This is a genomic window from Microbacterium sp. CBA3102 (assembly GCF_007954505.1).
Lineage (GTDB): Bacteria > Actinomycetota > Actinomycetes > Actinomycetales > Microbacteriaceae > Microbacterium > Microbacterium aurugineum.
In genome coordinates this window covers 2,954,949-3,012,619 of sequence record NZ_CP042412.1, presented here as the reverse complement: position 1 = coordinate 3,012,619, position 57,671 = coordinate 2,954,949, and the positions used below count along the sequence as shown (strand labels likewise).

Sequence of the window (57,671 nt, the reverse complement as noted above, 5' to 3'; positions counted from 1 at the left end):
TCGCCGCGGTCGAGCTCGACACCTCCGGCGATCTGACCGTGACTCTCGGCGCGACGCCCGCACTCACCGTGACGGCGGGCGAGCGGGTCATCGAGCACCTGACCGCCCACGTCGAAGGCGGCGTCCTGCGGCTCGGGATGAACGGCGAGCCGGTGCTCCGGAACGGCGAGATCCGCTACGAGTTGACCGTGTCGTCTCTCGAATCGCTCGTGGTGCAGGGGTCAGGCGATGCCCGCATCGACCTGTCCGGTGCGATCGCCCCGACGGTGACCGTGCGCGGCTCGGGCGACGTGGAGGCCACGGGGATCGATGCTGCGACGGCTGTGCTCCGGGTCGACGGCGCCGGCGAGATCGTCGCCCATGACACCGTCGTCGAGGACCTGACCGTGCGCATCGACGGCTCCGGCACGGTGGCGATCGACGGCACGGCGCGCTCCCAGGACGTCTCGATCCGCGGTTCCGGCGAACACACGGCCGAGGATCTGCGCAGTGAGGACGCTTTCGTCTCGATCCGCGGTTCAGGGAGCGCAGATGTGACCGTGGACGGAAACCTCGCGGTCGTCATCGACGGCAGCGGCGACGTCTCCTATGGCGGTGAAGCCCGTGTCACCCAGGAGATCGCAGGATCGGGAGATGTCCGGCGCCGATGACGAAGAGCGGGTGCGACGCCGTCGCGTAGCGGTCCGGAGCGCCCGACCGTACCGGTAACCTGGGTACCGACCCAGATGGAGAGTTTCTGTGCCTGAAAACGCCCGGCCGAATGACGGCTTCGCCCTGTTCACTGACCGAAACGTCGTCGCGATGCGCGTCAACGGCGAACTCAAGGATCTCGCCACGACCCTGACCGACACCGACGAGGTCGAGCCGATCACGATCGACAGTCAGGACGGGCTGAACATCCTCCGCCACTCCGCGGCCCATGTGCTGGCACAGGCGGTGCAGCGCATCAACCCGCAGGCGAACCTCGGCATCGGTCCGCCCATCACCGACGGCTTCTACTACGACTTCGGCGTCGAGACCCCGTTCACGCCCGAAGACATCAAGGCCATCACCAAGGAGATGCAGCGAATCGTCCGCGAGGGCCAGCGCTTCGTCCGCCGGGTGGTGACGGACGACGAGGCGCGCGCCGAGCTCGCCGACGAGCCGTTCAAGCTGGAGCTCATCGGGCTCAAGGGCGGGAAGGAAGCGGCGGAGGGTGCCTCCGTCGAGGTCGGCGAGGGCGAGTTGACGATCTACGACAACACCACCCGCGACGGCGAGGTCGTCTGGAAGGACCTCTGCCGCGGCCCTCATCTGCCCAACACGCGCATGATCGGCAACGGCTGGGACCTCACCCGCATCGCCGCCGCGTATTGGCGGGGCAGTGAGAAGAACCCGCAGCTGCAGCGCATCTACGGCACGGCGTGGCCCACCAAGGACGAGCTGCGCGCGTACCAGCACCGGCTGGAGGAGGCCGCCAAGCGCGACCACCGTCGCCTCGGCAAGGAGCTCGACCTGTTCTCGTTCCCCGAGGAGATCGGCTCCGGCCTCTCGGTCTGGCACCCGCGCGGCGGCGTCATCCGTGGCGAGATGGAGCAGCACGCGCGCAAGCGCCACATCGAGGGCGGCTACACCTACGTGTACACGCCGCACATCTCGAAGGAAGACCTGTTCCTCACGTCGAACCATCTCGTCACGTACAAGGAGGGCATGTTCCCGCCGATCGTGATGGACGAGGAGCGCGACGACGAAGGCAACGTCACCAAGCAGGGCCAGGACTACTACCTGAAGCCCATGAACTGTCCGATGCACATCCTCATCTACAAGGAGCGCGCGCGCAGCTACCGTGACCTGCCGTTGCGGTTCGCCGAGAACGGCACGGTCTACCGCAACGAGCTCTCCGGCGCGCTGCACGGCCTCACCCGCGTGCGGGGCTTCACCCAGGACGATTCGCATCTGTTCGTGACCCCCGATCAGCTCGAGGCCGAGGTCGCCAAGGTCCTCGAGTTCATCCTCTCGATGCTGCGCGACTTCGGTCTGACCGATTTCGAGCTCGAGCTCTCGATGAAGGACGACGAGAAGTCGAAGTGGATCGGCACGGACGAGTTCTGGGAGTCGTCCACCGATGCGCTGCGCCGCGTCGCCGTCGCCTCCGGCCTCAAGCTGACCGAGGTCCCCGGTGAGGCCGCGTTCTACGGTCCGAAGATCGACCTCAAGACGCGCGATGCGATCGGTCGCACCTGGCAGCTCTCCACCGTGCAGGTCGACCCCAACCTGCCCGAGCGCTTCGACCTCGAGTTCATGGACAAGGACGGGCAGAAGAAGCGCCCGATCATGATCCACCGCGCGCTGTTCGGCTCGATCGAGCGGTTCTTCGCGATCCTGCTCGAGCACTACGCGGGCGACTTCCCGGTGTGGCTCTCGCCGGTGCAGGTCGTGGGCATCCCGGTCGCCGAAGACTTCGCCGACTACCTGGGCGAGGTCGTCGACACGCTGCGCGCCGAGGGTGTGCGCGCGGAGCTCGACACTTCGGACGACCGCATGCAGAAGAAGATCCGCACGCACACGACCGGCAAGGTGCCGCTGCTGCTGATCGCGGGGGAGAAGGACCGTGACGCCGGCACCGTCTCGTTCCGCTACCGCGACGGCGCCCAGGAGAACGGGGTTCCGATCGCGGACGCCGTGGCTCGGATCCGCGCAGCCATCGACAGCCACGCCCTGGTGCAGACAGCAGGGGACCTGGCGTGACCGAGGGGGAGCAGCCGCTGGAGGACGCCGGACATCTGGCCGGTGTGCCCGACGAGTTCCAGCGGCTGTGGACCCCGCATCGGATGGCGTACATCCAGGCCGGGCCTGAACCCCTCCGTGAGGAATGTCCGTTCTGCGAGGCGCCGAAGTTCCCGGACACCGAGCGCCTCGTGGTCGCTCGCGGCGAGACCGCCTACGTGCTGTTGAACCTGTTCCCGTACAACTCGGGCCATCTGCTCGTCTGCCCGTACCGTCACATCGCCACCTACGACCAGGCGACGCCGGAGGAGGTCGCCGAGATCGGTGCTCTCACGCAGACCGCGATGCGCGTGCTGCGGGAGGTCTCCCGGTGCGACGGCTTCAACCTCGGCATGAATCAAGGTGCGGTGGCAGGAGCCGGTGTCGATGCCCATCTGCACCAGCACGTGGTGCCGCGGTGGACGTCGGACGCCAACTTCTTCCCGATCATCGCGAAGACCAAGGCGCTGCCGCAGCTCCTCGGCGAGGTGCGTCACGCCGTGGCTGCCGCGTGGCCGCAGCCGGAAGGGCCTACCGAGAAGGTCAGCGCACCTGACGCGCCGTGAACTGCATCTGCGGGTTCGCGTAGAACTCCTGCGCCTCGACCAACTGGAGCTCACGCTCGCCGGACTCCAGCGTCGCCTTCAGCAGGTCGTACACGCTGGACGCCGTGCGTTCGAGCGCGACCTTCGCGCTCCCGGTCTCGACGTAATGCGCGGTGAACAGTGCTGCCGTCACGTCACCGGAGCCGTTCGCCTTCATCGGAAGGTGCGGGGTCTGCACGACCCAGGCACCCTTCTCGTCGGCGGCGAGCATCTCGATCGTGCCCTCTTCGCGGTCGGGTCGTTCGACGCTCGTCACGAGGACGGTCCGCGGACCCATCGCGTGGGCGAGGTCGACCGAAGCGAGCGTGGACTCCAGCGTGTCCGGCTCGGTGTCGGTGAGGAAACCCAGTTCGAACTGGTTCGGCGTGATGATGTCCGCGACCGGCACCACGCGCTCGCGCAGGAGTACGGGGATGGCCGGGGCCACGAAGCACCCCGACTTGGCGTTGCCCATGACCGGATCGCACGCGTAGACGGCGTTCGGGTTCGCCGACTTCACCCGCGCGACGGCGTCGATGATCACGTCGCCGATGCCCTCTCCGCCCTGGTAGCCGCTGAGGATCGCGTCGATGCCCCCGAAGACGCCACGCTCTTCGATCCCGGTGATGACCTCACGCACGTCATCGGGGGCGATCAGCGGTCCGCGCCACGCGCCGTAGCCGGTGTGGTTGGAGAAGTTCACCGTGTAGACCGGCAGCACTTCGACGCCGATGCGCTGCAGCGGGAACACGGCCGCCGAGTTGCCGACGTGTCCGTAAGCGACGGCGGACTGGATGGAGAGGATCTTCATTCTCCGACCCTTTCGTTCAGGGCGGGGCGTTGCCCGCGACAGGTGGTGGTCATCGTCCGGCGGCGACGAGGTCAGCGACGAGCGTCTCCGCGTCGGCATCGGACAGGTCGTGAACGGTCAGACGCAGGTGGTGCGAGGGCTCCGCGCGTTCGTCGAGCGCGAAATCGTCTCCGGTGCGGGCCAGCCACCCGCGTCGCATGAGTCGATCGGCAACCGTCCGCGCGGGTCGCGACAGCTCGACCCACAGGCTGAGACCGTCGGACTCGGTCGCGTCGATCCCGTTCGCGCGCAGTCTCTCGACGAACGACGCATTCCGCTCGGCATAGTGCGCAGCCGCCGCGGCGACCTCGGTCCTGACCGTCTCGTCGGTCAGCTGCGTCAGCGCGAGGCGTTGCAGGAGGTGACTGACCCACGTGGTTCCCGGGCTCAGGCGCATCGCGAGCCGTTCCGCGGTCTCGGCATCCGTCGCTGCGATCGCGAGGCACATGTCGGGTCCGAGGAACTTCGACACCGACCGCACGAGGGCGAACCGTCTGTGCTCGGCGCCGATGAGGGACTCGTAGGGCCGCTGCGACAGCATCGAGAAGTGGTCGTCCTCGATGATCAGCACGTACGGATGGTCGGCGAGGATCGCGCGGAGCTCGGTCGCCCGCGTCGCCGTGAGGCTCGCCCCGGTCGGGTTCTGTGCGCGCGGGGTGCAGATGATGGCACGGACGCCCGCGTCCAGCGCCGCTCGCAGTCCGTCGACGGTCATGCCTTCGCCGTCGACGGGCACGGGGACCGCCCGGTAGCCGCCCAGACGCACCGTGTGGATACTCGCGAGGAAGCAGGGGTCTTCGAGCGCCACGGCGTCGTCGCGCATGAGTGCCTGCGCGAGCAGACGCTCGACCGCGTCGACGGCACCGCTCGTCACCGTGATCCGGAAGTCGTCGGCGCGGAGATCGGACGAGATCCACTGCCGGGACCATTCTTCGAGGCCACGATCGATCACGGGCTCGCCGTAGAGCACGGGACGGGAGGCGATCGTCATCAGCGCGGGTGCCGGGTCGGGGATGAGCCGGGGATCGGGGTTACCCGTGCCGATGTCGCGAAGGACCGTGTCGGGCGCGTATCCCTCCTGGGCCACCGATTCGAGACCCGCCACGACGGTGCCCGCACGCCCGCGCGAGACGACGAGGCCGGCCTGGGCGAGCTGCCGGTACGCGGCCACAGCCGTGTTGCGGTTGACGCCGAGCGTGGCAGCGAGCTCGCGCACCGGGGGGAGGACAGCACCGACCCGGAGGATTCCGCGGTCGCGCAAGGAACGCACGCTGTCGGCGATGTCCGCTGCGGTCGTCCCGGTGATCTGGTCGCTCATGGTCCTCCTCTGTGATTCTAGGTCGAATCGGACAGTGCTATGTTTGACCTAGATCAAACCCGACTTCGGTGCATCCGACAGGAGTTCCCCATGGCAGAGCAGACAACCACCGGATCCGCGCGCGTCAAGCGCGGTCTCGCCGAGATGCTCAAGGGCGGCGTCATCATGGACGTCGTCACGGCAGAGCAGGCGAAGATCGCCGAAGACGCGGGCGCCGTCGCCGTGATGGCTCTCGAGCGTGTGCCGGCGGACATCCGTGCGCAGGGCGGTGTCTCCCGCATGAGCGACCCCGACATGATCGACAGCATCATCGACGCCGTCTCCATCCCCGTGATGGCCAAGGCCCGCATCGGGCACTTCGTCGAGGCGCAGGTGCTGCAGGAGCTCGGCGTGGATTACATCGACGAGTCCGAGGTGCTCTCACCGGCCGACTACGTCAACCACATCGACAAGTACGGCTTCACCGTCCCGTTCGTGTGCGGTGCGACGAACCTCGGCGAGGCGCTCCGCCGCATCAATGAGGGAGCGGCGATGATCCGTTCCAAGGGAGAGGCCGGGACCGGCGACGTCTCCGAGGCGATGAAGCACATCCGCAAGATCCGCGGAGAGATCGCCGCGCTCACCGCGCTTCCCAAGGACGAGCTCTTCGTCGCGGCGAAGGAGCTGCAGGCGCCGTACGAACTCGTCGCCGAGATCGCTGAGACCGGCACGCTCCCGGTCGTGCTGTTCGTGGCCGGAGGGGTCGCGACCCCCGCCGATGCCGCCATGATGATGCAGCTCGGTGCTGACGGCGTCTTCGTCGGCTCCGGCATCTTCAAGTCGGGCAACCCGGCAGAGCGGGCCAAGGCCATCGTCAAGGCGACGACCTTCTATGACGACGCCAAGGTCATCGCCGAGGTTTCGCGTGGGCTGGGCGAGGCGATGGTCGGCATCAACGTGAGCGACCTCCCGGCACCTCACCGACTCGCCGAGCGTGGCTGGTAGAGGCAAGGTCGGCGTCCTCGCATTGCAGGGCGACGTGCGCGAGCATGTCGCCCTGCTGACGGAACTCGGCGCCGATGCCACTCCGGTGCGTCGCCCCGACGAGCTCGCCGCGGTCGACGGACTCGTGATCCCGGGGGGCGAGTCGAGCGTGATCGACAAGCTCTCCCGGATCTTCGGCATGCAGGAGCCGATCCGCGACGCGATCGCCTCGGGCATGCCGGTGCTCGGCACCTGCGCGGGCTTGATCATGCTCGCGGATGACATCGTCGACGCGATCGACGGGCAGGAGTCGTTCGGAGGGCTCGACGTCGTCGTGCGCCGGAACGCCTTCGGTCGCCAGGTCGAGTCGTTCGAGGCGGAACTCGAGGTCCCTGCGTTCGGCGGGGGCCCGGTGTCGGCGGCCTTCATCCGTGGGCCCGTGGTCGAGTCGGTCGGTCCGCGCGCGACCGTGCTCGCGGCGCTGCCCGACGGGCGTGTGGTCGCGGTGGAGCAGGGGAATCTGCTCGGACTGAGCTTCCACCCCGAGATCACGGGGGAGCGCCGTTTTCACGAACGCTTCCTCGCACGGGTGGAGTCGCGGCACCGCACGAGGGCGCCGCAGAGCGCCTAGGTCCGTCCGAGCGTCGCGGTCAGACGTGGCGCCGGTGGGAGAGGAGCCAGTCGTACAGCTCGGGGTTCTCATAGGTCTCGGTCCAGGAATCGTGACCGACGCCTGCGTATCGAGTGAACCGGGCGTCGGCACCGAGGCCTCGGAGTTCGCTGATGATCTGTTCCGTGGCGGAGAACGGCACGACATCGTCGGCATCACCGTGGAAAGCCCAGACGGGGACGTCACGGAGCGGCGCAGCGCTTTGCATCCAGAGTCCTCCGCAGATCGGCGCGATCGACGCGAACCGGTCGGGATAGCGCACCGCCAGGCTCCAGGCCCCGAATCCGCCCATGCTGAGTCCTGTCACCGATATGCGGGACGCATCGATGCGGTGCTCTGCGACGACTTCGTCGAGCAGCACGGACAACGTCGAGAGCTCCGCGACCCACTGGCTCGATTCGCCACACTGAGGCGTGACGAGGACGAAGGGGAACTCCTGCCCGGCATCCGCCAGACTCGGCGGACCGTGCACGGCGGCGAGCTCGACGTCGGTACCGCGCTCACCCGAACCATGCAGGAACAGGACGAGTGGCCACCGTCGGTCGGGGTCGGCGTCGTAGTCGTCCGGGAGATGGAGCAGGTACAGCAGGGAGTCGGCCGGCGTCGGCTCGCCGTTCCGCACGTCCGAAGAGCGGGAGGCAGGAGTGATGTGTCGCGATCTGCGCATGTGTCCATCCTGCGCCATGTGTGCCGTCTTCCGAGGGAACGATGTGCGGAGCGGGCAGCCGGATGTGGAGCCCACGGTCTCGGTCAACCGGCGGGTGACCCTGCGGCGACCAGGCCGCGGATGGCTTCGACCGTGCGGACGATGTCTTCCGGGGTGGTCGCCCAGGACGACATCGAGCACCGCAGAGCCGCACGACCTTCCCATTCGGCACCCGTCATCGCGGCCGTCCCGTCGACGAGGATCGCCGCGCCGAGCGCACGCGTCGCTTCGTCGGAGCCGAGGCGGAACATCACCTGTGTGTAGTCGACGTCGTTGATGACTTCCACCGACTCCACGGTTCGCAGTCCCGCCGCCATCGCGACGGCGTTCGCATGCAGGCGGTCGATCAGGTCCGAGATGCCCGACCGACCGAGACTGCGCAGTGCGGCCCACGCGGGAACCCCGCGGGCGCGTCGAGAGAGTTCCGGGGTGACATCCCATGGGTCGAGCCCCGAATAGATCAGATAATCGCCTCCGGTGCGGAATGCGGCGATCGAGTCGGCCGGGTCGCGCACGATCGCCATGCCGCAGTCGTACGGCACGTTGAGCGTCTTGTGCGCGTCGGTCGCCCAGGAGTCGGCGTCCGCCATGCCGGCGGTGAGGTGGCTCAGCCCGGGAGACGCCGCAGCCCACAGTCCGAACGCGCCGTCGACGTGGATCCATGCACCGTGCCGGCGTGCGAGGGGGATCAACGCCGCGAAGTCGTCGAAGGCGCCGGTGTGCACCTCTCCCGCCTGCAGGCACACGATGAGGGGTCCCTCCGCGCCGACGAGTGCCTGATCGAGCGCCTCCGGGCTCATGCGCCCTTGGCCGTCGGTCGGGACGATCGTGAGTTCCGCCCGCCCGACCCCGAGGAACCGGGCGGCGCGGTCGATGGACCCGTGCCGGTGGCTGCCGACGACGAAACGCAGCGGCGGAGACCCGTGGAATCCCTGCTCGGCGATGTCCCACCCCGCGCCCGCCAGCACAGAGTGTCGCGCGGCGGCGAGGCACGTGAAGTTGGCGAGCTGCCCGCCCGTGACGAAGCCGACGCTGGCGGTCGCGGGGAGCCCGAAGGCCTCGAGCATCCATTGCCCGGCGATGCGTTCCATCGCCACAGTGGCCGGCGTGAGAGTCGACGAGCCCGAGTTCTGATCCCACGCCGAGACGAGCCAGTCCGCGGCCAGGGCTGCCGGATGGGTTCCGCCGATCACGAAACCGAAGAACCGGCCGCCGGGGATCGCGACGAGTCCGGGGTCGGCGAGCACGGACATCTCCTCCACCACTGCCGCCGCGTCCACGCCATGTTCCGGGAGCGGACCCCCGAAGGCGGTGAGCATCTCGTCGAGCGAAGCCCTCGGCCACACCGGCCGCTCGGCCACCGAGTCCAGGAAGCGGAGCGCGGCATCGTGCGCGGTCTCGAGTGCGCGGGTCCGGTCGTCGGGAGCCGTCTCTTTCATGCCTCAGGCCTACACCCGGAGGCCCCATCGCACCAGTGGTCACGCGAGGCTGACACGGTCGCAGTGGCTGCCCGCGCGAGACTCGCGCGAGTGACGGCCGCGCGGTCGGCCGCGGTGGTCGCCACTCGGGCAACCGTGGCTTTTCGATAGAATGGTCGATGCCCTGGGCACGCTCCGGGGCGGATACGACGAGCGGAGACTTATGTCCGGGCATTCCAAGTGGGCGACCACGAAGCACAAGAAAGCCATCATCGACTCCAGGCGCGCGAAGTCCTGGGCCAAGCTCATCAAGAACATCGAGGTCGCGGCGAAGCTCGGCGGACCCGATCTTGCGGGCAACCCGACGCTCTTCGACGCGGTGCAGAAGGCCAAGAAGACCTCGGTCCCCAAGGACAACATCGACCGTGCGGTGAAGCGCGGTGCGGGCATCGGCGGCGAGGCCGTCGAATACCTCTCGATCATGTACGAAGGCTATGGACCCAACGGCGTCGCCCTCATGATCGAGTGTCTGACCGACAACAAGAACCGTGCGGCTGCAGAGGTGCGTACGGCTCTCAGCCGCAACGGCGGCACGCTTGCCGATCCGGGTAGCGTCGCCTACAACTTCAGCCGTAAGGGCGTCATCGTCGTCGGCTCCGAGGGCACCACCGAGGATGACGTCATGATGGCCGCGCTCGAGGCGGGCGCCGAGGAGATCGAGCCGCACGCGGAGGGCTTCGAGATCATCACCGAGGCGACCGACCTGGTGGCCGTGCGCACCGCGCTCCAGGAAGCGGGGATCGACTACGAATCCGCTGACGTCGAGTTCGTTCCGAACCTCAAGGTCGAGATCGACGCCGACACCGCACGCAAGGTCTTCCGTCTCATCGATGCGCTCGAAGACAGTGAAGACGTGCAGAACGTCTTCACGAACTTCGACCTGAGCACCGAGGTCCAGGCCGAGCTGGAGAACGACGAGGCCTAGGCGCGCCGGACCCGCGGTGTCCGCTCCGCCGCCTAGCCTGGGGGAGTGGCTTCCTCTCTGCGCGTGCTCGGCATCGACCCGGGCCTGACCCGGTGCGGTGTCGGTGTCGTGGACGTCGACCGTTCCCGTCGGGGAACCCTCGTGCACGTGGGGGTCATCCGATCGTCGCTGGATACGGAGATCGGTGATCGCCTCGCGATCGTCGCCGCAGGGATCCGCGCCGTGATCGCTGAGCACCGGCCCGATGCCGTCGCCGTCGAGCGGGTGTTCGCTCAGCAGAACACGCACACGGTGATGGGCACGGCGCAGGCCAGTGGGGTCGCGCTGCTGATCGCGTCCGAGTCCGGGTTGCCGGCCGCCACGCATACCCCGAGTGAAGTGAAAGCGGCCGTCACCGGGTACGGTGCCGCCGACAAGCGGCAGGTGCAGACCATGATCGCGCGGATCCTGCGTCTGGATGCGCTGCCCCAGCCCGCCGACGCGGCGGATGCTCTGGCGATCGCGCTCTGTCATGCCTGGCGTCGCGGAGGACCGACCGCATCCGGTCAGAGCGCGTTGACGCCCGCGCAACGAGCCTGGGCGGCGGCGGAGCGTGTCGCTCGAACATAGCTACGAGCGACACCGTAGGCTGAGACGATGATCTCCTCTCTGCACGGCGTCGTTCTGCACGCGACGTCCGATCAGGTCGTCATCGATGTGGGCGGGGTCGGGTTCGCCGTCGCCGTCCCGGCCGATGTCGCGCACACCGCCACGGTGGGGGAGAAGCTCCTCCTGCACACGAGTCTCATCGTGCGAGAGGACTCCCTGTCGTTGTTCGGCTTCGCGGACCGCGGCGAACTCGAGATCTTCGGCCTCCTGATCGGGGTGACCGGAGTCGGGCCGAAGTCGGCGCTCGGCGTGCTGTCGCACCTCACCACCGATCAGATCGCGGAGGCCGTCACCGCCGAGGACGATGCGCCGTTCCGGCGTGTCTCCGGGATCGGGCCGAAGACGGCCAAGCTCATCGTGCTCCAGCTCGCGGGCAAGGTGCAGGCGTTCGCCGCCCCGTCCACGTCCGTCGCCGCGGGGAACACCGATGTCGTCACCCAGGTCTCCGCCGCCCTGGTCGGCTTGGGGTGGTCGGAGAAGATCGCCACCGAAGCGGCAGCCCAGACGGCGGAGGAGGCCACGGAGGCGGAGCGTGCATCTGTCGCGGCGCTGCTCCGACGCACCCTCGCCCTGTTGGGCCCGGCGAAGGGAGCCCAGCCGCATGTCTGACCCTCTCGACGCGTCGGAACCCTCGGACGAGACCGAACTCGCGATCGAGGGCGCACTGCGCCCCACGAGCCTCGGAGATTTCGTCGGGCAGCAGAAAGTCCGAGGACAGCTGCAGCTGCTCCTCGAAGCGGCGCGACTCCAGAGCCGGCCGGCCGATCACATCCTTCTGGCGGGCCCGCCGGGGCTCGGGAAGACGACCCTCGCGATGATCGTCGCGCACGAGAGCGAGCGGCCGCTGCGTCTCTCGAGCGGCCCCGCGATCCAGCACGCGGGCGACCTGGCGGCGCTGCTGTCGAGCCTGGTCCCGGGGGAAGTGCTCTTCATCGACGAGATCCATCGCATGGCCCGCTCGGCGGAAGAGATGCTCTACCTCGCGATGGAGGACTACCGGATCGACATCATGGTCGGGAAGGGCGCGGGCGCGACCAGCATCCCGCTCGAGCTCTCGCCGTTCACTCTCGTGGGGGCGACGACCCGCTCCGGCCTGCTGCCCAACCCGCTGCGGGACCGCTTCGGGTTCACGGGGCACCTGGAGTTCTACGAGGAGTCCGAGTTGGAACAGGTCATCGCGCGCTCCGCCGCGGTGCTGGGCGTCGATCTGCCGACCGACTCGCTGTCCGAGATCGCGCGCCGTTCTCGGGGCACACCGCGTATCGCGAACCGTCTGCTCCGCCGAGTCCGGGACTATGCGCTCGTGCACGGCCACGGCGCGGCCACGATCGGCGAGGTGCGGGCGGCGCTGGAGCTCTATGACGTGGACGCGATCGGCCTCGATCGGCTCGACCGGGCGGTCCTCGATGCCCTCGTGCGGCGCTTCCGTGGAGGTCCGGTCGGCCTGAGTACCCTCGCCGTGGCCGTCGGAGAAGAGGGCGAGACCGTGGAGAGCGTGGTCGAGCCGTATCTCGTGCGCATCGGCTTCCTGGGCCGGACTCCGCGCGGCCGTGTGGCGATGCCCGACGCATACACCCACCTGGGCGTTCCTCATCCGGACGGGATGCTTAAGTTGGATGACCTATAATCACTGAAGACTTCCCGGATACCTTCGCGCGCCCAAAGGCTGGAGCGTGCACCTGAGAAAGGCGCTTCCCCCATGCCCATGGAATTCCTGCTCTTCGGCCTTCTTGCCGTCCTCCTCGTCTTCATGATCTTCAACACGCGCAAGCGCACGAAGCAGATGAAGGCCGAGCAGGAGGAGAAGGCGACCAAGACCGTTCCCGGCGCCAAGGTGCTCCTGCAGGGTGGCATCTACGGCACGATCGTCTCCTACGACCCCGAGGACCTCGACACCCCGGCGCTCGTCGAGATTGCGCCCGGCACGATCATCGACGTCCACAGCCAGGCGATCCTGCGCGTCGTCGAACCGAAGGACGCCGTCGTCGAGACGCCCGTCGACGCCGTCGAGGAGCAGGATGCGGACGAGCCGGCCGCGCCTCCGGTCGAGACCCCCGAGGAGACCCGCGCCCGCCTCGAGCGGGACGCCGACGACAAGTAAGTCCGCGGCCGACACGGCCCGCCGGATCTCCGTCCTTTCAGAAAGCTGAACACACGTGGCTTCATCCTCTCCCGTCCGTCACGCCTGGCGGGTCCTCCTCGGCCTGCTCCTCGTGACCGGCGTGCTCTTCGGCATCAACTCGCTCGGTGTGTACGTCTTCAAGGACGCTGAGGGGGCGCCGGCGAGTTCGTGGACGCCCGAGCTCGCGCTGGACCTCCAGGGCGGCACCCAGATCGTCCTGAGCGCCGAGACGGAAGACGGAGCTGCTCCCACGCAGGAACAGCTCGACCAGGCCGCGGCGATCATCCGGCAACGTGTCGACGCGTCAGGTGTGGCTGAGGCCGACATCACGACCGAGGGCGGGCAGAACATCGTCGTCCAGATCCCGGGCGAGGCCGACGCGCAGACCCGTGAGCGGATTCAGGCGAGTGCACAGCTCGAGCTTCGGCCCGTGCTCTACACGAACGCGGCGGGCACCGAGTTCGTCGGGGAGGATGGGAACTCCACGCCGTTCCCGAGCCCCGATCCCACCCTGAACGCGACGCCGACCGCGACGCCGACCGATGCGAGCGATCTCTCCTGGGTGACCGAGAAGCTCGCGGCGGAGTTCCAGGCATACGACTGCGCGAACCCCGACAACGACCCGGCCCGGGCGCCGAAGGATGAGCCGGTCATCGCCTGCTCGCCGGATGACACGCAGAAGTTCCTGCTCGGTCCGGCCGAGCTCGACGGCACCGCCATCACCGACGCTTCCGCCGGTCGCGACCAGCAGTCCGGCGCCTGGATCGTCCAGCTCACCATGAACGGCGAGGGCGGAGACGCCTTCGGCAAGGTCAGCACGCGCCTGAACCAGAACCGCATCGATGGGCTCTCGCCGCGCGATCAGTTCGCCTTCGTGCTCGATGGAGACGTGATCAGCGCGCCGCGCATGAACGGCGTCATCCTCGACGGACGTCCCAGCATCTCGGGCAGCTTCACGCAGGAGACCGCGACCACCCTCGCGGATCAGCTCAAGTTCGGTGCGCTGCCGCTCAGCTTCACCGTGCAGAGCTCCGACACGATCTCCGCGACGCTCGGTACCCAGCAGCTGCAGATCGGTCTGATCGCCGGTCTCATCGGTCTCGCCCTCGTCGCGATCTACTCACTCATCGTCTATCGCGCGCTCGGATCGGTGATCATCGCCTCCATCGCGGTGATGGCGATCTTGACCTACATCATCATCTGCATCCTGGCCTGGCGCATCGGCTTCCGCCTGTCGCTCGCCGGTGTCGCGGGTCTCATCGTCTCGATCGGCTTCACGGCCGACTCGTTCATCGTCTACTTCGAACGAATACGAGATGAACTCCGCGACGGCAAGTCCATCACGGCTGCCGTGGAAGACGGCTGGGGTCGCGCGAAGCGGACGATCTACATCTCGAAGTCGATCAACGTCCTCGCCGCTGTCGTGCTGTACATCCTCGCCGACGCCACCGTGAAGGGCTTCGCGTTCACGCTCGGACTCACGACGCTGATCGACGTGTTCATCTTCGTGATCTTCACGCACCCGGTGATGCAACTGCTCGCCCGCACGCGCTTCTTCGGCGGGGGACACAAGCTGTCGGGGCTCGACCCCGAGGCGCTCGGCGCCGTCTATCGGAGTCGCTCCCAGTACCGGGAGGTCTCGACGGCCTCGGCCGGGCGCGGCGCGAAGAACTCGCGGTCCCGCGGCGAAGCAGAACGTCGACAGACCATCGCCGAACGCAAACGCGCGGAGGCGCTCGCGGGCGACAGACAGACCAACGCCGGAAGTGAGGGAGACGCCTGATGCCTTCCATGAATGAGTTCGGCAACAATCTGTATTCGGGGAAGACCTCCTTCCCGTTCGTCGGCAAGCGTCGGCTCTGGTTCATCATCGCGATCGCCCTCGTGGTCGGTTCCGCGCTCGTTCCGCTGTTCCGTCCCATCCAGTTCTCGATCGAGTTCACCGGCGGGTCGCAGTTCACGGTGCAGGCCCCCGAGACGCTCGACCAGGGCGCCGCGACCGAGGCCGTCCAGTCGGTCGTGCCCGGCGCTTCGACCAAGGTCGTCGTCGTGAACGGCGCCGACATCCGCGTGCAGACCGACCAGATGAGCGCCGCCGAGACGCAGCAGGTCGCCGACGCACTCGCAGACGCCTACGGCGTCGAGGCCGCCAACGTCACGTCGTCGTTCATCGGTCCGGCGTGGGGTGAGAACGTCACCAAGCAGTCACTGTGGGGTCTCGCGATCTTCCTCGCCTTGACCTTCCTGATCCTGGCGATCTACTTCCGCACGTGGAAGATGTCGGCCGCGGCGATCATCGGTCTGCTCGACGTGCTCGTGATCACGGTGGGCGTCTACGCCCTGGCCGGATTCGAGATCTCGCCGGCGGCGGTGATCGGCTTCCTGACGATCCTCGCCTACTCCCTGTATGACACCACCGTCGTCTTCGACAAGATTCGAGAGAACACGACGGAGGACGGGGAGAAGTCTGCCCGCTTGTTCGGTGAGTCGGTGAACCTCGCGGTGAACCAGACGCTCGTGCGCTCGATCAACACGTCTGTCGTCGCCGCCCTTCCGGTCGGCGCGGTGCTCTTCATCGGTGCCTTCTGGCTCGGTGCGGAATCGCTCACCGACATCTCCCTGTCGATCTTCGTCGGCATCCTGGTGGCCACCTACTCGACGCTGTTCGTGGCCGCGCCGCTCTACTCGCTGTTCCGCGAGAACGAGCCGCAGCTCAAGGAGCGGGACGCGCGCATCCGCGACGCCCGCAGCAGGGCGTCCGTCGAAGCCTGATCGGCTGCCCGCAGCGGGAGCTCGGCCCGCACAGCACGCGTAGGATGAACTGATCGGGAGGTGAGTTGATGGCGGAACCGCAGACGTCGACGCAGGGTTCTAGTCTGCGACGACTGGTTCCCAGGATCTTCTCCCGCGCGTCGAGGATCAACGACCTCGACAATCTGATCCGTACGGTGCGTGTGAACCACCCCAAGGGTGACTTCTCGGTCATCGAGCGGGCCTATGCCGTCGCCAAGGAGAAGCACGAGGGGCAGAAGCGTCAGAGCGGTGAGCCGTACATCACCCACCCTCTCGCGGTCGCTCAGATCCTCGCGGAGCTCGGTCTCGGCCCCCGAGCGATCGCGGCCGCCCTTCTGCACGACACGGTCGAGGACACGGGCTATGCGCTCACTGATCTGACTGCCGAGTTCGGCGACGAGGTCGCGATGCTCGTCGACGGCGTCACCAAACTCGACAAGGTCAAGTACGGTGAGAGCGCCCAGGCGGAGACCGTCCGTAAGATGATCGTGGCGATGTCGAAAGACATCCGCGTCCTGCTGATCAAGCTCGCCGACCGCCTGCACAATGCGCGCACCTGGGGCTTCGTCCCGCCGGAGAAGGCGGCGAAGAAGGCCAAGGAGACCCTCGAGATCTACGCGCCGCTGGCGAATCGACTCGGTATCCAGGCGATCAAGTCGGAACTGGAGGATCTCTCCTTCGCGGTCCTGCACCCGAAGATCTACAACGAGATCCACAGTCTCATCGCCCAGCGCACGCCTCAGCGGGAGAAGTACCTGAACCAGGTCGTCGAGGAGATCGACGAAGACCTGCGCGACCTCCGCATCCGCGGCAAGGTCGTCGGCCGTCCGAAGCAGCTCTACTCGGTCTACCAGAAGATGGTCATCCGCGGCCGGGAGTTCGACGACATCTACGATCTGATCGGCATCCGCGTGCTCGTCGCGTCCGTGCGCGACTGCTATGCGGTCCTCGGCGCGATCCACGCACGGTGGACACCGCTGCCCGGACGGTTCAAGGACTACATCGCCACGCCGAAGTTCAACCTCTACCAGTCGCTCCACACGACGGTGATCGGTCCGTCGGGCCGAACCGTCGAGATCCAGATCCGCACCCACGAGATGCACCAGCAGGCCGAGTACGGAGTGGCCGCGCACTGGATGTACAAGGAGCGGATGAACGGCGGCGGCAAGACTGAGGTGCGCGCCTCCGACACCGACATGGCGTGGCTCGCCCACATCTCGGACTGGCAGGCGGAGACCGCCGACCCGGGCGAGTTCCTCGAGTCCCTGCGTTTCGAGATCGGCGCGAAGGAGGTGTACGTCTTCACGCCGAAGGGGCGCGTGATCGGTCTCCCGTCGGGTGCCACTCCGGTCGACTTCGCGTACGCCGTCCACACTGAGATCGGCCACCGCACCATGGGGGCCAAGGTCAACGGCCGACTCGTGCCGCTGGAGTCCGAGCTCAAGAGCGGCGACGTCGTCGAGGTCTTCACGTCGAAGAACCCCGACGCCGGCCCCAGCCAGGATTGGCTCGGGTTCGTCGCGAGCACGCGCGCCCGCAACAAGATTCGTGGCTGGTTCACGAAAGAGCGCCGCGAGGAAGCGATCGAGCAGGGCAAGGAGGCCATCGCACGGGCGATGCGTCGACAGAACCTGCCGCTGCAGCGTCTGATGAGCCACGACTCTTTCGCCGAGGTGGCTCGGGGGATGCACTACGAAGACGTTTCCGCGCTCTACGCCGCCGTCGGTGAGGGTCATGTCTCGACGCAGTCGGTCCTGGAGAAGGTCACCGCTCTGGTGGCGGCGAACGACCCGACGACCGGTGCCATCGACCTGCCGCGCAGCGTACCGAGCCGGGAGCCGCGTTCCGGTGATTCGGGCGTGCTCGTCCGGGGAGCCAACGACATCCTCGTGAAGCTCGCGAAGTGCTGCACCCCGGTGCCCGGTGACCAGATCGTCGGCTTCGTCACTCGCGGCAGCGGAGTGTCGGTCCACCGGGCGGACTGCGTGAACGTGAAGGCGTTGGAATCCGAGCAGGATCGTTTCGTCGAGGTGTCCTGGGCTCCGACCACGAAGAGCGTGTTCCGCGTCCAGATCCAGGTCGAGGCTCTCGACCGGTCGGGGCTCCTCTCCGACGTGACGCGTGTCCTCAGCGAACACCACGTCAACATCCTCTCCGCCACGGTGACGACGACGGACGAGCGGTTGGCACTCAGCCGCTTCGTGTTCGAGATGGGTGACGCGGTGCACCTGGACCGCGTGCTCAACGCCGTCCGACGTATCGACGCCGTCTACGACGTCTATCGCGTCACCTCCTCCTGAGCGCGAGTCGCTCCAGCGCGGCCAGCCCGACACGGCTCCCCGGTACCCTCCGCAGATCGCGCAGCGCGGCGACAGCCAGCTCCGCAGTACCGGGGGCCGCGACGGCGAGTCGGTCCATCCAGACCAGGACGCGGGGGTCGCGATGGAGGGTCGTGGCGAGGTCGAGCATCGTGCGCCCCGGTGTCGAGACCGGAACGCCGCCGATCAGCTCGACATCGGCGTCAGGCAGCACGGTGTCGTGGAAGACCAGGCGCGCACTCGTGATCGGTCGGATCCGACGTTCGATACAGCGCCTCACATGATGAACGACCGGGGGAGCGTCTCCGGCGCCGTGGATCCATGCGGCCGTCTGCGTGCAGGCGGCCGTGCCCGGCTGGACGAGCGCGGCCACCGAGCTCGCGCGGACGTCGGGTCCTGCGACCAGGTCGGCCGGGATGTAGGCGTCACCCACCTCGACGACATGGCCGTCGATCCGTGCGGCGCTGAGCTCGCTCTCGCTCAGACGTTCGCCGGGTAAGTAGAGGAAAGCGGGGTGCATGACGTCAGTCTGACGTCTTGCACCCCGCCTGCGCCGTGGGCGCGGAGAACTGTGGAGAAACCGATCAGCCCCCGAGAGCGCTCAGCCAGGCGCGACGAGCCTCGAGGGCGTCCGTCGCTTCCTTCGCGGCCTTCTTGTCACCGGCCTTCTCGGCTGCGGCCACCTCGGCCTCGAGCTTCTCGATGGCCTCGAGCAGCTGCGAGCTCATGTCGTTCGCGCGCGCCTTGGTCTCGGGGTTGTTCTTCTTCCAGTCGACGTCCTCGCGGGCCTTGAGCGCCTGCTCGATGGTGCGGAGCTTGTCGTCGAGAGCACGCTCCTTCTCGCGGGGGAAAATGCGACCGATCTCGTCCCACTGCCGCTGGATACGCGTGAGAAGGGCGCGAGCGCGCTTGATGTTCGACTCGTCAGCGACAGCCTTGGCCTCTTCGAGGAGAGCTTCGCGTGCTTCGATCTTCGGCGCGGACTCGGCTTCCTCGGCGGCGGATTGTTCCGCGCGGGCGGCATACAGGGCGTCGCCTGCAGCCTTGAACCGGGCCCAGAGTGCGTCGTCCGCCTTGCGTCCTGCGCGTCCGGCGGCCTTCCACTCGTCGAGCAGAGTGCGGTACGCCGGAATGCCGTCGGTTCCGCGCGGGGCGAGAGCCTCGGCGCGCTCGACGAGACGTGTCTTCGCGTCGCGAGCGAGCTTGTGCGCATCGTCGAGCTCCGAGTAGAAGGCCCGGCGCTGCTTGTCGACCACGGCGCGTGCGTCTCGGAAACGCTTCCACAGCTGCTGCGAAACGCCCTTCGACAGACGAGGGCCGTTCTGCTGCTGGGCCTGCCAGGCGTCGAACAGTTCCCCGAGCTCGGCGGTCACCTGCTTCCACTGCACCTTGCTGAGATCGCGGGCGGCGATCGCCTCCGCCTTCTCCACCAGGGCGGTGCGCTCGGCGATCGCCTGGTCGACGAGCGCCTTGGCCTGTTGTGCCTCCTGCTCGGTGGCCTCGGACAGTGAAGAGGTGAGGGCGTTCAGGCGGTCGCGGAGTCCTTCGAGGTCGCCGACCGCGGCGGCATCCGTCGCTTCATCGATCAGGTGACCCGCCTGCTTGACGAGGTCGGCGGCCGATGCGCCACCGGACTGATGGCGCTGTTCGAGCGTGTGCACCTTGAAAGCGATGTCGTCGAACTTGCGCACGAAGTAGGCGAGAGCCTCCTCCGGTGTGCCGTCGGGGTACTGTCCGACGACGCGCCAGGCGTCGCCTTCGCGGACCTCGACGGTTCCGTCGTCGGAGACGCGGCCCCATTCGGCGGATGTCGACGATGCGGCCGGCACCGAGGCGACGGGCGCGACGGCGGCCGGCGTCGGCGCCTTTCGCGGCATCGGCACGGCGGGTGGTCCGGGGACGGGGGGAGTCGGCTTCGAAGGCTCGGTGGCAGACACGTGATTCTCCTTGCGCGGTAGGGCCGCGGGAGGCGGAAAGGACGAGGCTCAGCCTAGTACGCCCGAGCACCGGGGGTGAGGCCGTCGTCCCCGATGCCGCGTCGTTACCGTTCTGTGAGCAGAAAGTTCGACGGAGGAAACATTCGACGTCACCTCCGGGAAACACGACGCTCCTATCGTCACCAGGACGACAGTCTTCCGGTCGACAGGAGCACGATGAACGGCACGGCACCCGCGGCGAGCGAGATCCTGGTCGTCGGAGCAGGTGTCGCAGCCCATCGGTTCGTCGAACAGCTGCTCCGCGATCCCGATGCGCCGGTGCGGGTGACCGTTATCGGTGACGAAGGATCGGGCCCGTACGACCGCTCGGCGCTGGTACGCGTGTTCTCGGGTGTCGGTGCGGAGGAGATCCAACTCGAGCGAAGCGTGTTCCGCGACGACCGGGTTCGGCTGATCCGCGACGACCGGGTTCTCCGGATCGACCCTTCGGGACAGACCGTGCGGACGCGAGCACGGCGCACCTACGCCTACGACACGCTCGTGCTGGCGACCGGTTCCTTCGGGGCGAAGGTCGCCGTGGACGGCGCGAACCTTCCCGGGTGCTTCGGGTTCCGCACCGTCGAAGACGTCGAGTCGATCCGAGCGTTCGTGGGGTCGAGGTCCCGGCAACTCGGGCGTCCTTTGCGCGGGACCGTGGTCGGTGCGGGGTTGCACGGTCTTCAGGCCGCCGAGGCGTTGAGCGAGCTGGGGGTCGACACGACGGTGATCGAGTTCTCGGACCGCGTGATGCCCCGCCAACTCGATCGGTCGGCCTCAGCCGTGGTGCAGGGCGTCTTCCGAAAACGAGGCATACCGGTGCGCACGGGCGTCCGCACGACGCGACTCGATCCGGACGAGTCGGGCTCGGTCGCCTCGCTGGAGTTTCAGGACGGCTCGTTCCAACGCGCCGACGTGGTGGTGTTCACCGTCGGGGTGCGTGCCCGCGATGAGCTCGCCCGCAACGCCGGTCTCGGTGTGCATCCTGAAGGGGGCGTGCTCGTCGACGAAAGAGGTGAGACCTCGGTTCCGAGCATCCTCGCGATCGGAGAGGTGGCGCGCCTCGAAGGACGAGGTCCCGGGTACGTCGGCGCGGTGCGGGTCACGGCTGACGTCGCCGCAGCGCACGTGCGAGGCAGGGACGCACGTCTCCCGCGCGACCTCGAAGGCGGGAACGTCGCGGTCGCCGGGGTCGACATCGCGACGTTCGGCGATCCGCTCGCCTCGCCGGCATCCGCGGTCGAGATCGTCACCCACGATGATCCCCAGGCGGGGATCTATCGCAAGCTCGTGGTCTCCGAAGACGGACGCACGGTGGTCGGGGGGATCCTGGTCGGCGACACGAGCGGTTATGCGGCGCTCCGGGCCCTGGTCGGAGAAGCGTGGCGGCCCGCTCACGCCGCACGCCTGCTCTCGGCGGTCGGTGGCGCGGATGCGGTGGAGATCTGCGATCACGCCACCCTGAGCGCGCAGGACCTCCTTGCTACCGCGGCTGGAGCCGGCGAGGCGACGTTCACGTCGATCCGCGACCGTTTCGGCTTCGCACGTGGCTGTCGGCGATGCACACTGGCGATCGCTCGAGTTCTCCTGCAGATCGCCGTCCAGCGGGATCTCCGGCATGCGACGGCGGCGCCCGAGGCGCAGAGGGAGGGTCACAGCCGGGTCCTGGCGGACGGAACGCACGTCGTCTCACCGGTGATGCGCGACGGCACGCTCACCCCGAAGGAGCTGCTGGCCATCGGGGAGCTCGCCGAGCGGTACGGATTGCGAGCACGGATCACGGACGCGCGGATCGAGTTGCGAGGGGTGCGGACCGAGCACCTGCGGTCCGTGCGTGCCGGTCTGGCTGCGGTGGGACTCGCGTCGGCGTCCGGCGCCGGCGAACAAGCGGTGCTCCTCGTCGCCGAGGATCTGCCGCGGCTGGACGATCCGCGCGTGGCATCGGACGTGCAGGAGAAGGGCCTGCCGCATCAGGGGAAGCCGGGGAAAGCTCGCGCGGGCGAGGGGAGCGCCCGCCGAGTGCCGCTTCGTCGAGTGGGGAGTCCTGCCTCATGACCCCGGTGACCGGTCGACGCCCGCCGCTCGCGGGATGCAGGATCATCGTGTCGGATGATGCGAGATCTGCGGAGCCCCCGCGCGATGGGGTTGCCGACGGACGATCGGAAGGTCTCATCGGGGTGTTGACGGATGCGGGGGCGGCGTTGTTCCGCGTCGCGGTGCCGCGAGGGGGCGCGCGGACGTCCGCCTCGCTGCGGAGCGTCGTCCAACGTGCGGCGCGAGGCGGGATCGACGCCGTGCTGTTCCTGGCCCCGACAGCTCCCTGGCTCGAGACGGCCGAGAGCACCGGAGCGCTCGAGGCCATCCGCCGAAGATCGGATTCGGGGAGGTTGCTGCTCGGAGCGCTCCATCGGGAAGATGCGGACCGACTGCGCCTCGCCGGCCTCACCGTGATGCGCACGGAGGGATCGAGCGTCACAGCACTCGCCCGGGGGGTGGTCGCGCACTACGACAGCGGTACGGCAGCGCTGGTCACCGACGCGGGCCGCCTCGAGGTCCGCAGCGGTGGTGTCGTCGTCGACGAGCGGTTCATCCCCCTCTCTCGTGGGGCCACGGGCGTCATGGAAGCGCTGTTCCTCGCAGGTGGTCGGGTCCTCTCGCGCGCCGAACTCGGCCGAGGTCTCCCGGGTGGGGAACGCAGCGGCCGGGCGGTGGAGGTCGCCGTGGCGCGCCTTCGCGAGTCGCTCGACGGTATCGATCTGGTGCAGACCGTCGTCAAGCGCGGCTATCGCTTGGCCGTCACCGAGCAGTGATCAGGTCGCGGAACCTGCTATCCGGCCGGGGTGTCGGAGGGGAGCGGCGTGGGAGTCTCCGACGGGGCGTCCGTGGGAGGGGTCGTCGGTTCCACGGTGGGAGCGGGCGTGGGTTCCGGCTCGGGTGCGGTGACCTGTGCATGCACGACCTGGCTACCGATCGCGGCGACGACGATGAGGCTCGCGGCGACCGCGGCGATCGTGTTGTCCCGGACGCGACGACGGATCTGGCCCTCGTGCCACTGCGTGCGGGCGGCGTGCAGCCGTGCGCGCTCGGCTGACGTGCGCGACTGTGCCTTCTTGGAACCGCGTGCGGCCATGCCTCGATCTCCCATCCCGACGTCATGACACGACGTCGCCTGAGAGCCTACCGGGATGCGCGCGGTCGCCCGAAGTGTCCGAGCCCGCCGGTAGCCTGGATGGATGACGTCCCCCGCCGCGCTGCTCTCCGGGCAGACGCCCCTCGCCGTGCGCATGCGCCCGGTCTCCCTCGATGAGGTCGCGGGGCAGCGTCATCTTCTGCGAGCCGGTTCCCCCATCGTGGCCCTCGCCGACCCGCAGGCGACCTCGCCGGGTGCCGTGTCGATGATCCTGTGGGGTCCACCGGGCACGGGCAAGACCACGCTCGCTCAGGCGATCGCACGGTCCTCAGGGCGCCGCTTCGTCGAGCTCTCGGCGATCACCGCTGGTGTGAAGGACGTCCGGGAGGTGATGCAGGAGGCGATCACGCAGCGCGATCTCTACGGGCAGACGACGATCCTCTTCCTCGACGAGATCCACCGCTTCACCAAGGCGCAGCAGGACGCGCTGCTTCCCGGTGTCGAGAACGGTTGGGTCATCCTGATCGCGGCGACGACCGAGAACCCCTCCTTCTCGGTGATCTCGCCGCTGCTTTCGCGCTCCTTGCTGCTCACGCTCCAGCCCCTCACCGATGAGGACATCGGGGTGCTCGTCGATCGTGCGGTGACGGACGCGCGGGGGCTGAACGGCGCCGTGGTCCTGAGCCCCGAGGCGCGTGCATCCTTGATCCGGCTCGCGTCGGGGGATGCCCGGCGTGCCCTCACGGGTCTCGAAGCAGGCGCGGCGGTCGCCGTCTCGCACGCGGCCGACACCGGCGAAGAGGACGAGTCGGACGACGGAGCCGCAGCGGCGCATGCGTCGTCGGGCGCCGCGGAGATCACCGCCGACCACATCGCGCAAGCCGTCGACAAGGCTCTGCTGCGATACGACCGTCAGGGTGACGAGCACTACGACGTCATCAGTGCGTTCATCAAGTCGATCAGAGGATCCGACCCCGATGCCGCACTCCACTACCTCGCTCGCATGATCGAAGCAGGGGAGGACCCCCGCTTCATCGCTCGGCGTCTTGTCATCTCGGCCTCGGAAGACGTGGGCCTCGCCGATCCCCAGGCTCTCGGCATCGCCGTCGCGGCGGCAGATGCGGTCGCCTTCATCGGCATGCCGGAGGGGCGCATCCCGCTCGCTGAGGCGACGGTGTATCTCGCGACCACGGCGAAGTCCAATGCGGCCTACGTGGGCATCGACGCGGCGATCGCCGACATCCGCTCCGGCGGGTTCGGACGGGTGCCGCTGCACCTGCGCGATGCCCACTATCCGGGAGCGAAGCGTCTCGGACACGGCAAGGGATACGTGTACTCCCACGACAGCGAGTACGGCGTGGTGCCGCAGCAATACCTGCCCGACGAGCTCGACGGCAAGCACTACTACGAGCCGAAGAATCTCGGTGCTGAGCGTGACATCGCCGCGCGACTCGAGCGCATCCGCCGCATCCTCGGCGACCGCTGAGCCGCCACGCAGCTGCGGAACCGCGATCTGTTAGACTTGAGCGGCTCGAAACCGAGTTTTCGGGCATCTCCTCGTTCACACCCCACCTTGCTGGCGCCCCGGCGTGCGCTCCAAGGCAGAACGCGGACGATACGTCCGTGAGTCGTGAAAGACGCGACCACGTCATCGGAAGGAAAGCTTCGTGACCACGAAGTCCCAGGACCGTCGCAAGGTTCGTCTGAGCCGCGCCCTCGGTATCCCGCTCACCCCGAAGGCCGCCCGCTACCTCGAGAAGCGTCCCTACGCTCCCGGCGAGCACGGCCGCACCAAGCGCAAGGCAGACAGCGACTACGCCGTCCGTCTGCGTGAGAAGCAGCGTCTTCGCGAGCAGTACGGCATCCGCGAGAAGCAGATGCGCAACACGTTCAACGAGGCCCGTCGTCACGACGGCCTGACCGGTGAGAACCTGGTCGAGCTCCTCGAGATGCGTCTCGACGCTCTGGTTCTGCGTTCGGGCTTCGCCCGCACCACCGCGCAGGCTCGTCAGCTCGTCGTGCACCGTCACATCCTCGTCGACGGCCAGCTCGTCGACCGCCCGTCCTTCCGCGTGAAGCCGGGTCAGCTCATCCACGTCAAGGCCAAGAGCGAGGGCACCGAGCCCTTCCAGGTGGCAGCAGCCGGCGGTCACGCCGAGGTTCTGCCCCCCGTTCCCGGCTACCTCGAGGTCGAGCTCGACAAGCTCCAGTCGCGTCTTGTCCGTCGCCCGAAGCGCGCCGAGGTCCCCGTGACCTGTGAAGTGCAGCTCGTCGTCGAGTACTACGCAGCTCGCTGATACAGCGAAAGAGCAATCAGGCAGGAGGCGTCGGGATTCCCGACGCCTCCTGTCGTTTCCGCATACGATGGTGACACCGCGCCTTCGCGGGTCAAAGGCAAGGATGACGACATGAAGAACGTGCTGTGGTTCCTGATCGGCGTGATCGGCGGCTTCGTCGCGGCTCACTTCATGAACAAGGACCCGCGTGGTCACGACATCCTCGCCGAGGTCGACGCCCGGATCAACGGATTCACCGCGATCCTCGGCGACGCCTACCGCGAGCAGGAGGCACGGCTCACGGAGCCGGGCGACAACTGAACCACCGCAGCAGCGCCCCGGCGCGGCATCTTCACGCAAGGACACCCGGCACTCTATGAAAACTGCGGAGATCGCGCAGCGTTACCTCGACTACTTCGAGAAGAACGACCACCTCATCGTCCCCTCGGCCTCGCTCGTCAGCGACGACCCGTCGCTGCTGTTCACGGTCGCCGGCATGGTGCCGATGATCCCGTACCTCACGGGCGTCGTCCCTGCGCCGCATCCGCGGATCGCCGACGTGCAGAAGTGCATTCGCACCAACGACATCGAAGAGGTCGGCCGGACCGCCCGTCACGGCACCTTCTTCCAGATGCTGGGCAACTGGTCGTTCGGCGACTACTTCAAAGAAGGCGCGATCCGATACGCCTGGGAGCTTCTGACGGGTTCCGAGTCGGACGGGGGGCTCGGCTTCGACGAGAAGGACCTGTGGGTCACCGTCTACGAGACGGACGACGAGGCCGAAGCCATCTGGCGCGACATCATCGGTCTCAAGCCGGAGCGCATCCAGCGCCTCGGGCGCGCGGACAACTACTGGAACACAGGGCAGCCCGGACCCGGCGGTCCTGATTCCGAGATCTTCTTCGACCGCGGGCCGGCCTACGGGAAGGACGGCGGTCCCGCCGTCGACGACTCACGGTTCCTGGAGATCTGGAACCTCGTGTTCATGCAGGACTTCATCGAGAACATCCGCAGCAAGACGGAGTTCGACATCGTCGGCGAGCTGCCGATGAAGAACATCGACACCGGGATGGGACTCGAGCGTGTCGCGTTCCTCAAACAGGGCGTCGACAACATGTACGAGTCGGATCAGGTGCGTCCGGTGCTGGATCGCGCCGTCGAGCTCTCCGGCCGCCCGTACGGTGCGCAGCATGAGGACGACGTGCGATTCCGCGTGGTCGCCGACCATGTGCGTTCCTCCCTCATGCTTCTGTCCGACGGGGTGCGTCCATCCAACGAGGGGCGTGGGTACATCCTCCGCCGTCTGATGCGCCGCACGGTCCGCTCGATGCGACTGCTTGGCGTCGATGAGCCGGTGTTCCCCGAGCTGTTCGCCGCATCGCGCGATGTGATGAAGACGACCTATCCGGAACTCGAGAGGGACTGGGCCGTACTGTCCGCGTCGGCGTTCGCCGAAGAGGAGACGTTCCGCCGGACCCTCGTGGCCGGTTCCACGATCCTCGATCTCGCCCTCGACGAGACCAGGAAGGGCGGGGGGAAGACGCTCAGCGGTCCCGAGGCGTTCCTGCTCCACGACACTTACGGCTTCCCGATCGACCTCACGCTCGAAGTCGCTGAGGAAGCGGGACTGGACGTCGACCGCGCCGCTTTCGACACGCTCATGCAGGAGCAGCGTCAGCGGGCCAAGGACGACGCCCGCAACCGCAAGCGTCAGCTCGCCGACGTATCGGTCTACCGGGAGCTGCGCTCCCTGGGCGAGACCGGTTTCGACGGATACACCGCGCTCGAGGTCGAGTCCCGCGTGCTCGGCCTCCTCGTCGACGGAGTGCCTGTGCGCAGCGCATCCGAAGGGCAGATCGCCGAGGTCGTGCTCGCCGAGACGACGCTGTATGCCGAGTCCGGTGGTCAGGTGGCCGACAAGGGCACGATCGTCGGCCCGGGCTACGCGCTCGAAGTGCTCGACGTTCAGAAGCCGGTCCCCGGACTCATCAGCCACACCGTCGAAGTCACGCGCGGAAGTGTGGCCGTCGACGACGTCGCGACGTCGGTGGTGGACGCGGCGAACCGCCGTGCAGCCCGCCAGGCGCACTCGGCCACGCACCTCGTGCACGCCGCGCTCCGTGACACCCTCGGTCCGACGGCGACGCAGGCCGGTTCTTTGAATCGTGCCGGCTACATGCGCTTCGACTTCGCCTGGTCGCAGGCGCTCTCGACCGATACGCGCAGCGAGATCGAGGAGATCACCAACCGCGCAGTGCAGGACGCCTTGGAGGTGACCACGCGTATCGTCTCGCTCGACGAGGCCAAGGAAGCCGGCGCCATGGCGCTGTTCGGCGAGAAGTACGGCGACGTCGTGCGCATGGTCGACATCGGTGGGCCATGGTCGCGGGAACTCTGCGCCGGGACGCACGTGACCACCAGTGCCGAGATCGGGCTGGTCAGCCTGGTCGGGGAGTCCTCGGTGGGCGCCTCCAACCGTCGTATCGAAGCTCTCGTCGGCGCCGATGCTTTCCGTGAGCTCGCGGCTGAGCGGGCGATCGTGTCGCAGCTGACGAGTTCCCTCAAGACGCCGCGTGAGCAGCTGCCGGAGCGGATCGCCGACCTGACGGCCAGCCTGAAGGCTGCCGAGAAGCGCATCGCGCAGTTCGAGGCGAAGGAGAGAGCCGGACAGGTGCCGGCCATCGTCGACGCCGCGACGCGCGTCGGTGCGTTCCGACTGGCCGCGCAGAGTCTGGGCGAAGTCGCATCGGCGGATGACGTGCGAGACCTCGTCAACGGCGTGCGCGATCGGCTCGGCTCGGATGCCGCTGTGGTGGCACTCGGCGCGGTCGTGGGCGGGCGGCCCGTCGTCGTCGTCGCGACCAATGACGCGGCACGCTCGGCGGGAGCGAAGGCCGGTGCGCTCGCGAAGCGGGCGGCCGGGGTGCTCGGCGGCGGCGGTGGCGGGCGCGATGATGTCGCGCAAGGTGGCGGCGCCGACACGGCGGCTCTGCCGGCGGCGCTCGAAGCCATCGCACAGGAGCTGCGCGGCGCGTGAGCACTTTCCGCCGCGGTGTGCGGCTCGGCATCGACGTGGGGCGCGCGCGGGTCGGTGTCGCGCGCTGCGACCCCGACGGGATGCTGGCCGTCCCCGTGGAGACAGTGCCTCGCGACGAGGCCTCGATCGCCCGGATCCTTCAGATCGCGAGCGAGTACGACCCGTTGGAGTTCGTGGTCGGTCTGCCGGTCAACATGCAGGGTGCGGATACTGCGTCGACCACGGACGCGCGGGAGTTCGCCGCCGAGCTCTGCCGGCGCAGCGGCACTCCGGTGCGGCTCGTGGACGAGCGGTTGAGCACCGTGACGGCGCATGCCGCATTGCGCAGTTCCGGGAGATCTCAGAAGAAGTCTCGTAGCATTGTGGATCAGGTCGCCGCCGTGGTGCTTCTGCAGCAGGCGATCGATATGGAGAAGAGCACCGGAAACCCGGCCGGTGCCGTCATCTCGCCTGACGAGGAGCACGCCTGACGATGTCCGAACGCGACAACGAAACGCCGCGGCACGACGCAGATTCCCGCCTGGGGGATCTCTTCGAGAACCTGCCCGAGCCGACCGCGCAGATTCCCACGGTCGACAACAGCGCGCCCGTTCCGGGCTCGCGTCGGGCGGCCAGAGAAGCGGCCGAGGGGGAGTCCCGCCCCGTCACCGGTGCCGATACTCCGGCCGAGGCTTCTCCCGTGCCGGTTCGCGCTTCTGCGGACGACGCCGTCGCCGCCGCCGGTGCGGTGCCCTCGCCGACTCCGGTCCGTGCCTCGGCGGATGCCGCGGACACCCCCACCCGTGCCGTGCCCCGGATCGAGTCGCCCTCGGGTGCCGCGGCGACACCGGAGCCTGTGCTCGGCGGTGGGCTGGACGACCTCTTCGTCCCCCATGACGATCACATCGACGCCGCGCCGAAGAAGAAGCGCCGCAAGGGGTGCTTGATCGCGCTGATCATCGTTCTGGTGATCTTCGGTGGTATCGCGGCGGCCGGAGTCTGGGTGGCGAACACCTACGGCGAGAAGATCAGTGACGCGATGGGCTGGGGCGATTCGAAGGACTGGGAGCCGGGTCTGGCGACCGGCGAGGCCTTCGTCACGATCAAGGAGGGCGACACCGGCTCTCCCGTGTCGACCGCACTGTACGAGGCGGGGGTGACGAAGACCGAGAGCGTCTTCTACGACTACCTCGTCGACGAGAACATCGCCGTGATCTTCTACCCGGGCGTGTACAAGCTGCAGACGAAGATGACGGCCGAGGCCGCCCTCGCGGCGCTCCGGGACGACGCGAACAAGCTCGAGAACACAGTCTCCGTCGCTGAAGGTGGAACCATCGTCTCCTCCCTCCCTGCCATGGCCGAGACCCTCGGTCTGCCGCTGGCGGACTTCGAGGCGGCCGTCAAGGATCCTTCGCAGTACGGGGTGGAAGCACAGAGCCTCGAAGGCTGGTTGTTCCCGGCCGTCTATACGTTCGATCCCGAGGTCACGGCCACGCAGGTCATCCAGCGCATGGTCGATCGCACCCGCGAATCGCTGGCCGCTGCGGGGTTCCCCGCCGGTGACGAGGAGCGCATACTGACCATCGCCTCGATCATCCAGCGAGAAGGTCGGCTCGACGACTTCGCGAAGGTCTCGCGCGTGATCCAGAACCGTCTCGATATCAATATGAAGCTGCAGATGGACTCGACCGCACAGTACGGCTACGGCTCGCTGCACGAGGGCGTCGTCTCGAGTTCCAAGGAAGCGCTGGAAGACGACAACGCCTGGAACACATACGTCCGGGAGGGCCTCCCCGCGACGCCGATCGCGAGCCCGAGTGACGCCGCGATCTCGGCGGCGATGAACCCCGTCGATGGCCCGTGGCTCTACTTCGTCACGATCAACCTCAGCACGGGGGAGACGCAGTTCTCCGAGACCATGGCCGAGCACGAGCAGGGGATCGAGAAGTGGCGCGAATGGTGCCGCGCGAACCCCGACGCCGGGTGCTGACTCGGTGACGCGCACGCGACTCGCGATCTGGGGGGACCCGATCGCGCACTCCAAGTCCCCTCACCTGCATGCCGCCGCGTATCGGGTCCTCGGTCTGGACTGGGAGTACGGACGGCGTCAGGTCTCTGCGGAGGCCTTCACCGTCGCACTCGGTGGACTCGACGACACGTGGCGCGGTTTGTCGCTGACCATGCCGTTGAAGGGGGAGGGCTACCGCGCCGCTGCGACGAGGGATCGCCACGCAGACCTCACGGGCGCCGTCAACACCCTGTTGCTCGGGGCGGCGCCCGCCGGTTTCAACACCGATGTCGGCGGGATCATCGACGCGCTGTCGGAGGCGGGGATCACCGCTGCGGAGACGGCGCGCATCATCGGTGCCGGCGCCACTGCCGCGTCCGCGCTCGTCGCCGCCTCCGAGATCGGGGTGAAGCACGTGGAGGTGCGGGCTCGACGCCCGGAGCGGGCGAAGGCACTCGTCGCCCTCGGCGACCGCTTGGGTATTCCGGTCGAAGTACGCTCCCTCGACGGCGGGCGCGACGCGGTCGACCTGACCCTCTCGACCTTGCCCAGTGCGACCGCCCTTCCTGTCGAAACCGCGGTGGGGTTGGCCGAGACCGGCGGAGCCTTGTTCGATGCTGCCTATGCGCCCTGGCCCTCCGCCCTCGCGTCCCGCTGGAGCGACGGCACGGTGGTGTCCGGCTTGGGGATGCTGCTGCATCAGGCCGTGCGCCAGATCCGGATCTTCCGGCACGGGGATCCGGCGCTCCCGCTGCCCGCCGAAGCAGAGGTCGTCTCGGCCATGCGCGCCGCGCTCTGAGCGGACGGCGTCGAAACGCGGCGCGGCGAGGGGGCCAACCCGTGGGAGACTGGAGCAATGCTCCGCGTGCTCACGGCCGGCGAATCGCACGGCCCAGAACTCATCGCCGTCATGGAGGGCCTGCCCTCCGGCGTCCCTGTGTCCTCCGAGGCCATCCAGGCCGATCTCGCTCGTCGCAAGCTGGGCTATGGCCGTGGCTCGCGCATGAAGTTCGAGCAGGACGCGCTGACCATCTCCGGCGGTGTGCGGCACGGCAAGAGCCTCGGCAGCCCGATCGCTCTGCGCATCGGCAACACCGAGTGGCCGAAGTGGATCGAGGTCATGAACCCCGAGCCCGTAGAGCTCACCGACAAGTCCCGTGGGCGCAGCGCGCCCCTCACCCGTCCACGTCCGGGGCACGCCGACCTCGTGGGCATGCAGAAGTACGACTTCGACGAGGCGCGTCCGATCCTCGAACGAGCGAGTGCTCGGGAGACGGCTGCGCGTGTCGCGCTCGGGGCGATCGCCCGATCGTTCCTCGGTGAGCTCGGTATCCGCCTGGTCAGCCACACCCTGTCGATCGGGCCGGTGCGGGTGCCCGAGGGGTCTCCGCTCCCCACGCCCGACGATGTCGAGGCGCTCGATGCCGATCCGCTCCGGTGCTTCGACACCGCGACCTCCGCTCTGATGGTGGCCGAGGTCGATGACGCGAAGAAGGACGGCGACACGCTGGGCGGCATCGTCGAGGTGCTCGCGTACGGCCTTCCTCCGGGACTCGGCTCCCACGTGCACTGGGACCGACGCCTCGACGCGCGTCTCGCTCAGGCGCTCATGAGCATCCAGGCGATCAAGGGCGTCGAGGTCGGCGACGGCTTCGAGACCACGCGCCGCCGAGGTTCGGCCGCCCACGATGAGCTCTTCGCCACCGCGGACGGCATCACGCGCGGCTCGGACAGGGCCGGAGGCACGGAAGGCGGCATGTCCACCGGAACCGTGTTGCGCGTCCGCGCCGGGATGAAGCCGATCGCGACCGTTCCGCATGCCCTCCGCACGATCGACACCGCCACGGGTGACGACGCCACCGCTCACCACCAGCGCTCCGACGTGTGCGCTGTGCCCGCCGCCGGAGTGGTCGCCGAGGCGATGGTCGCCGTGGAGCTCGCGAACGCCGTGCTCGAGAAGTTCGGTGGCGACAGCATCCGCGAGACCCGTCGCAACCTCGAGGGCTACCTCGAAGGCATCCCGGCGGGGCTGCGGACGACACCGGCGTCCGAGGCGGCGCTCATCGCGCATGACGAGCGCGGCTGATCCGCTGACGCTGGTGCTGGTCGGCCCGATGGCCGCAGGCAAGACCAGCGTCGGACGCCGCGTCGCTCGGCGACTCGGCGTCGCTTTCGTCGACACGGACAAACGCATCGTGGCGGAACACGGTCCGATCTCCGGCATCTTCGCCGAGTACGGAGAGGCGCACTTCCGGGAGCTCGAACGCGCCGCGGTCGCCCAGGCCCTCGCCGACGGGGGCGTGATCTCCCTCGGTGGAGGCGCGGTCACGCAGGCGGCCACCCGCGAACTCCTGAAAGCGCATCCGGTCGTCTTCCTGACGGTGAACCCAGACGCAGTGGCGGACAGGCTCCGCGGCAGCAACCGCCCCCTCCTGTCAGGGGATGAGGATCCGGTGGAGCGCTGGAAGAAGATCTTCGAGGAACGCCGGGGGTGGTACGCCGAGGTCGCCTCGACCACCTTCGACACCTCACGTCGTCCGATGCAGAAGATCGCGGATGACATCGTGACATGGAGGAGAGAACAGCGATGAGCACGACGACCATCGGCGTCACGGGGAACGACGCCTACGACATCACGATCGGACGCGGAATCCTGGATCGGGTCTCCGCCGCGCTCGCGCCGGGCGTCCGCAAGGTGCTGGTGGTGCATCCGCCCACGCTCGCGTCCCGCGCTGCCGAACTGCGCGACAGACTCCTCGCCGACACCACCGACGGTCCGCGCGAGGTACTGCTCGCGGAGATCCCGGATGCCGAGCAGGGCAAACGGATCGAGGTGGCGGCCTTCTGCTGGCAGGTGATGGGCCAGGCGGACTTCACCCGCAGCGATGCGGTCATCGGATACGGCGGGGGAGCGGTGACCGACCTCGCCGGGTTCGTCGCCGCGACCTGGCTGCGAGGCGTGCAGCTGATCCAGGTGCCGACCACGGTACTGGGCCTCGTCGATGCGTCGGTCGGTGGCAAGACCGGTGTCAACACCGCGGAGGGCAAGAACCTCGTGGGGGCGTTCTGGGCGCCGAGCGCCGTGGTCGGCGACCTCGACGAGCTCGCCAGCCTGAGTCCCAACGAGGCGACCGCAGGATTCGCCGAGGTCGTCAAGGCCGGATTCATCTGGGCTCCGGAGATCCTGGACATCATCGAGGCCGATCCGCTCCGCGCCGTCGACACGACATCCGAGGAGTTCCGCCGCGCGGTCGAACTGGCGATCGACATGAAGGCGAAGGTCGTCTCGGACGACTTCCGCGAGGCCGGACTCCGCGAGATCCTCAACTACGGGCACACGCTCGGACACGCGATCGAGCATGCGGAACGGTACCGCTGGCGGCACGGCGCCGCGATCTCGGTCGGGATGCTCTACGCCGCCGAGCTCTCGCGGCTCGCGGGTCGTCTGTCCGACTCCGCTGCCGAGCGGCACCGGACGATCCTGGAGTCGCTGGGCCTTCCGACCTCGTACCGTGCGGGGGCATGGCCGCAGTTGCTCGCCACCATGCAGCGCGACAAGAAGAGCCGCGGCGGGATACTGCGCTTCATCCTCCTCGACGACCTCGCGAAGCCCACCGTCCTGCAGGCTCCTGACGAGTCGCTGCTGTTCGCCGCCTATCAGGAGGTCGGGGAGTGAGCCGCCGGATCCTCCTGGTCAACGGGCCGAACCTGAATCTCCTCGGTACCCGCGAGCCTGACGTGTACGGCACGGCCACTCTCGCGGACGTGGAACGGATCACCACCGAGGCCGCAGCCGCGGTCGGATTCGAGGTCCGGGCGCTGCAGAGCAACCACGAGGGCGTGCTGGTCGACGCGATCCATGCGGCACGGGAGGACTGCGCCGGGATCGTGATCAATCCGGGCGGGCTCACGCACACCTCGGTGGTGCTGCGTGACGCGCTCACCGGGGTGGCGCTGCCGTTCGCGGAAGTCCACATCTCCGATGTGCTCGCGCGTGAGGCCTTCCGCCACCATTCCTACCTGGAAGATGTGGCGGCCGTGCGGGTCGCCGGCCGTGGCGTCGACGGCTACGCAGACGCTGTGCGACAGCTCGCCGCACTCATCCCGTAGAATCGACTGTCGGTCTCGTCCGACCCCGCAGACACACGAACGGAACTCGCAGCGCATGGCATCTACCGCAGACATCAAGAACGGCGTCGTCCTCAGCATCGACGGGCAGCTCTGGAGCGTCATCGAGTTCCAGCATGTGAAGCCCGGCAAGGGTGGCGCGTTCGTGCGCACCAAGCTGAAGAACGTCGTGTCGGGGAAGGTCGTCGACCGCACCTACAACGCCGGCGCCAAGATCGAGATCGAGAACGTCGACCGCCGCGACTACACCTACCTGTACACGGACGGCGACGGGTACGTGTTCATGGACCAGACGGACTTCGACCAGATCACGGTCGGGGCCGCCACGGTCGGCGACGCGAAGAACTTCCTCCTCGAGAACCAGGCCGTCACGATCGCCCTGAACAACGGCAACCCCCTGTACCTCGACCTCCCGGCCTCCGTGATCCTGGAGATCACCTACACCGAGCCCGGCCTGCAGGGTGACCGCTCGTCGGCAGGCACCAAGCCCGCCACGCTCGAGACCGGTTACGAGATCCAGGTGCCGCTGTTCGTCGAGGCCGGCACCAAGGTCAAGGTCGACACCCGCACGGGTGACTACCTCGGCCGCGAGAAGTAAGGCGTGAGCGCCCGGACGAAGGCGCGCAAGCGCGCTCTCGACATCCTCTTCTCCTCCGATGTGCGCGGGGACGACCTCGCCGTGACCCTGGCCGCCGAGGCCAAGCGTGCCGCGAGTGAGCCCGCACGCGAGGCCTCGTGGCTCTACGCGCGCGAGATCGTCGACGGCATCATCGACACCCGCGACGAGATCGACGAGCAGATCACGACGCACAGTCGGGACTGGAAGCTGGAGCGCATGCCCGCGGTCGATCGCGCGCTGCTCCGGATCGCGGTGTGGGAGATCCTGTACAACGACGAAGTGCCGACTGCGGTTGCGATCGACGAGGCCGTCGAACTCGCGAAGGAGTTCTCCACCGACGACTCCGGGGCGTTCGTGCACGGCGTCCTCGCCCGGGTGGCTCGCGCAGCCTGACCCGTCCGACGCGTCGTACTGTCGGCGGTGGCGGAGAGGATGGAAGCATGGCTCTTCCGTTCGAACCGTCCCGATCCGAGGGGCCGCCGTACGCAGACTGGCGTACGATCCTCGGTCCTTCGCGTGACGACGCGAAGACGCCCCTCGCGCTCGGTGTCGAGTTGCGGGTGCGCGACGGACGCGGGGCGAACCCCTGGGCCTCGCGCCCGCAGCGTACGGCCACAGCCCGCGACGTGGCGAAGCGCACGGGGGAGATCCTTCTCGGGATCCGCCCGCTCGAGCGGAGCGCCGCGACGGATGCCTGGGTGCAGGGGTCTGCGACGTGGGACGCGGTGCGGCGTTCGTCTTCGCAGTACGGGCGGGATCGATCACGGTGGTTCGCCGACCTGCTGAGCATCGCCCGGGACACTCTCTTGTCGGGTACCGCCGGTGACTGGCTGGTCGCGGATCTGATCGAATCCGGCCTGCTGTGGGGGCACCTGCGAACCGCTGCGGACCTCGGGATACCGCTCGTCGCCACGCAGAAGAACACGAGCGTCGCCGTGGCGGAGCAGGCCACCATCGGCGCGACGATCGGACGCGCCGAGGACGGAGGACTCGTGGTGCGCCCCGACATCACGATCGACGGCCGCGAGGTCGAGCCCCGGGACGTCCGGGCGATCGGTCGCAGCGGCGTGTACGAGATCGCGCAGCACGGCACGCGCCTGCACGTGACACTGGCGGAGGTGCCGCTCAGCGAGCCCGTCCACGCCCTGATCGGTCCCGCGGCGGGTCTCGAGGTTCCGGCGGGCGACGAAGCGGCGTTCTTCCAGGATGCGTATCCGCTGCTCGGGCGTCGGATCACCGTGCGCTCCGCAGACCGTGTCGAACTGCCTGCGCTGCCCGCACCTCATGCCGTGCTGGAGCTGTCTTTCCGTCGGGGTGACACGGTCTCCTATACCTTCGCGTGGGAGTATCGAGGATTCGGACGGGTTCCGTTCGCCGCCAGCGACCATGCGGTGCGCGACACCACGGCGGAGGCGGCGCACCGCGACGCGCTTCAGAACGTCTGGACCGAGCATCTGGGGGAGGCTCTCCAGGCAGCGGGCTCGTTCCACGACGTCGCGGCAGCCGAGTTCGTCACCCGGATCGTCCCCGCTCTCGAAGCCCACGGCGTCACGGTCGTGGTCTCGGGTCGGCGCAAGAGCTATCACGAGCTGACGGGCGACCCGGAGATCACCGTGTCGACCGTGGAGAGCACGGATCCGGACTGGTTCGACCTCGGCGTGCTGGTCAAGATCGATGGGCGCACGATCCCGTTCGAACCGCTGTTCACGGCACTGAGCACCGGTCGGAAGAAGCTCCTCCTCGTCGACGGCAGCTACTTCTCGCTGAACCATCGCGCCCTCGATCACCTGCGTGAGCTCATCGACGAAGCGGGCGCGCTCGACGAGTGGGAGACGGGTCCTCGGATCAGCCGGTATCAGACAGACCTCTGGGAGGAGTTCGAGGACCTCGCCGACGAGGCTCTCCCGGCCATCACCTGGCGCGCCACCGCCGACGCTCTGCGTCGTGCTTCCTCCGTGCCCTCGGTTCCGGTGCCGCCGGCGGTGAACGCCACGCTGCGGCCGTACCAGAAGGAGGGGCTGGATTGGCTCGCATTCCTCTGGAACCACGGCCTGGGAGGAATCCTCGCCGACGACATGGGACTCGGCAAGACGCTCCAGCTCCTCGCACTCATCACACACGCCAGGGAGGCGGGGGAGCATCGCCCGTTCCTGGTCGTCGTACCCACCTCCGTGCTGGCCACCTGGCGGAGCGAGGCCGCTCGATTCACGCCCTCGCTTCGGGTGCTGCTCCGGGCGAGCACCCAGGGTCCCGGGTTGGTCGACCACCTCGGCGAGACCGACCTCGTGATCACGACCTATGCCGTCGCCCGGCTCGACGAGGCCGAGTACGCGGCTGTGGATTGGGCGGGGCTCATCCTCGACGAGGCGCAGTTCTTCAAGAACCCCGCGACGAAGCTGCACCGCGCCGTCGCCTCCTTCTCGGCCGATGTGACCTTCGCCGTCACCGGAACCCCGATGGAGAACAGCCTCAGCGAGCTGTGGGCACTGTTGAAGCTCACGGCGCCCGGACTCTTCCCGTCGGCGCGGAAGTTCCGCGAGCGGTACATCCAGCCGATCGAGCAGGGCAAGGTGCCGGAGAACGAGGAGGGCGGCGAGTACCGGCAACGACGCCTCGCGCAGTTGCGACGACGGATACGCCCGTTGCTGCTGCGGCGCACGAAGGAGATCGTCGCTCCGGAACTCCCTGCGAAGCAGGAGCAGATCCTCGAGGTCGAGCTCGGTGCCTCCCACCGTGCCCTGTACGAGACGGTGCTGCAGCGGGAACGTCAGAAGGTGCTGGGCCTACTCGAAGACCTCGATCGCAACCGCTTCATCGTGTTCCGCTCGCTCACCCTGATGCGCATGCTCAGCCTCGCTCCCGGTCTCATCGACCCGGAAGACGCGAAGATCGGTTCGCGCAAGCTCGACGTCCTCCTCGAGCGGGTGATCGAGCTCCAGGCCGAGGGCCACCGGGCCCTGGTGTTCAGTCAGTTCACGTCCTTCCTCGACCTGGCCGCAGCCCGCCTGGATGCCGCGGGAATCCCCTACGCCCATCTGGACGGGACGACCAGGCATCGCCAGAAGGTGGTCGACGGATTCACCGGCGGGGAGCAGCCGGTGTTCCTGATCAGCTTGAAGGCAGGGGGATTCGGCCTCACGCTGACCGAAGCCGACTACGTGTTCCTCCTCGACCCGTGGTGGAATCCCGCGGCGGAGGCGCAGGCGATCGACCGCACGCACCGCATCGGACAGGACCGTCAGGTGTTCGTCTACCGGATGATCTCCACCGGGACCATCGAAGAGAAGGTGCTCGAGCTGCAGCGCCGCAAGGCCCGGTTGTTCACCGCCGTCCTCGATGAGGAAGCGCTGTTCGCACAATCGCTGACCGCCGACGACATCCGCGGCTTGTTCGAGGGGTGAGATGAATACTCCCGGCTCGGTCGACCGGCCGCACAGGGAGCCCTCGGTACAATCGAACGGTTCACTTTCGGGAGGAATGCAATGCGGATCACCGGACTCGGCCACGCCGGGATGTTCATCGAGACCGTGGGCGGGAACATCATCTGCGACCCGGTTCTCGGACCCTCCTTCTACGGATCCTGGTTCCCGTTCCCGGACAACCGGGGGCTGGATTGGGAGCGATTCGGCCGCGAAGCCGACTTCCTCTGGATCTCGCACCGCCACCGCGACCACTTCGATCCGCGTCTCCTCGAGCGCTACATCCGCAAGGACATCGAGGTACTGCTCCCGGAGTACCCGACCGATGATCTCGAGAAAGACATCCGCGCGCTCGGCTACACGAACATCACCTACGCTCCGGCAGGTCAGGTGATCCAGCGCGGCGACCTCAAGATGATGATCACGCCGCTGCGCGCTCCCAGCGACGGACCGATCGGCGACTCCTCGTTGAGCGTCGACGACGGTACCGGTTCGGTGCTCAATCAGAACGACTCGCATCCGCTTGACCTCGAGAAGCTGCTCGACTTCGGCACGCCCGACGCCTACTTCACCCAGGTCTCCGGTGCCATCTGGTGGCCCATGGTCTACGACCTGCCGCTCGACGCGAAGCAGAACTTCGCCCGCCTCAAGCGCGAAGCGCAGAACAAGCGCGCCATGTACTACATCGAGAAGGTCGATGCTCCGCACGTCTTCCCGATGGCCGGTCCGCCCATGTTCCTGCGCGACGATCTGTTCGACTTCAACGGTCTGGGCAAGAACGGCGAATCGATCTTCACGGACCAGAAGCAGTTCCTCGCGCACATGAAGGAGCTCGCTCCGCAGTACGACGGTCAGCTCTTCATCCCCGGGACCGTCGTCACGGTCGAGGGAGGCAACGTCACCTCCGAGCAGACGCTCTACACCGACGCCGAGATCGCTCACATCTTCGACGAGAAGTGGGAGTACCTCGAGGAGCAGCGCGCGAGCCGGCAGCAGGAGATCCGCGACGAAGAGGCGTCTCGTGCCGAGATCATCCCCCCGGCCGAGATGCTCGAGGCCATCAAGACCTGGTGGGAGCCGTTGCTGAAGAAGTCGCGCACGATCCGGTTGGGCGTCGGCGGATGCGTGCGCTTCCGCATCGGCGAGCTCGACATGGTCGTCGACTTCCCTCGTGCGAAGGTCCGCGAGTACGCGGGGGAGGAGTGCGTGTACTGGTACACCATCCCCGCAGATCTCGTCTCCACGAACATCGTCGATCACGAGATCGACTGGTCGAACTCGATCTTCCTCTCGATGCAGTTCTCGGTGGGGCGCAGCGGCAAGTTCAACGAGTTCCTCACCACGTTCCTCAAGTGCCTCTCGGTCGACCGGATCGAATACGTCGAGAACTGGTATCAGGAGCAGACGGATCAGACGGAGGATGCGGAGATCGGCGACTGGGTCGTCCAGCGGCGCTGCCCGCACCTGCGCGCCGACCTCACCCGAACGGGCACCGTCGACGAGGACGGGATCCTCACCTGCAGCATGCACGACTGGAAGTGGGACCTGAAGACCGGTCGATGCCTCTCCACGGCCGGGCACCCGATCCGTTCCGCCAAGGTCGACGACGTCACCGATCCCGTGCTGCAGGAGGCGAGCTGATCGCGGAGGGTCCGCGCTCCGATAGACTGGCCTGACTAGCAACCTTTAACACCGTCCTGTGAGGCGGAGAAGGGAGCGGCCGATGAGCATGCGCACCGTGCTGCACGAAGCCGACATCTCACGCGCGCTGACCCGTATCGCGCACGAGATCCTCGAATCCAATCGAGGAGCCGAGAACCTCGTCCTGCTGGGAATTCCGACCCGCGGCGTCACTCTCGCCCATCGCCTCGGGCTGCTGATCAGCGAGATCGCTCAACAGTCCGTTCCCGTCGGCGCGCTCGATGTCACCCTCTTCCGGGATGACCTCGCCAAGCACCCGACCCGTTCGCCGCAGCCCACGGAGATCCCGGTCGGCGGCATCGACGGCAAGACGGTCGTGCTCGTCGATGATGTGCTCTTCTCCGGGCGGAGCATCCGGGCCGCACTGGACGCGATCCAGTCCATCGGCCGCCCCGCTGTCGTCCGGCTGGCGATCCTGGTCGACCGCGGGCATCGTGAACTTCCGATCCGGCCGGACTTCATCGGCAAGAACATCCCCTCCGCGCGTACGGAGCGCGTCAATGTGCGCCTCTTCGAGAACGACGGGGCCGAGGAGGTGACGATCGGCGAATGAGGCATCTCCTCGACACCCGCACCCTCGATCGGGCGACCGCACTGCGCATCCTCGATGTCGCCGAAGACATGTCGGACACGCAGTCCCGCGAGGTCAAGAAGCTCCCGACACTGCGCGGCAAGACCGTCGTGAACCTCTTCTTCGAGGACTCGACCCGCACGCGCATCTCGTTCGAGGCAGCCGCCAAGCGTCTCTCCGCCGATGTGATCAACTTCGCCGCGAAGGGCTCCAGCGTCTCCAAAGGCGAGAGCCTGAAAGACACGGCGCAGACGCTCGAGGCGATCGGCGCCGACGCGGTCGTGGTCCGGCACCCCGGCTCCGGAGCGCCGCAGACCCTCGCCACCAGCGGCTGGATCTCGGCCGGCGTGGTGAATGCCGGGGACGGCACCCACGAGCACCCGACGCAGGCGCTGCTCGACGCTTTCACCATCCGCAAGCGTCGCTTCGGTGGCGACAGCCGAGGACGGGACCTCAGCGGGCTGCGGGTCGTGATCGTCGGTGACGTGCTGCACTCCCGCGTTGCCCGTTCCAACGTCTGGCTGCTCACCACGTTGGGTGCCGACGTCACCCTGGTGGCACCGCCCACGTTGGTGCCGCAGAACGTGTCTCTCTGGCCGGTGCGGGTCGAATACGACCTCGATCGGGCGCTGGCGGAGGACCCGGACGCCGTGATGATGCTGCGTATCCAGCTGGAACGGATGAACGCGGCGTATTTCCCGACTGAGCGGGAGTATTCCCGCCGCTGGGGCCTGGACGCACGGCGTGTGGGCGGTCTTCCGGCAGGTAGCATTGTCATGCACCCCGGACCCATGAACCGGGGACTGGAGATCTCTTCGGAAGCTGCCGATTCCCCCCGCTCGACGGTGCTGGAACAGGTGACGAACGGGGTGTCCGTCCGCATGGCGGTGCTGTACCTGCTGCTGGCAGGAGAACGAGACGACGAACGAGGGGGAGACCTGTGAGCGAGACCCTCGTCATCACTGGCGCACAGTTGCTCGGTGCCGAGAGCGCCGACATCATCATCGACGACGGCCGCATCGCCGACATCGGTCAGGGATTGCATCGCGCCGGTGCGCGCATCATCGACGGCGCGGGGCTCGTGGCCCTGCCCGGGCTCGTCGACCTGCACACGCATCTGCGGGAGCCCGGCTATGAAGCGTCGGAGACGATCCTCACCGGGACGAGGGCCGCAGCCGCCGGTGGCTTCACCGCGGTGTTCGCCATGCCCAACACCTCTCCCGTGGCAGACACCGCCGGAGTGGTCGAGCAGGAGCTCGGCCTGGGCGAGGCCGCCGGTTATGCCACCGTGCAGCCCATCGGCGCCGTCACGGTCGGGCAGAAGGGCGAGCGTCTCGCGGAACTGGGAGCGATGGCGTCGTCCCGCGCGAAGGTGCGCGTCTTCAGCGACGACGGCTTCTGCGTGTTCGATCCGCTCATCATGCGCCGTGCGCTGGAGTACGTGAAGTCCTTCGGCGGCGTCATCGCCCAGCACGCTCAGGACCCTCGTCTCACCGAGGGTGCCCAGATGAACGAAGGCATCGTGTCGGCCGAACTCGGTCTGAGCGGCTGGCCCGCGGTGGCGGAGGAGTCGATCATCGCCCGCGACGTGCTGCTGGCCGAGCACGTGGGATCCCGCCTGCACGTCTGTCACCTCTCGACGGCAGGGTCGGTCGACATCATCCGCTGGGCCAAGAAGCGCGGCATCGACGTCACCGCTGAGGTCACGCCGCACCACCTGCTGCTGACCGACGAGCTCGTGCGCGGCTACGACGCTCGCTACAAGGTCAATCCGCCGCTGCGTCGCGAGGAGGATGTGCACGCCGTGCGCGAGGGCCTCGCCGACGGAACGATCGACATCGTGGCCACCGATCACGCACCGCATCCGAGCGAGAACAAGGCGTGCGAGTGGCAGGCAGCGGCGAACGGCATGGTGGGCCTCGAGAGCGCGCTCCGCGTGGTGCATCAGTCGATGGTGCAGACCGGGCTGCTCGAATGGTCCGACGTCGCGCGCGTCATGAGTTCGACACCGGCACGCATCGGTCGGCTCGCCGGCCACGGCACTCCGCTCGACGTCGGACAGCCGGCCCACCTCACGCTGTATGACGCTTCTGTCGACGGCGTCTTCACGGAGGCAGATCTCCACGGCCGGAGCGTGAACTCGCCCTACCTCGGCCGGACGCTCCCCGGACGCGTGGAGTACACCATCCACGGCGGCACCCTCACCGTCGATGGCGGACACGTCGTCGAGGAGCTCCGCGCATGAGCGCTCGGGACCTCGCCGTCGCGATCATGATCGCGGTGGCGCTCCTGATTCTGCTGGCGATGCTCTTCGCCTGGCGACGACGAATGCGCCGCGATTCCGTGTTCACGGCGCCGCTCGGAGTCCCTGAGCATGCGGAGATCGTCCGCCGCGACGAGGTGCTGTACGTGTCGACGACACGACACGAGCAGCCGCTCGAACGCCTCGCGGTGTCCCCTCTCGCGTATCGGGCACGCGGCGAGCTCGCCCTCACGGATCGCGGCATCGCCCTCTGCCTCGACGGAACCCCGACGGTCTTCCTCGCGAACGACCGGCTCGTCACCGTCGATCGTGCCACCGTTACGATCGACCGCGTGGTCGAGCCTGGCGGCCTCGTGCGCATCGCCTGGAAGATCGCCGACGACACCGTCGTCGACAGCTACCTGCGCCTCGCCACCGGCGAGCCTCAGAACCTCATCTCCGACCTGCAGCGGCTCGTCCCCGCCGCCCCCGACACAGGAGCAAAGTCATGACTCTCTCGACACCCGCCGCGCAGGCCCCCGCGGCCCAGTTGCCCGACCCCGCCGTGCTCGTCCTGGAGGACGGCACGCGTCACGCCGGACGCGCCTACGGCGCACGCGGACGCACCCTCGGCGAAGTCGTCTTCGCGACCGGCATGTCCGGATACCAGGAGACCATCACGGATCCCTCGTACGCGGGCCAGATCGTCCTGCAGACGGCACCGCACATCGGCAACACCGGCATGAACGACGAAGACGCCGAGTCGCGTCGCATCTGGGTCTCCGGGTACATCGTGCGCGACCCTTCGCGCGTCGTCTCGAACTGGCGCGCCAACGCGTCGCTCGACGATGTGCTCGTCCAGGACGGCGTGGTGGGCATCAGCGGGGTCGACACCCGTTCGATCACGCGCCACATCCGCTCAGCCGGCTCCATGCGCGGCGGCATCTTCTCCGGCGCCGATGCGTCGCTCGACCCCGAGGAGCAGGTGCGCATCGTCCGCGAGGCACCCGAGATGGCGGGACGCAATCTGTCCGCCGAGGTCTCCGTCGACGTCGCGACCGTGACGACCGCGATGGGGGAGCGGATCGGCAACCTCGCCGTGCTCGACCTCGGTGTGAAGCAGGCGACGATCGACAATCTCGCGGCCCGCGGCTTCGAGGTGCACGTACTCCCGCAGAACGTGACCATCGATGAGATCAGAGCCGTGGACCCCGTCGCCGTCTTCTATTCGAACGGCCCCGGTGACCCCGCGGCCTCGGGCGATCACGTCGAGCTGCTGCGTGCGGTGCTCGACGACGGGCTGCCGTTCTTCGGCATCTGCTTCGGCAACCAGCTCCTGGGCCGTGCGCTGGGTCTCGGCACCTACAAGCTGCCGTTCGGCCACCGCGGCATCAACCAGCCCGTGCTCGACAAGCAGACCGGCAAGGTGGAGATCACCGCCCACAACCACGGCTTCGCCGTCGAGGCTCCGATCGAGGGGACCTTCGACAGCCCGAACGGGTACGGCAAGGTCGAGGTCAGCCATGTCGGGCTGAACGACAACGTCGTCGAGGGACTCCGCGCTCTCGACATCCCGGCCTTCTCGGTGCAGTACCACCCCGAGGCGGCAGCGGGCCCGCACGACGCCAACTATCTCTTCGACAGGTTCCGCGACCTGGTCATCGCCAGCCAGAAGGACTCCAAGTAATGCCCAAGCGCGACGACATCAACTCCGTCCTCGTCATCGGTTCCGGCCCGATCGTCATCGGCCAGGCCTGCGAGTTCGACTACTCCGGTACTCAGGCCTGTCGTGTGCTGCGCGAGGAGGGAGTCCGGGTCATCCTGGTCAACTCCAACCCCGCCACGATCATGACCGACCCCGACTTCGCCGATGCGACCTACATCGAGCCGATCACGTGGGAGGTCATCGAGACGATCATCGCCAAGGAGCGCCCCGACGCGATCCTGCCGACCCTCGGTGGACAGACCGCGCTCAACGCCGCGATCGAGCTCCACAACCACGGCATCCTCGAGAAGTACGACGTCGAGCTCATCGGCGCCAACTTCGAGGCGATCAACAAGGGCGAGGACCGCCAGATCTTCAAGCAGCTGGTCCTCGACGCCGGCGCCGACGTGGCAGACTCCCGCATCGCGCACACGATGGAGGAGGTGCTGGCCGCCGCGGACGAGCTCGGCTACCCGATGGTGGTCCGTCCCAGCTTCACGATGGGGGGCCTGGGCTCCGGCTTCGCCTACGACGAGGAAGACCTCCGTCGCATCGCTGGAGCGGGCCTGCGCGACTCGCCCACCACCGAGGTGCTCCTCGAGGAGTCGATCCTCGGGTGGAAGGAGTACGAGCTCGAGCTCATGCGCGACACGGCCGACAACACGGTCGTCGTCTGTTCGATCGAGAACGTCGATCCGGTCGGCGTGCACACGGGTGACTCGATCACGGTCGCGCCGGCACTGACCCTCACCGACCGCGAGTATCAGAAGATGCGCGACATCGGCATCGACATCATCCGCGCCGTGGGCGTCGACACCGGAGGATGCAACATCCAGTTCGCGGTCGATCCGAAGAACGGCCGGATCATCGTCATCGAGATGAACCCGCGTGTCTCGCGTTCGAGCGCCCTGGCCTCGAAGGCCACCGGCTTCCCGATCGCGAAGCTCGCAGCCAAGCTGGCCCTGGGCTACCGCCTCGATGAGATCCCGAACGACATCACCGGTGTGACGCCGGCGAGCTTCGAGCCGACGCTCGACTACGTGGTCGTCAAGGTCCCGCGCTTCGCCTTCGAGAAGTTCCCGGCTGCGGACGCGACGCTGACCACGACCATGAAGTCCGTGGGCGAGGCGATGGCGATCGGCCGCAACTACGCGACCGCCCTGCAGAAGGCGCTCCGTTCGTTGGAGAAGCGCGGGTCGAGCTTCCACTGGGGTGCGGAGGAGCGTTCCGTGGAGGAGCTGCTCGAGATCTCGAAGACGCCGACCGACGGTCGTATCGTCACGCTGCAGCAGGCATTGCGCAAGGGCGCCACGGTCGAGCAGGCCTTCGAGGCGACCGCGATGGACCCCTGGTTCCTCGACCAGATCGTGCTCATCAACGAGGTCGCGGAGATCGTGCGCACGGCGCCCGAGCTCGATGCGGCCACTCTCCGCTACGCCAAGGAGCACGGCTTCTCGGACGCTCAGCTGGCCGAGCTCCGCGGAACCTCGGAGGCGGAGATGCGCGGGGTGCGCCATGGTCTCGGGATCCGACCGGTCTACAAGACGGTGGACACCTGTGCCGGCGAGTTCCCGGCGCTGACTCCGTACCACTACTCGAGCTATGACTTCGAGACCGAGGTCGCTCCGTCCGATCGGACCAAGGTCGTCATCATCGGCTCCGGTCCCAACCGCATCGGTCAGGGTGTCGAGTTCGACTACTCGTGCGTGCATGCCTCGTTCGCGCTGTCGGATGCAGGCTTCGAGACCGTCATGGTCAACTGCAACCCGGAGACGGTCTCGACCGACTACGACACCTCGGATCGCCTGTACTTCGAGCCGCTGACGCTCGAGGACGTGCTGGAGGTGCTGGACGCGGAGGCCGCGAGCGGGACGATCCTCGGTGTCGTCTGCCAGCTCGGCGGTCAGACGCCGCTCGGCCTCGCGAAGGGTATCGAAGCCGCGGGCTACACCGTGCTCGGCACCAGCCCCGAGGCGATCGACCTGGCGGAGGAGCGCGAGCTCTTCTCCCGCCTGCTCGATGAGGCCGGTCTGGTCGCCCCGCGCAACGGCACCGCGATCGACGTCGAGGGCGCTGCGCGCATCGCCGAGGAGATCGGCTATCCGGTTCTGGTGCGTCCGAGTTTCGTGCTCGGCGGCCGCGGTATGGAGATCGTCTACGACACCGCGTCGCTCCGGGACTACTTCGTGCGCACCGCGGGTGAAGTCGTGATCGAAGAGGGCAAGCCGCTCCTGGTCGACCGATTCCTCGACGACGCGATCGAGCTCGACGTGGACGCCCTCTACGACGGCACCGACCTGTTCGTCGGTGGTGTCATGGAGCACCTCGAAGAGGCCGGAATCCACTCCGGCGACTCCAGCTGCACGCTGCCGCCCGTCTCGCTCGGCCGCACCGACGTGGATCGCGTGCGGGAGGCCACGCTCGCCATCGCGAAGGGCGTGGGCGTACGCGGACTGCTCAACGTGCAGTTCGCCATCAGCGCCGGAGTGCTCTACGTGATCGAGGCGAACCCGCGCGCCAGCCGTACCGTGCCCTTCGTCTCGAAGGCACTCGGCATCCCGATGGCCAAGGCGGCGAGCCGCGTGATGACCGGTTCGACGATCGCCGAGCTGCGCGCCGAAGGCATGCTCCCCGAACAGGACGGCTCGCGGGTCCCGCTCGACGCGCCGGTGTCCGTGAAGGAAGCGGTGCTTCCGTTCAAGCGATTCCGCACCGCCGACGGCAAGACGGTCGACTCCGTGCTCGGACCGGAGATGCGGTCCACCGGTGAGGTCATGGGGATCGACCGCGACTTCCCGACCGCGTTCGCGAAGAGTCAGGCCGCGGCCTACGGGGGCATGCCCACGTCGGGGACGGTGTTCATCTCGGTCGCCGACTCGGACAAGCGTGCCGTCATCCTTCCCGCGCACCGTCTGCGACAGCTCGGCTTCACGATCGTCGCGACCGAGGGCACCGCAGAGATCCTCTCGCGCAACGGCATCGCGGTCACCGTGGTCGAGAAGTACAGCTCGACACAGGAGACCGGCGCGAAGAACATCGTCGACCTCATCAACGAGGGGGAGATCGACATCGTCGTGAACACTCCCTCCGGTGGCACGGCCCGCGCGGACGGCTACGAGATCCGTGCCGCAGCAGTCGCCGCCGACAAGGCCCTGTTCACCACGATGGCGGTGCTCGGGGCGGCCGTGAGCGGAATGGACGCCGCCCACGAGGGCTTCCAGGTCAAGAGCCTCCAGGAGTACGCGCTGGACCGGAAGGCGGCACTGTGAGCGCACGCTTCGGCGAGCGGGTCCGCTCCGTGCTCGGCGCACGAGGACCCCTCTGCGTCGGCATCGACCCCCACGCCGCGCTGCTCGCGTCGTGGGGACTGTCGGACGACGCGCAGGGCGTGCGTGAATTCGGCCTGCGGACCGTCGAGGCTGCCACCGGGAGAGTCGGCTTCGTGAAGCCGCAGGTGTCGTTCTTCGAGCGCTTCGGCTCCCGGGGAATCGCCGCGCTCGAAGACGTCCTTGCCGCAGCGCGCGCGGCCGGCCTCATCGTGATCGCCGACGCCAAGCGGGGCGACATCGGGTCGACCATGGATGACTACGCGCGCGCCTGGCTCACGCCGGGTTCGCCGTTGGAGGCGGACGCACTCACGGTGAGTCCTTTCCTCGGTGTGGGAGCCCTCGACGGGGCCTTCGCCCTCGCCGGAGAGCACCACAAGGGGCTCTTCGTCCTCGCGGCGACCAGCAACCCCCAGGCCGAGGGACTCCAGCGGTCCACGGCGTCCGACGGCGCGACCGTGTCGGCATCGATCATCTCCGAGGTCTCGGGTCGCAACGCCGAGCAGGTGGCGGCAGGGGAGTGGGGGAGCTTCGGCTTCGTCATCGGTGCCACCGTGGAGTGGGCCCCGGCGGGTATCGAGCCCTTCGAGCCCGTCGCCCCCATCCTGGCTCCGGGCTTCGGTGCGCAGGGTGCTGCTCCCTCCGACCTGCGGCCGCGCTTCGGTGCGCTGTCGGACGCCGTGATCGCGAGCGAGAGCCGCAGCATCCTCTCCGCAGGCCCGGTCGACCTGGCCCGGACCGTCGCCGCACGCGCGGCCGAGTATCTCGAGGTGGCCGGTGTCTGACGCCCAGCGGACCGTTCCTGAGGTCGATCGAGCTGCGGCCGCCCGCCGTGCGGTCGAACGTCGCCGTGCCAGAGCGTCCGTCAAGCGCGACCTGACGATGCGGGTGGTCACGCCGCAGGCGGTGCTGCGTCGCGCCACAGCGGACGCCGACTCCGTCGAGGGGTCGATGCGCATCACCGACTTCCTGCTGGCTCTCCCCGCCATCGGTGCGGGCAAGCGCGACCGGATCCTGGAGGAGCTCCACATCTCGCCAGTCAAACGTCTCGGAGGCCTCGGCGCACGTCAGCGCCGTGCGCTGGAGACGTGGCTCGACGCACGCTTCCCGGTACCGGAGCCGCGTGGAGAGCGGAGTCGCCTGCTCGTGCTCGCCGGCCCGACGGCCGTGGGCAAGGGAACGGTGGCCGCGCATATCCGTGAGCACAACCCGGAGATCCATCTGTCGGTCTCGGCAACCACGCGGCCGCCTCGTCCGGGCGAGATCGACGGTGTCCACTACTACTTCGTGGATGACGCGGAGTTCGACCGGCTGATCGCCGACGACGAGCTCCTCGAATACGCGGTGGTGCACAACCGCTCCCGATACGGCACCCCGCGCGCACCGATCGATGCCGCTTTGGCCGAGGGCAAGACGGTCCTCCTCGAGATCGACCTGCAAGGGGCGCGTCAGGTGCGGCGAGCGGAACCCGCCGCGACGCTCATCTTCCTGCTGCCGCCGAGCTGGGATGAGCTGGTGCATCGACTGGTCGGGCGCGGCACCGAAGAGGCCGAAGAGAGGGCCCGCCGATTGCGTACCGCGAAGGTCGAACTGGCCGCTCAGAACGAGTTCGATCACCTGATCGTGAACGAGGACGTCGCCACCGCGGCCCGCGAGGTCGTAGAATTGTCTTCAAGCTCTGCGCGCTGAGCGTCTTCGCGCGCCTTTCGCACCGTCTTCGCGACGATCCCGTCGCCTGATCAGGAGGTCTCACCATGGCCGGACATAACAACGGCATCATCGATCCCCCCATCGACAACCTGCTCGACCGCGTCGACTCCAAGTACGAGCTCGTGATCTACGCCGCAAAGCGCGCGCGCCAGATCAACGACTACTACTCGGACCTGCACGAGGGCAACCTCTTCGACAACGTGGGCCCGCTGGTCGATTCCTCCGTCGAGGACAAGCCGCTCACCATCGCGCTGCACGAGATCAACGAGGACAAGCTCCGCCTGCGTCACGCGGAGTGATATTCGAGACTGCGCCTCCCGTCTGTCGGAGGCGCAGTCCAGAATGGGTGCCACACCCCTTCTGTCCGTCCCGTTCTGGAGAATCGATGAGCGCGCTGCGTCTGTTCACGTCCGAGTCCGTCACCGAAGGGCATCCGGACAAGATCTGCGACCAGATCTCGGACAGCATCCTCGATGGTCTGATCGCGAAGGACCGCGGTTCTCGCGTGGCCGTCGAGACGCTCGTCACGACCGGCCTCGTCCACGTCGCCGGTGAGATCCGCACCGAGGCCTACGTCGATATCCCGACGATCGTCCGCCAGGTCGTGAACGGTATCGGCTACACCTCCAGCGAGACCGGCTTCGACGGCGCGTCCTGCGGTGTGAGCGTCTCGGTGGGGGAACAGTCCACCGACATCGCCCACGGCGTCGACAGCGCGCAGGAGCACCGCGACGGGTCGTCCGTCGATCCGCTCGACGGGCTCGGCGCCGGCGACCAGGGCATCATGTTCGGCTTCGCGACGAACGAGACGCCCCAGCTGATGCCGATGGCTGCCTGGACCGCACACCGCCTGGCGGAACGTCTCACCGAGGTCCGTCGCAGCGGAGTGCTGCCGTTCCTGCGCCCCGACGGCAAGACTCAGGTCACGCTGGGCTACGACGGCTTCACGCCGAAGACCGTCGACGCGGTCGTCGTCTCCACGCAGCATCACCCGGAGATCTCCCAGGACGAGCTGCAGGATCAGGTGCGCCGGCACGTCATCGACCCGGTCCTCGCCACGACGGGCCTCGACCTCGACGACGTCACGCTCTACATCAACCCCGCAGGCCCGTTCGTCACGGGAGGCCCGAAGGGCGACGCCGGACTCACCGGACGCAAGATCATCATCGACACCTACGGCGGGGCAGCGCGCCACGGCGGTGGAGCGTTCAGCGGCAAAGACCCGTCGAAGGTCGACCGCTCCGGTGCCTACGCCACGCGTTGGGTGGCCAAGAACGCGGTGGCGGCAGGACTCGCCGACCGTCTCGAAGTGCAGGTGGCCTACGCGATCGGCGTCGCGCGTCCGGTCGGCCTGTACGTCGAGACCTTCGGCACCGGAAAGGTCTCGGACGAGGTGATCACCCGGGCCATCACCGACGTGTTCGATCTGCGCCCGCAGGCGATCATCGAGCAGCTCGACCTTCTGCGGCCGATCTACGCCCAGACCGCGGCGTACGGTCACTTCGGTCGAGAGCTCGCCGACTTCACCTGGGAGCGCACCGACCGCGCCGAAGAGCTTCGCCGCGCTGCCGGGCTCTGATGGGACCACGGTCCTGATGCCTCCGGAGAGCCGGCGCATCGCGCGCGTGCTCCTCGATTCGCCGCTGCCTCAACTCGACCGGCTCTTCGACTACGCGCTTCCCGCAGAGCTCGGCGACGTACCACTCGGCGTCCGGGTCCGCGTGCCGTTGCGCACCGCGGGGCGGGTGATCGACGGATACATCGTCGAGATCGACACCGAAGACGACGCCGACCGCCCATTGTCCGAGGTCGAGAGCGTTGTCTCGGCCGTGCCCGTCCTTCCCGAGCGCCTCTACACGCTGGCACGTCGAGTCGCCGATCGTGCTGCCGGGTCGGCCTCGGACGTGCTGCGCCTCGTGATCCCCAAGCGTCAGGTGCGGGTCGAGAAGGCCTGGACGGCAGACTCGCCCGAAATGCAGCCTGATGCCGCCGCTCGCGAGATCGCGGAGGAAGCCATCGCGGCATACGACGGCCTCGGCGCCGTCCTCGATACCGGAGGACGCGCCGCGGTCGAAGCGATCCCGCAGCTCCTCGACGGCGTGCAGGGGTGGGCGAAACTCCTGGCCTCGGCTGCAGCGCGGACATTGTCGTCGGGTCGGTCCTCGATCATCGTCGTTCCGGACCATCGCGATCTCGATCGTCTGCTCGCCGCGCTCGAGCCGCTCGTGCCCGCTGGCACGGTGGTGCGTCACGACTCCCGGCAGGCCAACCCCGACCGCTATCGGGCCTTTCTGCGCACACTCGAGGACGCTCCCTGCATCGTCGTCGGCAATCGCTCCGCGGTCTACTCGCCTGTGGCCGCCGGGCTGGTGGCGATCTGGGACGATGGCGACCCTTTGCTCGGAGAACCGCTGTCGCCGTACGTCAATTCCCGTGACGCGGCGCTCCTCCGACAAGAGCTCGAGGGCTCCGCACTGCTGTTCGCGGGGCACTCGCGTACGACCGACGTCGAGCGCCTCGTCGTACTCGGTTGGCTGCAGGATGTCCGCGCCACGCGTCGCGTGCTCCCGCGGGTCGTCCTCAGCACGGCACAGGAGATGGAGCAGCCGACGGCTCAACGCATGCCGTCATCGGCGTTCCTCGCTGCGCGCAACGCCGCGGCCGAAGGACCCGTCCTCGTGCAGGTTTCGCGCCCGGGGTTCTCGCCATCCTTGGTGTGCGCCGACTGCCGAGCACCCGCACGCTGCCCGAACTGCGGGGGACCACTCGGTGCGCGGCATCGTGGGGCCGTGCCGGTGTGCGGCTGGTGTGGGCGAGGTGCGAGCGTGTGGACGTGCCCGTCGTGCTCCTCGACGAAGCTGCGCCTCGCGTCGTCCGGGAGCGAACGCACCGCCGATGAGCTCGGACGCGCCTTTCCGGGTGTCCGCGTGATCGTCGCCGACAGTGCGCATCCGGTCGAACGCGTCACGGACAGACCCGCACTCGTGGTCGCGACCCGTGGAGCGGAGCCGATCGCCGACGGCGGCTACCGAGCGGTCGTCCTGCTGGACGGGCCGCGCATGCTCCAGGCCCCCGACCTGCGTGTCGCGGAATCGTGTCTGCGCTGGTGGTCGAACGCCGCGGCCCTCGCTGCGCCCGGAGCGCCCGTCCACCTGGTCGGAGTGAACGGCGCAGCGGCCAAGGCGCTCGCGACCTGGAACCACGCGGCCCATGCGCGCGCCGAGCTGGAGAGCCGGGCGCCCCTGCACATGCCGCCCACGACGCGCGTGGCACTCGTGCAGGGGTCGGCTTCCGCCGTCGGTGACGCTCTCGCCGCGCTCAAGGAACTCGCCCTCCCCAGCGATGCCGTCCTCGGACCCGTTCCCGTCGAGTCCGACGAGGTGCCTCCCCGCGTACGTGCCCTCGTGCGTTTCGACTACAGCGCCGGCAGCCGTGTCGCCACGGCCCTGCGCGCGGCAGTGGTCGCCGAAGCCGTGAGCGGCCGCCGACGCAAGGGGCGGTCGACGAAGAGCACACTCTCGGTCCGTCTCGATATCCTCGATCCAGAGCTCTGACCCTTCCGGAGAACCTTCATGCGCCTCGTCTTCGCCGGCACACCCGCTGCTGCCGTGCCCACCCTGCGTCGTCTCGCGACCTCGCACGACATCGCCGCCGTCGTGACGCGGCCCGATGCCGCACTCGGGCGTCGGCGTGTGCTCACGCCGTCTCCGGTTGCGCAGGCGGCCCTCGAACTCGGACTTCCCGTGATCAAGGCCGCTCGGCTCGACGACGCCGCGACCGCGGAGATCGCCGCCCTGGAGGTGGAACTCGGCGTGATCGTGGCCTACGGGGGCCTGGTCCGCGAGCCGCTCCTGTCCATGCCGACGAGGGGATGGATCAACCTGCACTTCTCCCTCCTTCCGGCATGGCGCGGAGCCGCCCCGGTGCAACGAGCGCTCATCGCCGGAGACGACGTTCTCGGGGCGAGTGTCTTCCAGCTGGTCGCCGAGCTGGATGCGGGCGACGTCTATGCGACGCGGGAGATCGCGGTCGCGGAGACGGCGACCGCGGGCGAGGCGCTCGAGACTCTCGCCCACGACGGTGCCGACCTCACGGTCCAGGTGGTCGACGCGATCGCTGACGGCACAGCCGACGCGCGACCGCAGGTGGGGGAGCCGAGTTTCGCGGCCAAGCTGTCACACGCCGACGGCCTCCTCGATTGGAGCGCGCCGCTCGACACGGTGTTCGCACATTTTCGAGGTGCGACGCCCGAACCCGGCGCGCACACGACGGTCGGCGGGCAGGCGCTCAAGGTTCTCGAAGCGGTGCCCGCTGCGGATGCGGAGCCCCTCGCTCCCGGACGCTTTCGCGGCACGAAGAAGGCACTCCTCATCGGGACGGGCTCGGGGGCGCTGGCGGTGACTCGCGTGCAGCCGGCCGGCAAGGGAGCGATGAACGCGGTCGACTGGTGGCGCGGGCAGCGCGGCGGCGATGAGCTGCAGGCAGGATCATGAGCGGCGAAGGACGGGATCGTCGCACCCCGAGACCGCAAGGACGACGTCCGTCCGGGCAGTCTTCCCGCGAGGGACGGGGCACGGAGCGGCGCGGTCCTGTGCGCGCTGTTCAACCCGCTCGTCGGGTCGCGTACGACGTGCTGCGCGCGGTGTCCGAGACCGATGCCTATGCGAACCTCGTGCTCCCGACCGCGATCGCCGACGCGAAGCTCACGCCGCAGGACGCGGCGCTCGCGACGGAGCTCACGTACGGAACGTTGCGAAGGCTCGGCACGTATGACGCGATCATCGCATCGGCAGCCGACCGCCCGACGGACGGCATCGACCCTGCGGTGCTCGACGCACTGCGGCTCGCGGTGCATCAGCTGCTCGCCACCCGCGTCGCTTCGCACGCGGCTGTGAACGAATCGGTGAACCTCGTGGCGATGACATCAGGGCGTGGGGCGTCGAGCTTCGCGAACGCCGTCCTCCGTCGCATCACCCGCGACTCGGGAGAGGTCTGGCAGGCGCGCATCGAGGAGCAGGCACGCTCCGGTGACGAGCGGCTGGCCCTGCGCACCGCGCATCCGGTCTGGGTCATCAGGGCGCTCCGTCGGGCCCTCGCAGCCGAAGGGCGCGGCGACGAGCTCGAGGCGCTTCTGGAGTCCGACAACATCTCGCCCGAGGTGACCCTCGTCGCGTTGCCGGGGCTGGCCGAACCTGCCGAGCCTCGTCTTCCCTACGCGCCGACCGCTTTCGCGTCTCCCGGGGGCGACCCTCGACGCTCGGTCGAAGCCTCCGGCGGCACCGTGCGCGTACAGGACGAGGGCTCCCAGCTCGTGGCCCTCGCGCTGGCGGGCGCTGCGCCCATCGTCTCGGGGGAGCGCTGGCTCGACCTCTGCGCGGGTCCGGGAGGGAAGACCGCGCTCCTCGCCGCGATCGCGCTCGAGCACGACGCCACACTGGAGGCGAACGAAGTCGTCCCCGTCCGCGCGCGACTCGTCCGCAAGGCTCTCCGGGCCGTACCGGCCGACATCGTCGTCCACGAGCAGGATGGGCGCGTGCTCGCCGCATCCCGACGGGGGGAGTTCGACCGGATCCTCGTCGATGCGCCCTGCACGGGTCTCGGCGCGCTTCGTCGCCGTCCCGAGGCGCGCTGGCGGAAGTCGCCGGCGGATGTCGCCGAACTCGTCCCGCTGCAGGTCGAGTTGCTGTCCGCTGCGGTCGATGCGCTCGCTCCCGGTGGCGTCGTCGCTTATGTGACGTGCTCGCCGCATCTCGCGGAGACCACCGGCGTCGTGCAGGAAGTGCTGCGGGAGCGCACGGACATCGTGGAGCTCGATGCCCGTGCGGCGATCGCGGATGTCTCGATGTCGCCGATCGATCTCGCGGTCGAGGGCCGTTCCGGCTCCGGCAGCGCCCAGCTCTGGCCGCATCGACACGGCACCGACGCCATGTTCCTCGCGCTCCTGCAGCGCCCATCGACCGAGAACACCTCATCCGGGAAGGAAGACTAGGACCGTGGATCTGCCCCGCGCCCCGCGCATCAACCCGAGTATCCTCGCCGCCGATTTCGTGAACATGCAGGCGGATCTCGCCCGGATCGCCACCGCGGATTTCGCCCACGTCGACGTGATGGACAACCACTTCGTGCCGAACCTGACGTTCGGCCCGCAGATGGTCGAGCGGATCCAGGCGACCAGCCCCATCCCGCTCGATGTCCATCTGATGATCACGGAGCCGGAGCGGTGGGCGCCGGAGTACGCCGAGATCGGCGCCGCGAGTGTCACGTTCCATCTTGAGGCCACGTCCGACCCCGTGGCGCTCGCTCGCCGACTGCGTGACATCGGATCCCGTGCGGGTGTCGCGGTGAAGCCGGCGACGCCCGTCGACTCATTGTTCGAGATCCTCGATGAGTTCGACCAGATCCTCGTGATGACGGTCGAACCGGGCTTCGGCGGGCAGAGCTTCATGCCGGAGACGATGCCCAAGCTCGAGGCGCTTGCGGCAGAGGCGCGTCGGCGGGGATCCCGGGTCTGGCTCCAGGTCGACGGGGGCATCTCCGATCGCACGATCGAGATCGCCGCGGCGGCCGGCGCCGACACCTTCGTCGCCGGATCGGCCGTGTACGGGGCCGATGACGTCGAGGCGGCCGTCACCCGGCTGAGAGACCTCGCCCGAGCCGCTAGCCTGGAAGCGTGAAGACTTTCGACGAGCTGTTCGCCGAGCTCAGCGTCAAGGCAGAAACCCGCCCTGAAGGATCGGGCACGGTCGCCGAGCTCGACGGCGGCGTGCACACGATCGGCAAGAAGATCGTGGAAGAAGCCGCCGAGGTGTGGATGGCGTCGGAGTACGAGTCCGACGACGCTGCCGCCGAGGAGATCTCCCAGCTGCTGTACCACGTCCAGGTGATGATGCTCGCGAAGGGGCTCAGCCTGCAGGACGTCTACCGACATCTGTGATGCGCTCCGTTCCGACCTCCTCGAACTGAAAGCCATCCATGCTGCGCATCGCTGTTCCCAACAAGGGCTCCCTCTCCGAGACCGCCGCCGAGATGCTCGCCGAAGCGGGCTACGCCGGGCGTCGTGATCCCAAGACCCTCCATGTCGTCGACGCCGAGAACGACGTCGAGTTCTTCTTCCTCCGTCCCAAGGACATCGCGACCTACGTCGGCTCCGGCGCCATCGACGTCGGCATCACCGGACGCGACCTCCTGCTCGACGCGCGGATGCCCGGCGCGCGCGAGATCGAGGCGCTCGGGTTCGCCGGCTCCACATTCCGCTTCGCTGCACCGACGGGGCGTTACACCGACGTGTCGGAGCTCGACGGGCTGCGCGTCGCTACCTCCTACCCGGGCCTGGTGGATGCGTTCCTCGACGAGCGCGACATCGCGGTCGACCTGGTACCCCTCGACGGCGCGGTCGAGTCCGCGGTCCGACTCGGGGTCGCCGATGCGGTCGCCGACGTCGTCGAGACCGGGACCACACTGCGTCAGGCGGGTCTCGATGTGTTCGGCCCCGTCATCCTGGAGTCGGAGGCGGTGCTCATCGCCGGGCCGGTCGATGCGGACGGTGCGGAGACGCTGCTCCGCCGCCTGCGTGGCGTGATGGTCGCACGACGGTTCGTGATGATCGACTACGACCTCCCGGTCGCGCTCCTCGACGACGCTGTGAAGATCGCCGGAGGCGTGGAGTCGCCGACCGTCTCCCCGCTCCGCGACCCCGAGTGGGTGGCCGTGCGCGTCATGGTCGCGCG

General features: G+C 68.2%; 53 protein-coding genes (2 of these 53 cut by a window edge). 46 read left to right on the top strand and 7 right to left on the bottom strand.

Annotated features, from left to right (window positions below):
- The 3 genes from FGL91_RS14410 to FGL91_RS14400 all read left to right on the top strand — a co-directional run.
- Positions 1–650, top strand: partial view of a GIN domain-containing protein gene (locus FGL91_RS14410; protein WP_131491076.1) — the 3' portion only. The gene continues 121 nt to the left of window position 1, outside the view; only the last 650 of its 771 coding nucleotides appear in the window; the start codon falls outside the window, past its left edge; the stop codon is at positions 648–650.
- A gap of 151 nt (positions 651–801) precedes the next feature.
- Positions 802–2,727 (top strand): threonine--tRNA ligase, encoded by a 1,926-nt coding sequence (gene thrS / locus FGL91_RS14405; protein WP_227992078.1) that lies wholly within the window; start codon positions 802–804, stop codon positions 2,725–2,727.
- Positions 2,724–3,311, top strand: a complete 588-nt coding sequence (locus tag FGL91_RS14400) for an HIT family protein (protein WP_131491074.1) — start codon at positions 2,724–2,726, stop codon at positions 3,309–3,311. Before thrS ends, FGL91_RS14400 begins: the two co-directional genes overlap by 4 nt.
- On the opposite strand, the gene pdxY is transcribed toward FGL91_RS14400, so the two are convergent.
- Both pdxY and FGL91_RS14390 read right to left on the bottom strand, forming a co-directional pair.
- Positions 3,289–4,140 carry a pyridoxal kinase PdxY gene (pdxY, locus tag FGL91_RS14395; protein WP_131491073.1) on the bottom strand — a complete coding sequence of 284 codons (852 nt, stop codon included), beginning with the start codon at positions 4,138–4,140 and terminating at the stop codon, positions 3,289–3,291. The two genes, FGL91_RS14400 and pdxY, sit on opposite strands and share 23 nt — an antisense overlap.
- Before the next feature lie 49 nt (positions 4,141–4,189).
- Positions 4,190–5,497, bottom strand: coding sequence for an aminotransferase class I/II-fold pyridoxal phosphate-dependent enzyme (locus FGL91_RS14390; RefSeq protein ID WP_153244151.1), 1,308 nt, complete (start codon positions 5,495–5,497; stop codon positions 4,190–4,192).
- A 90-nt stretch (positions 5,498–5,587) separates the two neighbouring features.
- Between FGL91_RS14390 and pdxS the strand changes: the two genes are divergently transcribed.
- The gene (gene pdxS, locus FGL91_RS14385; RefSeq protein ID WP_047519474.1) at positions 5,588–6,481 is read left to right on the top strand and encodes a pyridoxal 5'-phosphate synthase lyase subunit PdxS; all 894 of its coding nucleotides are present in this window, start codon (positions 5,588–5,590) and stop codon (positions 6,479–6,481) included.
- Positions 6,471–7,091 (top strand): pyridoxal 5'-phosphate synthase glutaminase subunit PdxT, encoded by a 621-nt coding sequence (gene pdxT, locus FGL91_RS14380; RefSeq protein ID WP_131491070.1) that lies wholly within the window; start codon positions 6,471–6,473, stop codon positions 7,089–7,091. The genes pdxS and pdxT overlap by 11 nt, the downstream gene beginning before the upstream one ends.
- Before the next feature lie 19 nt (positions 7,092–7,110).
- On the opposite strand, the gene FGL91_RS14375 is transcribed toward pdxT, so the two are convergent.
- Together FGL91_RS14375 and FGL91_RS14370 are read right to left on the bottom strand one after the other, a co-directional pair.
- Positions 7,111–7,797: an alpha/beta hydrolase-fold protein gene (locus FGL91_RS14375; RefSeq protein WP_153244150.1), complete on the bottom strand. Its 687-nt coding sequence runs from the start codon at positions 7,795–7,797 to the stop codon at positions 7,111–7,113.
- A gap of 83 nt (positions 7,798–7,880) precedes the next feature.
- On the bottom strand, positions 7,881–9,275 hold the full coding sequence (locus tag FGL91_RS14370) for a pyridoxal phosphate-dependent decarboxylase family protein (RefSeq protein WP_153244149.1): 1,395 nt from the start codon (positions 9,273–9,275) through the stop codon (positions 7,881–7,883).
- 202 nt (positions 9,276–9,477) lie between these two features.
- On the opposite strand from FGL91_RS14370, the gene FGL91_RS14365 reads away from it, so the two are divergent.
- The 8 genes from FGL91_RS14365 to FGL91_RS14330 all read left to right on the top strand — a co-directional run bounded on the left by FGL91_RS14365 (position 9,478) and on the right by FGL91_RS14330 (position 18,102).
- On the top strand, positions 9,478–10,239 hold the full coding sequence (locus tag FGL91_RS14365) for a YebC/PmpR family DNA-binding transcriptional regulator (RefSeq protein WP_047519481.1): 762 nt from the start codon (positions 9,478–9,480) through the stop codon (positions 10,237–10,239).
- 45 nt (positions 10,240–10,284) lie between these two features.
- Positions 10,285–10,848, top strand: a complete 564-nt coding sequence (ruvC, locus tag FGL91_RS14360; RefSeq protein ID WP_153244148.1) for a crossover junction endodeoxyribonuclease RuvC — start codon at positions 10,285–10,287, stop codon at positions 10,846–10,848.
- A gap of 27 nt (positions 10,849–10,875) precedes the next feature.
- Positions 10,876–11,496, top strand: a complete 621-nt coding sequence (gene ruvA / locus FGL91_RS14355; protein WP_153244147.1) for a Holliday junction branch migration protein RuvA — start codon at positions 10,876–10,878, stop codon at positions 11,494–11,496.
- Positions 11,489–12,514 carry a Holliday junction branch migration DNA helicase RuvB gene (gene ruvB / locus FGL91_RS14350; protein ID WP_153244146.1) on the top strand — a complete coding sequence of 342 codons (1,026 nt, stop codon included), beginning with the start codon at positions 11,489–11,491 and terminating at the stop codon, positions 12,512–12,514. Before ruvA ends, ruvB begins: the two co-directional genes overlap by 8 nt.
- 72 nt (positions 12,515–12,586) lie before the next feature.
- The gene (locus FGL91_RS14345; RefSeq protein WP_372491375.1) at positions 12,587–12,988 is read left to right on the top strand and encodes a preprotein translocase subunit YajC; all 402 of its coding nucleotides are present in this window, start codon (positions 12,587–12,589) and stop codon (positions 12,986–12,988) included.
- Positions 12,989–13,043: 55 nt separating this feature from the next.
- Positions 13,044–14,792, top strand: coding sequence for a protein translocase subunit SecD (secD, locus tag FGL91_RS14340; RefSeq protein ID WP_153244145.1), 1,749 nt, complete (start codon positions 13,044–13,046; stop codon positions 14,790–14,792).
- A complete protein-coding gene (secF, locus tag FGL91_RS14335) occupies positions 14,792–15,781 on the top strand; it encodes a protein translocase subunit SecF (RefSeq protein ID WP_153244144.1) in 990 nt (329 codons plus the stop codon). Before secD ends, secF begins: the two co-directional genes overlap by 1 nt.
- A gap of 68 nt (positions 15,782–15,849) precedes the next feature.
- Positions 15,850–18,102 carry a RelA/SpoT family protein gene (locus tag FGL91_RS14330; protein WP_153244143.1) on the top strand — a complete coding sequence of 751 codons (2,253 nt, stop codon included), beginning with the start codon at positions 15,850–15,852 and terminating at the stop codon, positions 18,100–18,102.
- On the opposite strand, the gene FGL91_RS14325 is transcribed toward FGL91_RS14330, so the two are convergent.
- Both FGL91_RS14325 and FGL91_RS14320 read right to left on the bottom strand, forming a co-directional pair.
- Positions 18,089–18,640: a type IV toxin-antitoxin system AbiEi family antitoxin gene (locus tag FGL91_RS14325; protein ID WP_131491063.1), complete on the bottom strand. Its 552-nt coding sequence runs from the start codon at positions 18,638–18,640 to the stop codon at positions 18,089–18,091. The two genes, FGL91_RS14330 and FGL91_RS14325, sit on opposite strands and share 14 nt — an antisense overlap.
- A gap of 64 nt (positions 18,641–18,704) precedes the next feature.
- Positions 18,705–20,057 carry a DUF349 domain-containing protein gene (locus tag FGL91_RS14320; protein WP_194239231.1) on the bottom strand — a complete coding sequence of 451 codons (1,353 nt, stop codon included), beginning with the start codon at positions 20,055–20,057 and terminating at the stop codon, positions 18,705–18,707.
- A gap of 216 nt (positions 20,058–20,273) precedes the next feature.
- On the opposite strand from FGL91_RS14320, the gene FGL91_RS14315 reads away from it, so the two are divergent.
- Both FGL91_RS14315 and FGL91_RS14310 read left to right on the top strand, forming a co-directional pair.
- Entirely contained in the window at positions 20,274–22,148 is a 1,875-nt protein-coding gene (locus FGL91_RS14315; protein WP_194239230.1) for an FAD-dependent oxidoreductase, read from the top strand.
- Positions 22,145–22,903 (top strand): winged helix-turn-helix domain-containing protein, encoded by a 759-nt coding sequence (locus FGL91_RS14310; protein WP_131491061.1) that lies wholly within the window; start codon positions 22,145–22,147, stop codon positions 22,901–22,903. Before FGL91_RS14315 ends, FGL91_RS14310 begins: the two co-directional genes overlap by 4 nt.
- 17 nt (positions 22,904–22,920) lie before the next feature.
- Here FGL91_RS14310 and FGL91_RS14305 read toward each other — a convergent pair whose 3' ends face one another.
- Complete coding sequence (locus FGL91_RS14305) at positions 22,921–23,223, bottom strand: hypothetical protein (protein WP_227991631.1); 303 nt, start codon at positions 23,221–23,223, stop codon at positions 22,921–22,923.
- A 103-nt stretch (positions 23,224–23,326) separates the two neighbouring features.
- Here FGL91_RS14305 and FGL91_RS14300 point away from each other — a divergent pair, with 103 nt between their 5' ends.
- The 31 genes from FGL91_RS14300 to hisG all read left to right on the top strand — a co-directional run.
- Positions 23,327–24,709 carry a replication-associated recombination protein A gene (locus tag FGL91_RS14300; RefSeq protein ID WP_081996884.1) on the top strand — a complete coding sequence of 461 codons (1,383 nt, stop codon included), beginning with the start codon at positions 23,327–23,329 and terminating at the stop codon, positions 24,707–24,709.
- A 181-nt stretch (positions 24,710–24,890) separates the two neighbouring features.
- Positions 24,891–25,520: a 30S ribosomal protein S4 gene (rpsD, locus tag FGL91_RS14295; RefSeq protein WP_047519497.1), complete on the top strand. Its 630-nt coding sequence runs from the start codon at positions 24,891–24,893 to the stop codon at positions 25,518–25,520.
- A 111-nt stretch (positions 25,521–25,631) separates the two neighbouring features.
- Complete coding sequence (locus tag FGL91_RS14290; protein WP_017202147.1) at positions 25,632–25,820, top strand: hypothetical protein; 189 nt, start codon at positions 25,632–25,634, stop codon at positions 25,818–25,820.
- 55 nt (positions 25,821–25,875) lie between these two features.
- A complete protein-coding gene (gene alaS / locus FGL91_RS14285) occupies positions 25,876–28,536 on the top strand; it encodes an alanine--tRNA ligase (protein ID WP_153244141.1) in 2,661 nt (886 codons plus the stop codon).
- Positions 28,533–29,006, top strand: a complete 474-nt coding sequence (gene ruvX, locus FGL91_RS14280; RefSeq protein WP_047519501.1) for a Holliday junction resolvase RuvX — start codon at positions 28,533–28,535, stop codon at positions 29,004–29,006. The genes alaS and ruvX overlap by 4 nt, the downstream gene beginning before the upstream one ends.
- Positions 29,007–29,008: 2 nt before the next feature.
- On the top strand, positions 29,009–30,505 hold the full coding sequence (gene mltG / locus FGL91_RS14275; protein ID WP_153244140.1) for an endolytic transglycosylase MltG: 1,497 nt from the start codon (positions 29,009–29,011) through the stop codon (positions 30,503–30,505).
- A 4-nt stretch (positions 30,506–30,509) separates the two neighbouring features.
- A complete protein-coding gene (locus FGL91_RS14270; RefSeq protein WP_153244139.1) occupies positions 30,510–31,322 on the top strand; it encodes a shikimate dehydrogenase family protein in 813 nt (270 codons plus the stop codon).
- A 57-nt stretch (positions 31,323–31,379) separates the two neighbouring features.
- On the top strand, positions 31,380–32,609 hold the full coding sequence (aroC, locus tag FGL91_RS14265; protein ID WP_131491055.1) for a chorismate synthase: 1,230 nt from the start codon (positions 31,380–31,382) through the stop codon (positions 32,607–32,609).
- Positions 32,593–33,114 (top strand): shikimate kinase, encoded by a 522-nt coding sequence (locus FGL91_RS14260; RefSeq protein WP_131491054.1) that lies wholly within the window; start codon positions 32,593–32,595, stop codon positions 33,112–33,114. Before aroC ends, FGL91_RS14260 begins: the two co-directional genes overlap by 17 nt.
- Positions 33,111–34,199, top strand: coding sequence for a 3-dehydroquinate synthase (aroB, locus tag FGL91_RS14255; RefSeq protein ID WP_153244138.1), 1,089 nt, complete (start codon positions 33,111–33,113; stop codon positions 34,197–34,199). Before FGL91_RS14260 ends, aroB begins: the two co-directional genes overlap by 4 nt.
- The gene (locus FGL91_RS14250) at positions 34,196–34,633 is read left to right on the top strand and encodes a type II 3-dehydroquinate dehydratase (RefSeq protein ID WP_047519510.1); all 438 of its coding nucleotides are present in this window, start codon (positions 34,196–34,198) and stop codon (positions 34,631–34,633) included. The genes aroB and FGL91_RS14250 overlap by 4 nt, the downstream gene beginning before the upstream one ends.
- A 55-nt stretch (positions 34,634–34,688) precedes the next feature.
- Positions 34,689–35,249: an elongation factor P gene (gene efp / locus FGL91_RS14245; RefSeq protein ID WP_047519512.1), complete on the top strand. Its 561-nt coding sequence runs from the start codon at positions 34,689–34,691 to the stop codon at positions 35,247–35,249.
- Positions 35,250–35,252: 3 nt separating this feature from the next.
- Entirely contained in the window at positions 35,253–35,663 is a 411-nt protein-coding gene (gene nusB, locus FGL91_RS14240) for a transcription antitermination factor NusB (protein WP_047519514.1), read from the top strand.
- 47 nt (positions 35,664–35,710) lie between these two features.
- Complete coding sequence (locus FGL91_RS14235) at positions 35,711–38,671, top strand: DEAD/DEAH box helicase (protein ID WP_153244137.1); 2,961 nt, start codon at positions 35,711–35,713, stop codon at positions 38,669–38,671.
- 81 nt (positions 38,672–38,752) lie between these two features.
- Positions 38,753–40,330 carry a Rieske 2Fe-2S domain-containing protein gene (locus FGL91_RS14230; RefSeq protein WP_131491051.1) on the top strand — a complete coding sequence of 526 codons (1,578 nt, stop codon included), beginning with the start codon at positions 38,753–38,755 and terminating at the stop codon, positions 40,328–40,330.
- 82 nt (positions 40,331–40,412) lie between these two features.
- Positions 40,413–40,943: a bifunctional pyr operon transcriptional regulator/uracil phosphoribosyltransferase PyrR gene (gene pyrR / locus FGL91_RS14225; protein WP_131491050.1), complete on the top strand. Its 531-nt coding sequence runs from the start codon at positions 40,413–40,415 to the stop codon at positions 40,941–40,943.
- The gene (locus tag FGL91_RS14220) at positions 40,940–41,905 is read left to right on the top strand and encodes an aspartate carbamoyltransferase catalytic subunit (protein ID WP_131491049.1); all 966 of its coding nucleotides are present in this window, start codon (positions 40,940–40,942) and stop codon (positions 41,903–41,905) included. The genes pyrR and FGL91_RS14220 overlap by 4 nt, the downstream gene beginning before the upstream one ends.
- Positions 41,902–43,206, top strand: coding sequence for a dihydroorotase (locus tag FGL91_RS14215; protein ID WP_153244136.1), 1,305 nt, complete (start codon positions 41,902–41,904; stop codon positions 43,204–43,206). Before FGL91_RS14220 ends, FGL91_RS14215 begins: the two co-directional genes overlap by 4 nt.
- On the top strand, positions 43,203–43,715 hold the full coding sequence (locus FGL91_RS14210; RefSeq protein ID WP_047519526.1) for a hypothetical protein: 513 nt from the start codon (positions 43,203–43,205) through the stop codon (positions 43,713–43,715). The genes FGL91_RS14215 and FGL91_RS14210 overlap by 4 nt, the downstream gene beginning before the upstream one ends.
- Positions 43,712–44,890 (top strand): glutamine-hydrolyzing carbamoyl-phosphate synthase small subunit, encoded by a 1,179-nt coding sequence (carA, locus tag FGL91_RS14205; protein WP_153244135.1) that lies wholly within the window; start codon positions 43,712–43,714, stop codon positions 44,888–44,890. The genes FGL91_RS14210 and carA overlap by 4 nt, the downstream gene beginning before the upstream one ends.
- On the top strand, positions 44,890–48,177 hold the full coding sequence (gene carB, locus FGL91_RS14200; protein ID WP_153244134.1) for a carbamoyl-phosphate synthase large subunit: 3,288 nt from the start codon (positions 44,890–44,892) through the stop codon (positions 48,175–48,177). Before carA ends, carB begins: the two co-directional genes overlap by 1 nt.
- Positions 48,174–49,019: an orotidine-5'-phosphate decarboxylase gene (gene pyrF, locus FGL91_RS14195; RefSeq protein ID WP_131491045.1), complete on the top strand. Its 846-nt coding sequence runs from the start codon at positions 48,174–48,176 to the stop codon at positions 49,017–49,019. Before carB ends, pyrF begins: the two co-directional genes overlap by 4 nt.
- Entirely contained in the window at positions 49,012–49,923 is a 912-nt protein-coding gene (gene gmk, locus FGL91_RS14190) for a guanylate kinase (protein WP_047519530.1), read from the top strand. Before pyrF ends, gmk begins: the two co-directional genes overlap by 8 nt.
- A gap of 65 nt (positions 49,924–49,988) precedes the next feature.
- Positions 49,989–50,243, top strand: coding sequence for a DNA-directed RNA polymerase subunit omega (rpoZ, locus tag FGL91_RS14185; RefSeq protein WP_017204385.1), 255 nt, complete (start codon positions 49,989–49,991; stop codon positions 50,241–50,243).
- Positions 50,244–50,329: 86 nt separating this feature from the next.
- Positions 50,330–51,523 (top strand): methionine adenosyltransferase, encoded by a 1,194-nt coding sequence (gene metK / locus FGL91_RS14180; protein ID WP_134353732.1) that lies wholly within the window; start codon positions 50,330–50,332, stop codon positions 51,521–51,523.
- A gap of 16 nt (positions 51,524–51,539) precedes the next feature.
- A complete protein-coding gene (locus FGL91_RS14175; RefSeq protein WP_153244133.1) occupies positions 51,540–53,498 on the top strand; it encodes a primosomal protein N' in 1,959 nt (652 codons plus the stop codon).
- Positions 53,499–53,516: 18 nt separating this feature from the next.
- Positions 53,517–54,437: a methionyl-tRNA formyltransferase gene (gene fmt / locus FGL91_RS14170; RefSeq protein WP_153244132.1), complete on the top strand. Its 921-nt coding sequence runs from the start codon at positions 53,517–53,519 to the stop codon at positions 54,435–54,437.
- Positions 54,434–55,933 carry an RsmB/NOP family class I SAM-dependent RNA methyltransferase gene (locus tag FGL91_RS14165; protein WP_153244131.1) on the top strand — a complete coding sequence of 500 codons (1,500 nt, stop codon included), beginning with the start codon at positions 54,434–54,436 and terminating at the stop codon, positions 55,931–55,933. Before fmt ends, FGL91_RS14165 begins: the two co-directional genes overlap by 4 nt.
- Before the next feature lie 4 nt (positions 55,934–55,937).
- Positions 55,938–56,618, top strand: a complete 681-nt coding sequence (gene rpe / locus FGL91_RS14160; protein ID WP_153244130.1) for a ribulose-phosphate 3-epimerase — start codon at positions 55,938–55,940, stop codon at positions 56,616–56,618.
- Positions 56,615–56,878 carry a phosphoribosyl-ATP diphosphatase gene (locus tag FGL91_RS14155; RefSeq protein ID WP_047519541.1) on the top strand — a complete coding sequence of 88 codons (264 nt, stop codon included), beginning with the start codon at positions 56,615–56,617 and terminating at the stop codon, positions 56,876–56,878. Before rpe ends, FGL91_RS14155 begins: the two co-directional genes overlap by 4 nt.
- A 38-nt stretch (positions 56,879–56,916) precedes the next feature.
- On the top strand, positions 56,917–57,671 hold the 5' portion of the coding sequence (gene hisG, locus FGL91_RS14150) for an ATP phosphoribosyltransferase (RefSeq protein ID WP_047519543.1). Its footprint extends 88 nt past the window's final position; 755 of the gene's 843 nt are visible here — the first part of the coding sequence; its start codon is at positions 56,917–56,919; its stop codon lies off the right edge, out of view.

Excerpts from the sequence above, each read along its gene's own strand:
- thrS (WP_227992078.1), top strand. The coding sequence starts at position 802 with ATGCGCGTCAACGGCGAACTCAAGGATCTCGCCACGACCCTGACCGAC.
- pdxY (WP_131491073.1), bottom strand. The coding sequence starts at position 4,140 with ATGAAGATCCTCTCCATCCAGTCCGCCGTCGCTTACGGACACGTCGGC.
- FGL91_RS14390 (WP_153244151.1), bottom strand. The coding sequence starts at position 5,497 with ATGAGCGACCAGATCACCGGGACGACCGCAGCGGACATCGCCGACAGC.
- pdxS (WP_047519474.1), top strand. The coding sequence starts at position 5,588 with ATGGCAGAGCAGACAACCACCGGATCCGCGCGCGTCAAGCGCGGTCTC.
- FGL91_RS14375 (WP_153244150.1), bottom strand. The coding sequence starts at position 7,797 with ATGCGCAGATCGCGACACATCACTCCTGCCTCCCGCTCTTCGGACGTG.
- FGL91_RS14370 (WP_153244149.1), bottom strand. The coding sequence starts at position 9,275 with ATGAAAGAGACGGCTCCCGACGACCGGACCCGCGCACTCGAGACCGCG.
- FGL91_RS14365 (WP_047519481.1), top strand. The coding sequence starts at position 9,478 with ATGTCCGGGCATTCCAAGTGGGCGACCACGAAGCACAAGAAAGCCATC.
- ruvA (WP_153244147.1), top strand. The coding sequence starts at position 10,876 with ATGATCTCCTCTCTGCACGGCGTCGTTCTGCACGCGACGTCCGATCAG.
- ruvB (WP_153244146.1), top strand. The coding sequence starts at position 11,489 with ATGTCTGACCCTCTCGACGCGTCGGAACCCTCGGACGAGACCGAACTC.
- FGL91_RS14345 (WP_372491375.1), top strand. The coding sequence starts at position 12,587 with ATGCCCATGGAATTCCTGCTCTTCGGCCTTCTTGCCGTCCTCCTCGTC.
- secF (WP_153244144.1), top strand. The coding sequence starts at position 14,792 with ATGCCTTCCATGAATGAGTTCGGCAACAATCTGTATTCGGGGAAGACC.
- FGL91_RS14330 (WP_153244143.1), top strand. The coding sequence starts at position 15,850 with ATGGCGGAACCGCAGACGTCGACGCAGGGTTCTAGTCTGCGACGACTG.
- FGL91_RS14325 (WP_131491063.1), bottom strand. The coding sequence starts at position 18,640 with ATGCACCCCGCTTTCCTCTACTTACCCGGCGAACGTCTGAGCGAGAGC.
- FGL91_RS14315 (WP_194239230.1), top strand. The coding sequence starts at position 20,274 with ATGAACGGCACGGCACCCGCGGCGAGCGAGATCCTGGTCGTCGGAGCA.
- FGL91_RS14310 (WP_131491061.1), top strand. The coding sequence starts at position 22,145 with ATGACCCCGGTGACCGGTCGACGCCCGCCGCTCGCGGGATGCAGGATC.
- FGL91_RS14305 (WP_227991631.1), bottom strand. The coding sequence starts at position 23,223 with ATGGCCGCACGCGGTTCCAAGAAGGCACAGTCGCGCACGTCAGCCGAG.
- FGL91_RS14300 (WP_081996884.1), top strand. The coding sequence starts at position 23,327 with ATGACGTCCCCCGCCGCGCTGCTCTCCGGGCAGACGCCCCTCGCCGTG.
- FGL91_RS14290 (WP_017202147.1), top strand. The coding sequence starts at position 25,632 with ATGAAGAACGTGCTGTGGTTCCTGATCGGCGTGATCGGCGGCTTCGTC.
- alaS (WP_153244141.1), top strand. The coding sequence starts at position 25,876 with ATGAAAACTGCGGAGATCGCGCAGCGTTACCTCGACTACTTCGAGAAG.
- mltG (WP_153244140.1), top strand. The coding sequence starts at position 29,009 with ATGTCCGAACGCGACAACGAAACGCCGCGGCACGACGCAGATTCCCGC.
- aroC (WP_131491055.1), top strand. The coding sequence starts at position 31,380 with ATGCTCCGCGTGCTCACGGCCGGCGAATCGCACGGCCCAGAACTCATC.
- FGL91_RS14260 (WP_131491054.1), top strand. The coding sequence starts at position 32,593 with ATGACGAGCGCGGCTGATCCGCTGACGCTGGTGCTGGTCGGCCCGATG.
- aroB (WP_153244138.1), top strand. The coding sequence starts at position 33,111 with ATGAGCACGACGACCATCGGCGTCACGGGGAACGACGCCTACGACATC.
- efp (WP_047519512.1), top strand. The coding sequence starts at position 34,689 with ATGGCATCTACCGCAGACATCAAGAACGGCGTCGTCCTCAGCATCGAC.
- FGL91_RS14235 (WP_153244137.1), top strand. The coding sequence starts at position 35,711 with ATGGCTCTTCCGTTCGAACCGTCCCGATCCGAGGGGCCGCCGTACGCA.
- FGL91_RS14230 (WP_131491051.1), top strand. The coding sequence starts at position 38,753 with ATGCGGATCACCGGACTCGGCCACGCCGGGATGTTCATCGAGACCGTG.
- pyrR (WP_131491050.1), top strand. The coding sequence starts at position 40,413 with ATGAGCATGCGCACCGTGCTGCACGAAGCCGACATCTCACGCGCGCTG.
- FGL91_RS14220 (WP_131491049.1), top strand. The coding sequence starts at position 40,940 with ATGAGGCATCTCCTCGACACCCGCACCCTCGATCGGGCGACCGCACTG.
- FGL91_RS14210 (WP_047519526.1), top strand. The coding sequence starts at position 43,203 with ATGAGCGCTCGGGACCTCGCCGTCGCGATCATGATCGCGGTGGCGCTC.
- carA (WP_153244135.1), top strand. The coding sequence starts at position 43,712 with ATGACTCTCTCGACACCCGCCGCGCAGGCCCCCGCGGCCCAGTTGCCC.
- carB (WP_153244134.1), top strand. The coding sequence starts at position 44,890 with ATGCCCAAGCGCGACGACATCAACTCCGTCCTCGTCATCGGTTCCGGC.
- rpoZ (WP_017204385.1), top strand. The coding sequence starts at position 49,989 with ATGGCCGGACATAACAACGGCATCATCGATCCCCCCATCGACAACCTG.
- metK (WP_134353732.1), top strand. The coding sequence starts at position 50,330 with ATGAGCGCGCTGCGTCTGTTCACGTCCGAGTCCGTCACCGAAGGGCAT.
- FGL91_RS14175 (WP_153244133.1), top strand. The coding sequence starts at position 51,540 with ATGCCTCCGGAGAGCCGGCGCATCGCGCGCGTGCTCCTCGATTCGCCG.
- fmt (WP_153244132.1), top strand. The coding sequence starts at position 53,517 with ATGCGCCTCGTCTTCGCCGGCACACCCGCTGCTGCCGTGCCCACCCTG.
- FGL91_RS14165 (WP_153244131.1), top strand. The coding sequence starts at position 54,434 with ATGAGCGGCGAAGGACGGGATCGTCGCACCCCGAGACCGCAAGGACGA.